52 protein-coding genes and 2 tRNA genes (2 of these 54 cut by a window edge) are annotated in these 57,671 nt (G+C 58.8%); 22 read left to right on the forward strand and 32 right to left on the reverse strand.

The features are described 5' to 3' along the window. Positions 1-1,234, reverse strand: the 5' portion of a protein-coding gene (locus AC53L6_RS02120; RefSeq protein ID WP_496906626.1) for a mechanosensitive ion channel family protein. 176 nt of this gene lie to the left of the window's left edge; 1,234 of the gene's 1,410 nt are visible here — the first part of the coding sequence; it begins with the start codon at positions 1,232-1,234; its stop codon lies beyond the left edge, outside the window. A gap of 71 nt (positions 1,235-1,305) precedes the next feature. Between AC53L6_RS02120 and AC53L6_RS02125 the strand changes: the two genes are divergently transcribed. The 9 genes from AC53L6_RS02125 (at position 1,306) to AC53L6_RS02165 (ending at position 8,442) form a co-directional block, all read left to right on the forward strand. Continuing rightward, positions 1,306-1,416 (forward strand): isopropylmalate isomerase, encoded by a 111-nt coding sequence (locus tag AC53L6_RS02125; protein WP_189370022.1) that lies wholly within the window; start codon positions 1,306-1,308, stop codon positions 1,414-1,416. Between the two features lie 56 nt (positions 1,417-1,472). Beyond that, a complete protein-coding gene (gene leuC / locus AC53L6_RS02130) occupies positions 1,473-2,879 on the forward strand; it encodes a 3-isopropylmalate dehydratase large subunit (protein ID WP_496906627.1) in 1,407 nt (468 codons plus the stop codon). Next, a complete protein-coding gene (gene leuD, locus AC53L6_RS02135) occupies positions 2,879-3,484 on the forward strand; it encodes a 3-isopropylmalate dehydratase small subunit (protein ID WP_496906628.1) in 606 nt (201 codons plus the stop codon). The genes leuC and leuD overlap by 1 nt, the downstream gene beginning before the upstream one ends. A 307-nt stretch (positions 3,485-3,791) precedes the next feature. Then, positions 3,792-4,628, forward strand: a complete 837-nt coding sequence (locus AC53L6_RS02140; protein ID WP_299207908.1) for a hypothetical protein — start codon at positions 3,792-3,794, stop codon at positions 4,626-4,628. A 32-nt stretch (positions 4,629-4,660) separates the two neighbouring features. Beyond that, positions 4,661-5,662: an endonuclease/exonuclease/phosphatase family protein gene (locus AC53L6_RS02145; protein WP_496906984.1), complete on the forward strand. Its 1,002-nt coding sequence runs from the start codon at positions 4,661-4,663 to the stop codon at positions 5,660-5,662. Positions 5,663-5,695: 33 nt separating this feature from the next. Next, the gene (gene leuB / locus AC53L6_RS02150; RefSeq protein ID WP_299600038.1) at positions 5,696-6,799 is read left to right on the forward strand and encodes a 3-isopropylmalate dehydrogenase; all 1,104 of its coding nucleotides are present in this window, start codon (positions 5,696-5,698) and stop codon (positions 6,797-6,799) included. Positions 6,800-6,920: 121 nt separating this feature from the next. Then, a complete protein-coding gene (locus AC53L6_RS02155) occupies positions 6,921-7,283 on the forward strand; it encodes a hypothetical protein (RefSeq protein WP_299207911.1) in 363 nt (120 codons plus the stop codon). An 83-nt stretch (positions 7,284-7,366) separates the two neighbouring features. Next, positions 7,367-8,350, forward strand: a complete 984-nt coding sequence (locus AC53L6_RS02160) for a DMT family transporter (RefSeq protein WP_496906629.1) — start codon at positions 7,367-7,369, stop codon at positions 8,348-8,350. A 15-nt stretch (positions 8,351-8,365) separates the two neighbouring features. Next, positions 8,366-8,442, forward strand: a tRNA-Pro gene (locus AC53L6_RS02165). A 246-nt stretch (positions 8,443-8,688) separates the two neighbouring features. Here AC53L6_RS02165 and AC53L6_RS02170 read toward each other — a convergent pair. The 7 genes from AC53L6_RS02170 to AC53L6_RS02200 form a co-directional block, all read right to left on the reverse strand. After that, positions 8,689-9,732, reverse strand: a complete 1,044-nt coding sequence (locus tag AC53L6_RS02170; RefSeq protein ID WP_496906630.1) for a tetratricopeptide repeat protein — start codon at positions 9,730-9,732, stop codon at positions 8,689-8,691. Positions 9,733-9,788: 56 nt separating this feature from the next. Then, positions 9,789-11,372, reverse strand: coding sequence for a calcium-binding protein (locus tag AC53L6_RS02175; RefSeq protein ID WP_496906631.1), 1,584 nt, complete (start codon positions 11,370-11,372; stop codon positions 9,789-9,791). A gap of 59 nt (positions 11,373-11,431) precedes the next feature. Further along, on the reverse strand, positions 11,432-13,267 hold the full coding sequence (locus AC53L6_RS02180) for a glycosyltransferase family 2 protein (protein WP_496906632.1): 1,836 nt from the start codon (positions 13,265-13,267) through the stop codon (positions 11,432-11,434). Then, positions 13,264-14,814, reverse strand: a complete 1,551-nt coding sequence (locus AC53L6_RS02185; protein ID WP_496906633.1) for a cellulose biosynthesis cyclic di-GMP-binding regulatory protein BcsB — start codon at positions 14,812-14,814, stop codon at positions 13,264-13,266. Before AC53L6_RS02185 ends, AC53L6_RS02180 begins: the two co-directional genes overlap by 4 nt. Positions 14,815-14,897: 83 nt before the next feature. Further along, a complete protein-coding gene (locus AC53L6_RS02190) occupies positions 14,898-16,118 on the reverse strand; it encodes an NAD-dependent epimerase/dehydratase family protein (protein WP_299744849.1) in 1,221 nt (406 codons plus the stop codon). A 151-nt stretch (positions 16,119-16,269) separates the two neighbouring features. Beyond that, positions 16,270-18,807 (reverse strand): hybrid sensor histidine kinase/response regulator, encoded by a 2,538-nt coding sequence (locus AC53L6_RS02195; protein WP_496906634.1) that lies wholly within the window; start codon positions 18,805-18,807, stop codon positions 16,270-16,272. 46 nt (positions 18,808-18,853) lie between these two features. Next, positions 18,854-19,348 carry a putative pterin-binding protein gene (locus AC53L6_RS02200; RefSeq protein ID WP_496906635.1) on the reverse strand — a complete coding sequence of 165 codons (495 nt, stop codon included), beginning with the start codon at positions 19,346-19,348 and terminating at the stop codon, positions 18,854-18,856. A gap of 155 nt (positions 19,349-19,503) precedes the next feature. Here AC53L6_RS02200 and AC53L6_RS02205 point away from each other — a divergent pair, with 155 nt between their 5' ends. Then, a complete protein-coding gene (locus AC53L6_RS02205) occupies positions 19,504-20,121 on the forward strand; it encodes a response regulator transcription factor (RefSeq protein ID WP_299207956.1) in 618 nt (205 codons plus the stop codon). Positions 20,122-20,621: 500 nt separating this feature from the next. On the opposite strand, the gene AC53L6_RS02210 is transcribed toward AC53L6_RS02205, so the two are convergent. The 4 genes from AC53L6_RS02210 to AC53L6_RS02225 all read right to left on the reverse strand — a co-directional run bounded on the left by AC53L6_RS02210 (position 20,622) and on the right by AC53L6_RS02225 (position 23,899). Next, positions 20,622-21,644 (reverse strand): adenylate/guanylate cyclase domain-containing protein, encoded by a 1,023-nt coding sequence (locus AC53L6_RS02210; protein ID WP_496906636.1) that lies wholly within the window; start codon positions 21,642-21,644, stop codon positions 20,622-20,624. 3 nt (positions 21,645-21,647) lie between these two features. After that, entirely contained in the window at positions 21,648-22,007 is a 360-nt protein-coding gene (locus tag AC53L6_RS02215; protein ID WP_496906637.1) for a group I truncated hemoglobin, read from the reverse strand. Between the two features lie 155 nt (positions 22,008-22,162). After that, on the reverse strand, positions 22,163-22,993 hold the full coding sequence (locus AC53L6_RS02220) for a class I SAM-dependent methyltransferase (RefSeq protein ID WP_496906638.1): 831 nt from the start codon (positions 22,991-22,993) through the stop codon (positions 22,163-22,165). Between the two features lie 66 nt (positions 22,994-23,059). Beyond that, positions 23,060-23,899: an alpha/beta fold hydrolase gene (locus tag AC53L6_RS02225; RefSeq protein WP_496906639.1), complete on the reverse strand. Its 840-nt coding sequence runs from the start codon at positions 23,897-23,899 to the stop codon at positions 23,060-23,062. A 247-nt stretch (positions 23,900-24,146) separates the two neighbouring features. On the opposite strand from AC53L6_RS02225, the gene AC53L6_RS02230 reads away from it, so the two are divergent. Next, entirely contained in the window at positions 24,147-26,390 is a 2,244-nt protein-coding gene (locus AC53L6_RS02230; protein WP_496906640.1) for an ATP-binding protein, read from the forward strand. After that, on the forward strand, positions 26,383-27,096 hold the full coding sequence (locus AC53L6_RS02235; RefSeq protein WP_496906641.1) for a response regulator: 714 nt from the start codon (positions 26,383-26,385) through the stop codon (positions 27,094-27,096). The genes AC53L6_RS02230 and AC53L6_RS02235 overlap by 8 nt, the downstream gene beginning before the upstream one ends. Positions 27,097-27,326: 230 nt before the next feature. Here the strand turns inward: AC53L6_RS02235 and AC53L6_RS02240 are convergent, their stop codons facing one another. Together AC53L6_RS02240 and AC53L6_RS02245 are read right to left on the reverse strand one after the other, a co-directional pair. Then, positions 27,327-27,809, reverse strand: coding sequence for a protein tyrosine phosphatase family protein (locus AC53L6_RS02240; RefSeq protein WP_299771006.1), 483 nt, complete (start codon positions 27,807-27,809; stop codon positions 27,327-27,329). Positions 27,810-27,824: 15 nt separating this feature from the next. Further along, entirely contained in the window at positions 27,825-28,079 is a 255-nt protein-coding gene (locus tag AC53L6_RS02245) for a DUF1272 domain-containing protein (RefSeq protein WP_299600052.1), read from the reverse strand. A 62-nt stretch (positions 28,080-28,141) separates the two neighbouring features. Between AC53L6_RS02245 and AC53L6_RS02250 the strand changes: the two genes are divergently transcribed. After that, positions 28,142-29,146 carry a GlxA family transcriptional regulator gene (locus AC53L6_RS02250; protein WP_496906642.1) on the forward strand — a complete coding sequence of 335 codons (1,005 nt, stop codon included), beginning with the start codon at positions 28,142-28,144 and terminating at the stop codon, positions 29,144-29,146. 438 nt (positions 29,147-29,584) lie between these two features. Here the strand turns inward: AC53L6_RS02250 and AC53L6_RS02255 are convergent. After that, positions 29,585-29,661, reverse strand: a tRNA-Arg gene (locus AC53L6_RS02255). A 126-nt stretch (positions 29,662-29,787) separates the two neighbouring features. On the opposite strand from AC53L6_RS02255, the gene AC53L6_RS02260 reads away from it, so the two are divergent. Genes AC53L6_RS02260 through AC53L6_RS02280 form a run of 5 tightly spaced genes read left to right on the forward strand, consistent with a single transcriptional unit; the run spans position 29,788 to position 34,608 of the window. Then, complete coding sequence (locus AC53L6_RS02260; RefSeq protein WP_299209563.1) at positions 29,788-30,822, forward strand: LacI family DNA-binding transcriptional regulator; 1,035 nt, start codon at positions 29,788-29,790, stop codon at positions 30,820-30,822. Continuing rightward, on the forward strand, positions 30,819-32,027 hold the full coding sequence (locus tag AC53L6_RS02265) for a winged helix-turn-helix domain-containing protein (protein WP_299744955.1): 1,209 nt from the start codon (positions 30,819-30,821) through the stop codon (positions 32,025-32,027). The genes AC53L6_RS02260 and AC53L6_RS02265 overlap by 4 nt, the downstream gene beginning before the upstream one ends. 37 nt (positions 32,028-32,064) lie before the next feature. Further along, complete coding sequence (locus AC53L6_RS02270; protein ID WP_496906643.1) at positions 32,065-32,814, forward strand: 5-oxoprolinase subunit B family protein; 750 nt, start codon at positions 32,065-32,067, stop codon at positions 32,812-32,814. Further along, positions 32,814-33,836, forward strand: coding sequence for a 5-oxoprolinase subunit C family protein (locus tag AC53L6_RS02275; protein ID WP_496906985.1), 1,023 nt, complete (start codon positions 32,814-32,816; stop codon positions 33,834-33,836). Before AC53L6_RS02270 ends, AC53L6_RS02275 begins: the two co-directional genes overlap by 1 nt. 4 nt (positions 33,837-33,840) lie before the next feature. After that, positions 33,841-34,608, forward strand: a complete 768-nt coding sequence (locus AC53L6_RS02280; RefSeq protein ID WP_496906644.1) for a LamB/YcsF family protein — start codon at positions 33,841-33,843, stop codon at positions 34,606-34,608. 240 nt (positions 34,609-34,848) lie between these two features. Here AC53L6_RS02280 and AC53L6_RS02285 read toward each other — a convergent pair whose 3' ends face one another. Both AC53L6_RS02285 and AC53L6_RS02290 read right to left on the reverse strand, forming a co-directional pair. Further along, positions 34,849-36,822, reverse strand: a complete 1,974-nt coding sequence (locus AC53L6_RS02285) for a thiamine pyrophosphate-dependent enzyme (RefSeq protein ID WP_496906645.1) — start codon at positions 36,820-36,822, stop codon at positions 34,849-34,851. A gap of 105 nt (positions 36,823-36,927) precedes the next feature. Further along, positions 36,928-37,488, reverse strand: coding sequence for a TetR/AcrR family transcriptional regulator (locus tag AC53L6_RS02290; protein WP_496906646.1), 561 nt, complete (start codon positions 37,486-37,488; stop codon positions 36,928-36,930). A gap of 128 nt (positions 37,489-37,616) precedes the next feature. Between AC53L6_RS02290 and AC53L6_RS02295 the strand changes: the two genes are divergently transcribed. Both AC53L6_RS02295 and AC53L6_RS02300 read left to right on the forward strand, forming a co-directional pair. Continuing rightward, positions 37,617-38,288, forward strand: coding sequence for a cupin domain-containing protein (locus AC53L6_RS02295; RefSeq protein WP_496906647.1), 672 nt, complete (start codon positions 37,617-37,619; stop codon positions 38,286-38,288). Further along, on the forward strand, positions 38,285-39,337 hold the full coding sequence (locus AC53L6_RS02300; RefSeq protein ID WP_496906648.1) for a flavin monoamine oxidase family protein: 1,053 nt from the start codon (positions 38,285-38,287) through the stop codon (positions 39,335-39,337). The genes AC53L6_RS02295 and AC53L6_RS02300 overlap by 4 nt, the downstream gene beginning before the upstream one ends. Here the strand turns inward: AC53L6_RS02300 and AC53L6_RS02305 are convergent. The 6 genes from AC53L6_RS02305 to AC53L6_RS02330 all read right to left on the reverse strand — a co-directional run bounded on the left by AC53L6_RS02305 (position 39,334) and on the right by AC53L6_RS02330 (position 46,027). Then, a complete protein-coding gene (locus tag AC53L6_RS02305; protein WP_496906649.1) occupies positions 39,334-40,623 on the reverse strand; it encodes a nucleotide sugar dehydrogenase in 1,290 nt (429 codons plus the stop codon). The genes AC53L6_RS02300 and AC53L6_RS02305 overlap by 4 nt on opposite strands. 128 nt (positions 40,624-40,751) lie before the next feature. Then, on the reverse strand, positions 40,752-41,756 hold the full coding sequence (locus tag AC53L6_RS02310; protein ID WP_496906650.1) for a Gfo/Idh/MocA family protein: 1,005 nt from the start codon (positions 41,754-41,756) through the stop codon (positions 40,752-40,754). Beyond that, positions 41,756-42,949 carry a mannonate dehydratase gene (gene uxuA, locus AC53L6_RS02315; RefSeq protein WP_496906651.1) on the reverse strand — a complete coding sequence of 398 codons (1,194 nt, stop codon included), beginning with the start codon at positions 42,947-42,949 and terminating at the stop codon, positions 41,756-41,758. The genes AC53L6_RS02310 and uxuA overlap by 1 nt, the downstream gene beginning before the upstream one ends. Then, complete coding sequence (locus tag AC53L6_RS02320; protein WP_496906652.1) at positions 42,946-43,989, reverse strand: Gfo/Idh/MocA family protein; 1,044 nt, start codon at positions 43,987-43,989, stop codon at positions 42,946-42,948. The genes uxuA and AC53L6_RS02320 overlap by 4 nt, the downstream gene beginning before the upstream one ends. Next, positions 43,986-44,993 (reverse strand): Gfo/Idh/MocA family protein, encoded by a 1,008-nt coding sequence (locus tag AC53L6_RS02325; protein ID WP_496906653.1) that lies wholly within the window; start codon positions 44,991-44,993, stop codon positions 43,986-43,988. The genes AC53L6_RS02320 and AC53L6_RS02325 overlap by 4 nt, the downstream gene beginning before the upstream one ends. Beyond that, complete coding sequence (locus tag AC53L6_RS02330) at positions 44,990-46,027, reverse strand: Gfo/Idh/MocA family protein (RefSeq protein ID WP_496906654.1); 1,038 nt, start codon at positions 46,025-46,027, stop codon at positions 44,990-44,992. The genes AC53L6_RS02325 and AC53L6_RS02330 overlap by 4 nt, the downstream gene beginning before the upstream one ends. A 90-nt stretch (positions 46,028-46,117) precedes the next feature. Here AC53L6_RS02330 and uxaC point away from each other — a divergent pair, with 90 nt between their 5' ends. Together uxaC and AC53L6_RS02340 are read left to right on the forward strand one after the other, a co-directional pair. After that, positions 46,118-47,473: a glucuronate isomerase gene (gene uxaC, locus AC53L6_RS02335; protein WP_496906655.1), complete on the forward strand. Its 1,356-nt coding sequence runs from the start codon at positions 46,118-46,120 to the stop codon at positions 47,471-47,473. 3 nt (positions 47,474-47,476) lie between these two features. Further along, complete coding sequence (locus AC53L6_RS02340; protein ID WP_496906656.1) at positions 47,477-48,664, forward strand: mannitol dehydrogenase family protein; 1,188 nt, start codon at positions 47,477-47,479, stop codon at positions 48,662-48,664. On the opposite strand, the gene AC53L6_RS02345 is transcribed toward AC53L6_RS02340, so the two are convergent. From AC53L6_RS02345 to AC53L6_RS02385, 9 genes are all read right to left on the reverse strand, one after another. Next, on the reverse strand, positions 48,661-49,539 hold the full coding sequence (locus tag AC53L6_RS02345; RefSeq protein ID WP_496906657.1) for a sugar kinase: 879 nt from the start codon (positions 49,537-49,539) through the stop codon (positions 48,661-48,663). The two genes, AC53L6_RS02340 and AC53L6_RS02345, sit on opposite strands and share 4 nt — an antisense overlap. Then, positions 49,536-50,429 (reverse strand): DMT family transporter, encoded by an 894-nt coding sequence (locus AC53L6_RS02350; protein WP_496906658.1) that lies wholly within the window; start codon positions 50,427-50,429, stop codon positions 49,536-49,538. The genes AC53L6_RS02345 and AC53L6_RS02350 overlap by 4 nt, the downstream gene beginning before the upstream one ends. 2 nt (positions 50,430-50,431) lie before the next feature. Continuing rightward, on the reverse strand, positions 50,432-51,319 hold the full coding sequence (locus tag AC53L6_RS02355) for an NAD(P)-dependent oxidoreductase (protein WP_496906659.1): 888 nt from the start codon (positions 51,317-51,319) through the stop codon (positions 50,432-50,434). A gap of 1 nt (position 51,320) precedes the next feature. After that, on the reverse strand, positions 51,321-52,217 hold the full coding sequence (locus AC53L6_RS02360; RefSeq protein ID WP_496906660.1) for a phytanoyl-CoA dioxygenase family protein: 897 nt from the start codon (positions 52,215-52,217) through the stop codon (positions 51,321-51,323). Next, positions 52,217-53,716, reverse strand: a complete 1,500-nt coding sequence (locus tag AC53L6_RS02365; protein ID WP_496906661.1) for a UxaA family hydrolase — start codon at positions 53,714-53,716, stop codon at positions 52,217-52,219. Before AC53L6_RS02365 ends, AC53L6_RS02360 begins: the two co-directional genes overlap by 1 nt. Positions 53,717-53,725: 9 nt before the next feature. Beyond that, a complete protein-coding gene (locus tag AC53L6_RS02370) occupies positions 53,726-54,670 on the reverse strand; it encodes a phytanoyl-CoA dioxygenase family protein (RefSeq protein ID WP_496906662.1) in 945 nt (314 codons plus the stop codon). Between the two features lie 9 nt (positions 54,671-54,679). Beyond that, complete coding sequence (locus tag AC53L6_RS02375) at positions 54,680-56,302, reverse strand: TRAP transporter large permease (RefSeq protein ID WP_299209619.1); 1,623 nt, start codon at positions 56,300-56,302, stop codon at positions 54,680-54,682. A gap of 4 nt (positions 56,303-56,306) precedes the next feature. After that, positions 56,307-57,197, reverse strand: coding sequence for a TRAP transporter small permease subunit (locus tag AC53L6_RS02380; protein WP_299600075.1), 891 nt, complete (start codon positions 57,195-57,197; stop codon positions 56,307-56,309). A gap of 99 nt (positions 57,198-57,296) precedes the next feature. Further along, on the reverse strand, positions 57,297-57,671 hold the final stretch of the coding sequence (locus tag AC53L6_RS02385) for a TRAP transporter substrate-binding protein (protein WP_299600077.1). 651 nt of this gene lie beyond the right edge of the window; only the last 375 of its 1,026 coding nucleotides appear in the window; the start codon falls outside the window, past its right edge — the gene reads right to left on this strand; the stop codon is at positions 57,297-57,299.

The raw sequence follows: 57,671 nt of genomic DNA on the forward strand, positions 1-57,671 counted from the left end.
CGGAACTGTCGCCAAATCCCACGATGTGGCACACGGGCGGACGCGAGGATAGAACGCGTTCCACACCCTTGGCCGCCTCAATCGCCAGCTTGCGGACCTGATGGGGGTCACAGCCATATGACGTGCCGAAATAGATATCGAGGCGCACAAACTCGTTCGAATGGGACCAGTTGACCACCTGTCCGGTGATCAGATCCTCGTTCGGGATCAGGTATTCACGGCCATCGCGGGTCACGACCGATGCGTACCGCGCCCCCAGGGTCTGTATCCATCCAAACGTATCGCCCAGGCTGATCACGTCGCCGGGCTTGATAGACTTGTCGAGCAGAATGATGACCCCGGACACAAGGTTCGACACCACCTTCTGCAGACCAAAGCCCAAGCCCACACCGATGGCACCCGACAGCACCGCAAGGCCCGTCAGGTCGATGCCCAGCGCCCGCACCCCCGCATAGAAGGCGATGGCATAGAATACGATCTGCACGACCTTGACGATCAGCACCCGCATCGAGGGCGAGATATCCTCGTTCGCCTGAACGCGGTTCGACGTTGTGACAGTGATGAACCGCGCCAATGCGAACAGACACCCGACAACCACAATGCCCTGCACCACCAGCAGGGCCGAGATGCGCATATCGCCAATTGAGAATGCGGCGGCGTCCAGTACCTCCGATGCCTCGTCCACGATGCCCAGCACGTAGAGGGTCACGTAAATCCACGCACCATAGCGCACCATGCGGCGCAGGAAAATCGAACGGATCAGGCGTGTCGCAAACACAACCAGCAGCCACGCCGTGGCAAGGGTCGCGATCAGGCCAAGGACATAGGATCGCGATGGCCACGTCACCTCGCGCATGATCCAGACCAGCATCCAGATAAGAAGGACGAAGAACATGGCACGCAAACGCTGGTGCACGACCACCAGCACACGCATGCGCCACTTGGGCCAGCCTTCGCGCGTACCCATCCAAGTGCGGATGGGTGGCCCCAGCCAGTGACGCAGCAAGTGGGCCAGCACAAAGACCGCCAGCGCCATCCCCAACTGATACGCCACCCAAGGGCGCAGCAACGACATGGCGAAACTCTCGGCATAGCTGAACATCGTCACCAGCAGTGACCATGCAATCTCGGTCAGGGTTTGCCCATCCGTGGACTGTCCGGCCACCGCAGCCTCGGCCGCGGAACTCAGCGCGTTGGCAATATCATTGCCGCTCCCGTCCGTGTGAGTGGTCATGCCCGCCCTCCGTTATCGGCAGCATGCAATGCCAGACGCACACGATCAATCGCGCCTCGCTTGATCGGCACATGGAATCCCGTTATCTGGCAAATATGACCCGCCTCTTTGACATGGATGACCGCGCACGTCTGCGCGAACGCTTTTTCGGGGCGACGCACACGGTGCTGGCGCGCCTATAAGGCTGCCCATCCCTCATCCATCTCGAATACAGCCAATCCAAGGGAGAGGACCAACCATGTCCCCCAAGACACTCTATGACAAAATATGGGATGCCCACGTCGCCCACGAGGCCGAGGACGGCACCTGCCTGCTCTATATCGACCGCCACCTCGTGCACGAAGTGACCAGCCCCCAAGCCTTTGAAGGGCTGCGCATGGCAAACCGCCCTGTCCGCGCCCCGGACAAGACCATTGCCGTGCCGGACCACAACGTGCCGACGACGCCCGGTCGCGAAGACCCCAAGAACATGACCGAAGACAGCGCCATTCAGGTTGCCGCCCTCGACAAGAATGCCAAGGACTTTGGCATTCACTACTACCCCGTATCGGACGTCCGTCAGGGTATCGTGCACATCGTGGGCCCTGAACAGGGCTGGACCCTGCCCGGCATGACCGTCGTTTGTGGTGACTCGCACACTGCAACGCATGGCGCATTTGGCGCACTGGCCCATGGCATCGGGACCAGCGAAGTGGAACACGTGCTGGCGACGCAAACGCTGATCCAGAAAAAGTCCAAGAACATGAAGGTCGAGATCACAGGCAAACTGCGCCCCGGTGTCACGGCCAAAGACATCACGCTGTCGGTCATCGGTGAAACCGGGACAGCCGGCGGCACCGGCTATGTCATCGAGTATTGCGGCGAAGCGATCCGTGACCTGTCGATGGAAGGGCGCATGACCGTTTGCAACATGGCGATTGAAGGCGGCGCGCGGGCTGGCCTGATCGCACCGGACGAAAAGACCTTTGAATACGTCAAGGGCCGTCCCCACGCCCCCAAAGGCGCGCAGTTCGAAGCGGCGATGGAGTGGTGGAAGACACTCTATTCCGATGACGACGCGCAGTGGGACAAGGTCATCACGATCAAAGGCGAAGACATTGCACCTGTCGTCACATGGGGCACCTCGCCCGAGGACGTACTGCCGATCACGGCCAATGTGCCATCGGCCGACGATTTCGAAGGCGGCAAGGTCGGCGCGGCCCAGCGCTCACTTGACTACATGGGCCTGACACCCGGCACGCCGCTGTCAGACATCGAGATCGACACCGTCTTTATCGGGTCCTGCACCAATGGCCGGATCGAAGACCTGCGCGCCGCAGCCGAGATTCTGAAAGGCAAGAAGATCAAGGACGGTCTGCGCGCCATGGTCGTACCAGGCTCGGGCCTTGTCCGTCTTCAGGCAGAAGAAGAAGGGCTGGCCGACATCTTCAAGGACGCCGGTTTCGAATGGCGGCTTGCGGGTTGCTCGATGTGTCTGGCAATGAACCCCGACCAGTTGGCCGAAGGCGAACGCTGCGTATCGACGTCGAACCGGAACTTTGAAGGGCGGCAGGGATACAAGGGGCGCACGCACCTTGTGTCACCTGGCATGGCGGCAGCGGCAGCCATCACTGGCAAACTCACCGACGTGCGGGAGATGATGTAATGGAAAAGTTCGAAACCCTGACAGGCATCGCGGCCCCCATGCCGCTGGTCAATATCGACACCGATATGATCATTCCCAAGCAGTTCCTCAAAACGATCAAGCGGTCCGGCCTTGGCGCGAACCTCTTTGACGAGATGCGTTTTGATCGGCAGGGCAACGAGATCGCTGATTTCGTGCTGAACCAGGACGCCTATCGCAGCGCCGAGATCCTCGTCGCAGGTGACAACTTCGGTTGCGGGTCTTCGCGCGAGCATGCCCCTTGGGCAATCAAGGATTTCGGCATCCGCTGCGTGATCTCCACTTCGTTTGCCGACATCTTCTACAACAACTGCTTCAAGAACGGCATTCTGCCCATCGCCCTGCCGCAGGAGGCCGTTGACGTGCTGATGAAGGACGCGGAAAAAGGGGCCAACGCCCGCATGACCGTTAATCTCGAAAATCAGACGGTGACCACATCAGATGGTGAAAGCTTCAGCTTCGAAGTGGACGCGTTCAAGAAGCACTGCCTGCTCGAAGGCCTGGACGATATCGGCCTGACAATGGAAAAGGTCAGCAGCATCGATACCTTCGAGGCGCAAGCCGCTCAGGCCCGTCCGTGGGTCTAAGCCTGCGTTAACCAAAAAGTGGCATAGCGGTTGCGCACCGCTATGCTACCCAAGCGCTCTGCACACAACATGTTGGGGTGCACGTATACCGTGCCAAAATCCCGCCTCAGAAATGATGCACAAAGGCACCACACCGTCCCTCAAAATGACCAAAGGTTTGCGTTTCATTAACCCTAAGGCTTGAGAGCCCGGGTCAATCAAGGCAAGAATGTGTCGAGAATGAGGCACCCGCCTGACCCGGTGGGATCAAGTTGGAACAAGTCGCGGCAACGTATCGGGACTGGCCAGTTTGAAGGGAAAAAGAGACGTGATCGCACGATTGTCAGGCGCCGCTGTGCGCGGTTTTTTGGTATCATTGATGATTGCCATACCAGCACTCGTTGTGCCCGGCGCATCCATGGATTCCTCGCAAGCCACTATCCTTATTGCACTTCTTGCCGCTTTCCTGACATTTGTCGAATACAACTCGACAAGCCCGAGTATCGTTGAGTTCCGTGACGCGGCGCCGTTTAACCGTCTGCGCTTTGCCGCGCTCATGGCAACCGTATTCCTGCTCAGCCTGATCTGCCGCGGCAAAACAGACCCCACCTTGCTGACCAACGCCCTCACATCCGTCGGCACAATCATCGGCAACAGCATCGACTTTCCCTACAGCCCAGTACGCCTTGTTGTACTGATGCTGCCACCGGACGCACATGACAGCGTCGTGCAATCGGTCCGCACAGCGGCCGGCCTTGCCTACCTCATTTCGCTGACCGCCATGGCCGTCTTTCTGTTTCTTGTGCGGGTCATGGGTTGGCCATCGCGCAACGGGTCATTCAATGTATGGGTCAACCTGCCCCTGTTCGATCCAACGGCTGGCGGCGATGTACTGTATCGCCTAAACCGCGACGCACGGATCAATATCGCGCTCGGATTTCTGCTGCCGTTCGTAATACCTGCTGTGGTCAAGATGGCTGCCGACCTGCTAAACCCGATCACGCTTGAGAACCCGCAAACCCTGATCTGGACGATGAGCGCATGGGCCTTCCTTCCTGCCAGCATGATCATGCGCGGCATCGCGATGCAGCGGATCGCCGAGATGATCCGCGACCAGCGCAAGCGAGCCTACGCCAACGCAGATACGGATTTGCTTCTGGCCTAATCATCGCATTCATCGCCCTGCTGTTCGGGGCGATGGCGCAGGCGGACACGCTTCGCATCGCGACTTACAACACTGAATTGCAACGGGACGGTCCGGGCCTTTTCCTGCGTGATCTTGCGCGTGGAGAGGACGACCAAATCGCTGCGGTACTGGCGGTCCTTGCCCATGCCGACGCAGATGTTCTGGCGCTTCAGGGGATCGACTATGACTTGACCGGTGAAGCGCTGAGCCGCTTGGCCAAGGTCGCGGGATACCCCCACCATTTCGCTTTGCGCCCGAATACAGGCATACCCACCGGGTTGGATATGGATGGCGATGGTCGGCTTGGCGGCCCGCGCGATGCGCAAGGCTACGGGCGGTTCTCGGGACAGGGTGGCATGGCAATCCTGTCGCGCTTTCCGATCAGGGCGAACGACGTGGAGGACCTGTCATCTCTCCTATGGGTGAACCTGCCCGATGCACTGCGTCCTGAAGTGAACGGCGCTGCATTTCCGTCAGAGCAGGCACTGGCTGCACAACGCCTGTCTACGACCGGCCACTGGATTGTCCCGATTGACGCGCCAGCCGGTACATTTCACTTGATGACCTTCCATGCCAGCCCGCCGGTTTTCGATGGTCCCGAAGATCGCAATGGGAAGCGCAACCATGATGAGATCAGGCTGTGGCAGCACGTATTGGATGGCCGGGTCAGCGCGGCCCCACCCGGCCCTTTCGTCGTTGCCGGTGATGCGAACCTGGATCCGGATGATGGCAGCGGGCTACACGATGCTATCCGGAACCTTCTTGCAGATCAGCGACTTATAAATCTGTCCCCGCGGGGACACGCTGGCACTGACACCGTGGATTGGGATGATCCGATACCGGGAGACCTGCGCGTCAGCTATGTGTTGCCCTCGACCCATTGGCGGGTTGTGGACAGCGGGGTGCTTTGGCCTGCCCCGGATGACGCGTTGGCCGACACCGTAGCGACAGCAAGTCGTCACAGGCTGGTTTGGACGGACCTGACCCTTGACCCCGCCGACGGTGGTGAGTAGGCGAAACCCCAAGCAATCAAAGGAGTTTCGTCCATGTCCAATCCGTCGATCTTGATCCTGCCCGGCGACGGCATCGGCCCCGAAGTCATGGACCAGGTGACACGTGTCATCGACTGGTACGGCGCGAAACGGGACCTCGCATTTGACGTCTCCACCGACCTTGTGGGCGGTGCAGCTTACGACGCACATGGCACACCCCTGCATGACGATACGATGGCACGCGCGCAAGAGGTTGACGCGGTTCTGCTGGGCGCCGTGGGTGGCCCGAAGTACGATGATCTGGACTTCTCGGTGAAGCCGGAACGCGGCCTGCTGCGCCTGCGCAAAGAGATGGACCTGTTCGCCAACCTGCGTCCTGCGCAGTGCTTTGACGCTTTGGCCGACTTCTCGTCCCTGAAAAAGGACATCGTGGCCGGTCTTGACATCATGATCGTGCGCGAGCTGACCTCGGGCGTTTACTTTGGCGAACCCCGCGGCATCTTCGAAGAAGGCAATGAACGTGTTGGCATCAACACGCAGCGCTATACCGAAAGCGAGATCGAACGCGCTGCCCGCTCGGCTTTTGAACTTGCCATGCGCCGGAACAAGAAGGTCTGCTCGATGGAGAAGGCCAACGTGATGGAAAGCGGCATCCTGTGGCGCGAGGTTGTGACCAAGGTCGGCGAGGAATACCCCGAGGTCGAGTTGAGCCACATGTATGCTGACAACGGCGCGATGCAGTTGGTGCGTGCGCCCAAACAGTTCGATGTGATCGTGACCGACAACCTGTTCGGCGACATCCTGTCCGACTGTGCCGCCATGCTGACAGGCTCACTGGGTATGCTGCCCTCCGCGTCGCTGGGCGCACCGATGGCCAATGGCCGCCCCAAGGCGATGTACGAACCCGTCCACGGATCGGCCCCTGACATCGCTGGCCAGGGCAAGGCGAACCCAATCGCCTGCATGCTCAGCTTTGCCATGGCGCTGCGCTATTCCTTTGACCAGGGCGACGAGGCTGCACGTCTGGAAGCCGCCATCGAGAAAGTGCTGGCGGACGGTGCCCGCACGGGCGACCTGATGGGACCGGAAGGCGGCACGCCGCTATCCACTGCCGAGATGGGCGACGCGATCCTCGCGGCCCTCGACGCCAGCCTCTAATCCCGCGCAGGCGCGCGAAGCACATTTCGCGCGCCGCGTCAGGGCAGGAATTCCTGACTTGGGACAACATGACGCGATCACCACCTCGTGATCCGTTGAGTAACGGACCAAAGGATTTTCCATGTTCCTGTTTTCCCTGCGTGCCGCATTGTGCGGTCTTGTACTTGGCGGCCTTGCCGCTTGCGACGTCGCATACCCGGTCACCGTGATTGGCGACAACGGCATGACCTTTCGCGGATCAGCCACCGATACGTTCCTTCATGGCGGCAGCTTTCAGGCCACCAATGGCAACGCAGTCTGCACCGGCACCTACGACAAATTTGCAGATATCAGCACAGTGAGCTTCCCTGTTGTGTGCAACAACGGGCTGCGCGGCGTGGGCACCGCGTATTTCCAGTCTCCGACCTCAGGGTCCGGTTTCGTCACAATGACCGATGGCAGCCAGTGGCAGTTCATCTTTGGCCGCGGCGCGCTGGCGCTTTAAGGCTCATGGCCCTGCGGGCCGGTGGACATCGCCCGGCCCGCGGCGTTAATGGGACAAAAGCATAGTTATCAAAAAAAAACGCCATGTCCTCGAACGCCAAGGGCGCATTGCTCGCCCTCATCGCCTTTGGAATATTTTCGACCCATGACGTCTTTATCAAGACGTTGGGGGCGACCTATTCCCCGATCCAGATCGTGTTCTTCAGCGTTCTGCTCAGCTTTCCACTGGCGACGATCATGCTGATGCGTGACGCCAAGCCTGGTACATTGGTGCCGGTGCATCCGTGGTGGATGGCCCTGCGCACCGCAGGGGCGGTCATCACCGGTGTGTCGGCATTTTATGCTTTTGCAAACCTGCCGCTGACGCAAACCTACGCCATCCTTTTTGCGACCCCGCTGCTTATCACGGTTCTGTCGATCCCCATCTTGGGCGAGAAAGTTCGTCTTCCCCGCTGGCTTGCCGTCATCGTGGGGCTGGCCGGTGTCATGGTGGTACTGCGTCCTGGCACGACCGACCTGACACTGGGCCACTCAGCCGCGATCATCGCCGCTTTTGCCGGTGCTTTTGCATCAATCGTCGTACGCAAGATTGGCGCCGAGGAGCGCACGGTTGTCTTGCTGTTGTATCCGATGGTCGGCAACTTTCTGGTGATGGGCGCGGCCCTTGCCTTCGTCTACGAACCGATGCCGATCGAGCATCTGGGCATGCTGGCCGTCATCTCGGTCATGGCCTGGATCGCCGGTCGCTTCATCATTGCCGCATACCAGACCGGAGAAGCCGCAATCGTGGCGCCCATGCAGTATTCACAAATCCTGTGGGCAACCGTTTATGGCCTCGTCTTTTTCAACGAGGTGCCAGACAGCTACACCGGGGTCGGTGCCGCGATCATCATCGCGTCGGGCCTGTTCATCGTGTTCCGCGAAAGCCGGTCCGGCAATTCGGAAAACAAGCCAGTTCTGCGCACCCGCAGCCGTATCGGTACACCGGGCGCATTTCGGGTGAGCAGCCTGATGACCAGCGGTCGCTTCCGCGACGAGCCTCTTGCCAAAACACCGGACGGGGAGTAATTCGCCCGGCACGGTCGGAGTGTAGCTCAGCCTGGTAGAGCACTGTCTTCGGGAGGCAGGGGCCGGAGGTTCGAATCCTCTCACTCCGACCAATTGAAAAACGTTGAGCGCTAGACAACGTAGACCTTCAAGTCACCAAGTATGCTACAGTTCCGGAATGCACGTGAGGAAAGTATCCTTAGCGAGGCGAGAACACCAATTCCAGACGGCGCGACCTGATACTCTCAAGGTACTCAAGAGACAGCGAGCGGACAGTGCATATCGAGTGTTTCTGTCGCAACCATTCTGAATGGAGTTTCAATCGATAGTCCCCATTCACAACAACCCTAGACCCGTGGCTAGCCGCGATCACGCGCCATGGCGATGGCATCTGCCACGGCTCGCACAGTTTGTCCGCGCAACGGGCCTGATGCGCAGAGTTCCCATATGCCTCTGTCTTTGCAGAATTGGTTCTGCGCTCTTATGGTCGGTGCGGTCATCTCTGCGGTGATACGACCCGAATAGTACCCAAGGCCGCGCAGCTCCTTCTGAAGTACACGAACCCAAGCGTTCTTGTTGATCCAAAACGCCGTACTTGCGACGCGCGCATAGTGTTCGGTTTCGGTGTCTTGCAGTACCTTTTCGGTCTCGATCCAGAACCGACCCGGGTTCAGGTCAGCAGCCAGCCGAACCCGTTCCATCAACAACGTGCGCCGCTGGATGCCGGGTACGCTTATCAAGGCTTCGCGTTGCCGGGTGATCTGGCTCCGTTTGTCTTGCGCGCGGGTCAAATAGACAAGTGCCGCTTCCGCAAACCGTGCATCCCCCTCAAGACCAATTTGCACGACGCGTTTTACAATGTGATCCGGGGCTTGTCCGCGGATGCGGTTCCAGTTGTATCTTAACAAGAGATCGCGGGCAGCGTTTGCATCACCATCACGCGCCAACACACGCAGCATATGCTGGCCCAACGCAGGATCTGATGCCGCACCAAATGCCCGATCGATATGCGCGGTACCCAGCAGTCGTGCTGTGCCCGGGTGCTGATCGCGCGCTGCCTGTTGCAACAGGTGCAATGCAGCGTCTGCATGACCCAGTGCCAATTCTACCCGCGCCAGCGACGCAAAAGCCCAACGGTGTCCGCTTGCAGTTGCGTGTTGATACCACTGCCGTGCGGCCGTCAGATCTTTGTGCGTCCCCAGGCCATGTCGATAGTAGTAGCCAACCCGATTGGCCGCCGGGATGTGTCCCGAGTGCGCCAACACCAACATTGCGTCAAAGGCGGCTTCCGGATCATGCGTCTCCTGCGACTGGATCGCGTCGAACTCCGAACGGCTGATGTCAGATTGGACAGCCGACGACAGCATCAGCACCAAAATAAGGGATCCAAGAACAGAGGGCATATGACATTCCTTTTCCGTGTGCGGCGGCGCACTGTTCGAACGCCGCCTGGAGTCGATCAAAAAATCAGCAGGTCAACCACGCCATCAACGAAGGCGTCTCCGATGTCAGCATGATCGCGGACCAGGATGCTTTGCGCACCCGTCAGAGAGATCAGCAGGTCTCCGTTTTCGTGCTGCTCGATATGCTCTGCGGCCCAAGTCTCGATGTCAGAAACAGCCATGCCAAAGCTGAAATCAGTCAGATCGATCACGTCCGCGTTGCCGCCATAGATGTTGACGTCGGTGATCTCGTCACGAAAAAAGCTGTTGGTAGCGTGGAACACAAAAACGTCGCTGCCTTGACCACCGGTGAGCATGTTGCGACCACTGCCTCCGAAAAGAACATCGTTTCCAGTGCCTCCATCCAGGGTGTCACCCCCCGTGCCACCGTCCAGCGTGTCATTGCCCCAGGACCCTGCCAAAATGTCCTGACCTGCGCCTCCAAACAAAAGATCGGTACCTGCCCCGCCGTTCAGAACGTCGCCGCCCGCGCCCCCGTCGAGGGTGTCTGCGCCGTTTCCGCCGCCAAGCGTGTCCATGCCAGCGCCACCGTTCAGAATGTCGTTGCCCTGCTGCCCCTGCAGCAGGTCGTTGCCAGCGCCGCCGGACAGTTCGTCCGAACCTGCGCCTCCGTGCAAGTCATCCGCGCCACCGTCGCCAAACAGGGTGTCTGCACCCTGACCACCACGCAAGGTGTCATTGCCTGCGCCACCCGACAAAAGGTCATCATCGGCGCGGCCGTACAGCGTGTCAGACCCATTTCCGCCAAAGAGCTGGTCGTTTCCAGATGCGCCGCCCAAGCGGTCATCACCGTCGCCCCCAATGACGGTGTCATCACCATCGCCGGCCCAGATTTGATCTGCTCCGTTGCCGCCATCAATATCGTCGCTGCCAGAGCCGCCAAAAAGCATGTCGTGACCGACACCACCCGAGAGGATATCGGAGCCCTCTGCCCCGTGCAGCCTGTCGTCACCCGCGCCGCCGTCCAAGGCATCGTCACCCGCGCCGCCATAAAGGCCGTCTGATCCAGTGCCCGACAAAAGTACGTCAGCCCCTGTTCCGCCATAGAGCCGGTCAAAGCCTTCTCCACCCTGCAATGTGTCATCGCCCTCGGCGCCGATCAGACGATCATTGGCATCGCCACCATGCATCAGGTCGTTTTCGGCGCCTCCATACAGTCGGTCGAGGCCGGCACCGCCCGTCATCGTGTCGGCACCCGCACCACCATAGAGCCGATCGTTACCCGACCCGCCGTCCATGTGGTCATTGCCCAAGCCACCCCAAAGGCGGTCGTCAATCCCACCGCCTGCACCGCCGCCTGTACCACTGGTTTCACCACCGATCAGAACGTCATGTCCCGGGCCACCGAACAACCGATCGCTGCCCGTGGAGCCGTTGACTGTGTCGTCACCCGCGCCGCCGCGTACCGTGTCGTTGCCAGCCCCGGCATCGACCACATCTTCGCCCGCTTGGGCATAGACCTGGTCGGCGCTGTTGCCTGATGTGATGATATCGTCAGCGGCTTTGCCATGGATCCGGTCCGGCCCTGCGCCGCCATTGATCATATCCGCCTCAGGTGTGCCGTAGATGTGTCGTGTCATAGTCTGTATTCCTCATTTCTGGGTTGGGCGTGCGCTTGCACGCGCCTTTGATGGGGCCGTCAGGCCACGCGAATGGGTTTGTCCGGTACGATGTCGAGACGGATGACACGTTCGAGGTCTTCGGCGCGGACATCGATCAGGATGCTGAGCATCGACTCGAGAGTGAAATAGGCGCGTAGAACGCGGAACATCAGGTACTCCGGCAAGGCGAAGATGCCCTTCGGAACGCCGTTCAACAGCGAGGCCACGACTGCCATGATCGCTGGGGCGCCCGTAGTAACGGCCACGATGGATTGCCAAACAATTGGGCTCATGGCGTTGAAGCCCAAGCCCCATTCGAGGCTGCCAAATATGATCAACGGCACCAGCATGGCCCGCCGGGCTGAATTGATCAGCATGTAAGGCAGTATGACCTTGCCGCGCAGTGTTTTGCCGCCGCCGTAGATCAGGTCCCGGCATCGCGATGAGATGTGGTAAATCGACCGAAACCACCGCATCCGTTGTTCACGCATGTGGCTGTAGGACGACGGGACCTCGGACACGTAGCGCAGTTTGGGGTCCACCACCGAGTGAAAGCCCAATTCGCCAATGCGCAGCGAGATATCGGTGTCTTCGCCGTTCATCCCTTCGACGAAACCACCGAGGTATCGGGGATGATGCGTGCGGTAGACCACGAACATTCCAGGGATGCCGACGACGCCGTTCACAGCACCCATTGCCACGGAATAGAAGCCATGTTTGACCAGCACTTCGAGCAAGCGGGCCCGATCAAAAAGGGCGCCCCCCGGGGGCACGGGTACACCCCCCACGACACCGACGCTTGGATCCGTGAAATACGGCATGGCCCGGGTGAAATTGTCTTCGCCCACCAGTGTGTCTGCATCGACGCGCACCAGAAACTCGGTTTCGCATGCATCAAGCCCTGCATTCAGCGCGTTGGACTTTCCGGGTTTGGGCACATTGATTACACGCCCCTTAGCGGCTTTGCAGGCAGCCAGCGTTTCACGAGCAATCTCTTCGGTGTCGTCGGTAGAGTTGTTGTTCATGATCAGGATGTGAACGTCACCACCGTAGTGGGTAGCCGCGCGGTCCATGGCGTTGATCGTGTCGCGGATGATGTAGCTTTCGTTGTGTGCAGGCACGATGACCGACACGGGCGGCTTGAACTCTGGCGTCTTGGCCGTCAGCACGTCGTAGATTGCCAGCAGATAAAGCTGCCCGAAGAGCACAGGCAGGAACAGGAAAACGCCCGGGCCGATCCCGCCCAACAGAGTCCAGTCGCGCATCAATTGCACAAGGTAAAGGTCCATCCCGCCCACCCAGATGGCGACGCCAGCCGCGATCACGATGGTCACGCCAAGGCGGACAAACGCCCTGAGCTGGCTGACGGGTATATGTTCGATCCGGATGCGGGCCGGCATGAAGCCGCGCTCCAGCAGCTTGAAGGAATAGACGGCAAAGCCGAACAAACCTGACGTGATCGCGCTGAAATGCAGCGACAAAGACGATCCGATCAGATGGTGCGCGGTCGCATTGGCCAAATCGAACACGGCACAACCAGCCAAAAAGGTCAGCACCATGTCCATCCCGAAAAGCAGACGGCCGCGTGCGTCGCCAGAACTGAAAGCGGCGAAGGCTACAAAGAACGAAATCAGGAAGATGCGGATCGCGATGGCATGGCGACCGGTATGCTGGGAAAAAACATAGTCATGGTTTGGAAAGATCTGGGCAACCGTGTCGGTGTTGATCAGCCAAAGCTGAACCGCAGCCAACACGGTGAAAACGGCCAACATGCGTGGCGCCTGCCACACGGAAACAGGGCCCGCGAACCGTTTCGGCGCACTGTCGACCGAGATGTAGTTGATCTGTTCGCGCTTGTCGTCGGCGGTGGTCATGACGCCACCCCGCCAATTTCGATGCCAGCCGGGGCGATCAGCAAAAAGGCGCGTGTTGCGGGCAAACCTTGGCCCGGTTGCAAAGGGCGCAGATCGACGGTGCCAGTGTCAGCGCCTTGGGTCAGAACCCATACTGATCCGCTCTCTGGCAAGGACGGACGCATGTCACCCGGGTTCACAATAACAATGTGCGCTGTCTGCAGCGCGGGTTTTAGCGTGGCGGATGGTGGCGCGATCTGCGCCAGCCAACCGGCAACTTGTTCTGCTTGCACAGCGGTCAGCGACGCCGTCAAAGAAACATGGATGGGATCCAGCGCTGCAAGCATTGTGCGCAGGTCATCAATGGGTCCTGCATAAACATCTTCGCCTGGCACCAATTGCGTTTCCGGCAACATCTCTGCCACCAACTCGGGACCTTGATCGCACACACCGTTCCGCTCGGCGTTAGTGGTGGCGACGATCTCAATCTGGTTGTGCGCAGCTTGCCAGTCCGCTGGCAGATCGATGCGGGCCTCGTATTCCCTTTGCTTTGACTTGAAGCTGTCCTGCAGAAGCAAGCGATTGTTCAGTGTCACCGTAAGTGACCACAGGTGATCGCCGAAAAGATCGCCAAGAGCCAGTCGTACGTCTAGGTAAGCCGGAATGCGCTGCTTGCCACCGTCTTCGAGCGAGTAGCGCGCGCGCCAAGCCGTGGCGTGATGAAACCTGCGCGCACCGGCATTCACACCGCTCTGCGCCAAGGCTTGGGGATCGTCCACGGTGGGTGCAGAAGCGCCGGAAACAGTCGCCAACACCTCGCGCAGGGCAACCGTAGTCAGTGCGTCCTCTTCGCCTGCCGCCAGAAAAAGGATGCGCAAACCATGCCGCTTTGCATCCACGCCCAGCAACAGACGGCGCAACTGTTCGTCCTGTTGCAGCCACACAGGCCACGACACCCGCACCACATCGCCCCACGCGTGGACGCGGTCTCGGGCACTGACAAGCGGTTCATTCAATGTGAGGTGAAGAGCGCTGGTCGTCTCGATCTCGACGATGGCGGCGATACCGTCTTCTGGTCCGCACTGCTGTTGGGTGTCAGTGCCTTGCAGTGAGAAAGAGACGACCAGCTGGTCACCCGCAAAATCCGACAGTGACAACGGAATTTGCAGGGACCGTCCCGCCTCGCCCGGACGCAGCAACAGTTCGCCCCGGCGGGTATTGTGGATCGAGATGCGCAGCACCCCTTCCACCCCGGCCAGAACCTGAGTTGTCGCATTGATTTGGAGGTATCCGGACGTCGGGCGTGCATCTTTGGGGAAGGTGAACGCGACGCTTTGATAGGCGGGAAAACCAGCCAGGATCACGGGGTGATCCGGGTTGGATCGAAGAATTTCAGCCGTGTCGTTGCCCGGGGCCGATGCCGCCAGGCGGTGTTCGAACACCAGCTGCGGTCCGGCTACGATCTGCCGGACCATGTGTTGACCTTGTTCCAGAATGTTCATGGTTGAAAGCAGGAGGGCAACGCCTGCCAACAAAAAACCCATAAGCCCAATGCCGATCATGCGCATGGCTGTCACCGTTTGGTTGAAATTGAGATATCTCTCTCACGCGGGGCCCACCTCCAAGCAGGCGCAGCGTGAGAGAGGGTTGATCAGGCCGCTTTGCGTGCTTTCGGAGGGACGACGCCCGGGCGCTGATTGTCGGTCCACGTCGACACACAGGGGATCATCCGGCGAATGCAGCGGTCGGCGTATTTGGCCGCGATCTGCTGCGTTTCGTCGATTAGGCCCTGTGCCAGCGTGACCGGTTGCAGACCCAGAGAGAGAAAGGTCTTGTTCGAGACGCGCAGGTCATTTTCGGCCGCCTCGTTGCGGGGATTGTCCACATAGGCAATGGATGCGCCTGATGCGTCTGCCACCAGTTTTGCCAGCGACCGCACTGTGTGGGTTTCGGTCATCTGGTTCAGGATTGCGACTTTGCCGTCCTTGGCGGGTGGATTGTTAACGGCCAAGGCAAGGCATTTCACCGTGTCCTGAATATGGATGAACGCGCGGGTTTGACCGCCGGTGCCATGCACCGTCAGGGGGTGACCAACCACCGCCTGCATCAGAAACCGGTTCAGGACGGTGCCATAGTCGCCGTCATAATCGAAACGGTTGATCAGACGTTCATCAAGGCGGGTCTCTTCCGTCTGGGTCCCCCAAACAATACCCTGATGCAGGTCCGTGATGCGCAGCCGGTCATTCTTGGCATAGAACTGGAACAGCAGCTGATCCATGGACTTGGTCATGTGGTAAACGCTGCCCGGATTTGTGGGGTACAGAATGTCCCGCTTCATGATCTGCTTGTCATCGCCGGGGACATAGACAGGCAGGTAGCCTTCGGGAATTTCCAACCCGTCATCGTCATAGCCGTAGACCCCCATGGTCCCCAGATGGACAAAGTGTGGGTCCAGGCCCAGCTCGACCGACGCGGCGAGCAGGTTGTGTGTGCCGGAGATGTTATTGTCGACCGTGTAACGCTTTTCGCTCGCGCCTTTCATCGAATAGGGGGCGGCGCGCTGTTCGCCGAAATGGATGATCGTGTCGGGCTTGCTGGCTGCCAACAACGCGGTCACTGCGTCAAAGTCGCGGGCCACATCGATGTTTTCAAAGCGGATGGTCCGACCGGTATGCTCTTTCCAGGCGGCAATGCGATCTTCCATGGATGCGATGGGGGTCAAGCTGTCCGCCCCCATCTGCGCGTCGATTTGACGGCGCGATAGGTTGTCGACGATGGTGATGTTGTGCCCCTGTGCCGACAGGTGCAGTGCCGTGGGCCAACCACAAAAACCGTCGCCACCAACCACAATAATGTCTTTTGAATATTCCATGTCTTTGTTCCCTCAGATGGGCCCCTCCAAGCGGCCCGTTGTAAGATGAACAAAGATTTACGCCCCTGACGCGCCATGCGCTGGGGTGAGGGGGTATAGGCCTCGGGGAATTGGAGCAGGACAACTATCCCAAAGAATAGTGCACCTGTGCTTATGGTGTCTGAGATGCGTGCTGCAACACCGCGTTCACCCGGGTTTGAGACGTTTCTTTTTCCGCCTCCAGGCGACACACCCAAGAATCGTAATCCTGCAAGGCTTCGGCACGCGCTTGAGTTTCCATGTCGAACAGGATCGCTTCTAGATCCGACTGGCCCAACAGCGACGCCGCGCCCTTTGCCCTGTGCACTGCCTCAGCCAGCGTGGCCTGATCCGGCATTGTGACTTGCGCGCGCAAGAGGTCGAACAAGTTCGTCATTTCACGGAAAAAGGCGTCTGCGGTGGATCGCACTTTGTCGGGGCCTAACAGGTCAATCATTTCCGTCAGCGCTTCGGGGTACTGCACACCGTCCAGTCTGGAGGTCGGGCCTGCCGACACTTCAGACAACACACTGTGAAGGGCGTCCAGCCGAATAGGTTTGGTATGGAACCGGTCCATGCCTGCATCAACGGCCTGCTCGCGGTACTCTTCGCGCCCGTGGGCCGTCAGGCCGACAATCAAAGTGTTTGCGTTCCTGCCACCGTCAGACCGCAAATGCCGGGTCGCTTCGATACCGTTCATGACAGGCATGCTGATATCCATAAAGATGATATCGAACGCGGTCGCGTTGGCGCGTTCGATCGCGTCAGCGCCGTTCACGGCCTCCTGCACGGAATGCCCCATCGAATGCAGCATGTCGCTTAGCACACTGCGATTGATCGAATTGTCTTCCACAATCAGAACCGAACAGACCTTGTGACTGGGCCGATCATCCTCGCCCGTCGCGGGTGCCTTCTCCGACACCGCTTCGCTGCGTTTCAAAGGCAGAGAAAGAACAAAGGTTGAGCCTTCGCCCGCGACACTCTTGACCGACACATCGCCCTCCATGGCGCGGGCAATGCGGCGTGAAATAGACAGGCCCAGACCATCACCGCGAGCCTGACGTCCCTCGGCAGCGGCATGAGCAAAGAAGTCCTCGAACACCTGTTCGTGTTGATCGGGCGCAATACCAATGCCTGTGTCGGTGACCGCAAAGCGTAGGGAAGACGTATCAGGCCCGTGGATTCCGGCGACGTCGACCGTGATGCCTCCCTGTTCCGTGAACTTGATCGCGTTGCCAATCAGATTGGTCAGGATTTGCCGGATGCGCCCTGCATCGGCATTGTACGGCCCACGCATCGCAGGCGCGATGTCGAGCATAATCGACAGCCCCTTTTCCCGCGCCAGTGGTTCGAACATGTCGATGACGCCCTGCATCAGAGCGGTAAGCCGGAATTCCTGCAGGTTCAGTTGCAGATTGCCCGTTTCAATCCTAGTGATGTCCAGCGCTTCATTGACATGCTCCAGCAGTACCTCGCTTGATGAGGTTGCGATGTTGGCATAGCGTGTTTGTTGATCGTTCAGAGCAGTTGTCTTCAGCAAGTCGAGCACGCCCAGAATACCGTTCAAGGGTGTGCGCATCTCGTGGCTCATTACTGTCAGGAACTGCGACTTCGCCTTGTCGGTGCGTTCGGCGCGATCCCGGGCATCAATCAGCTTTTGCTCGTTGATCTTTCGTTCGCTGATGTCGCGGATATAGGCGATGAACGTAACGTTATCTCCGTCCTGCGCGGTCGTGATGTTCAACTCGACGGGAAACTCCTCGCCCGACTTCCGCAAGGCGGCCAGTTCCACCCGCCCGGCATCGACGACCCGCGGCTGGCCGGTTTTCAGATACCGTCGCATGCCGTTATGATGCGCATCCCGCATACGGTGTGGAATGAAGGTGTCTTCCATGGTCAGGCCGATTATCTCGTCCCGCTGCCAGCCGAACACACGTTCGGCAGAGCGATTAAATCCGATGATCCGCCCCTCCACATCCGCAGTGACGATGGCATCAAGAGAGGCAGCGACCGTCGACGACAGTTGTTTTGAGGACGCTGAAAGCGCTGCATCGCGCCTGGCCGCACGCAGCAACAGCCTGTCCAATACGACCATCAGGCCGGCCATCAGGATGAGAAGCACAATGGCGACACCGCCAGTCCTGATCAGCTGGCTCGCAAACTGGGCGCGCCGTGCCTCGGACCGTTCCGCCCCCAACCGGATACCCAACAACGCGATATCCCGGACAGCGGGTCTCACATCCCGCACGTCACGTTGCAATTGGGCTACAGCCGCATCATCCAGTGCCCCCGTCGCATCCAGCACGGCAATCGCCTGTTCTGCAAAGGTATTGATCGGTGCGATCAACGCGCCGGCCTGCTGGCTTTCGCCAAAGATCTCGGCCGACCGGCCCGAGTTGATGATGTTCAGGCGGCTCAACGCAATGTCGATCCGCAATCGCACCTCATCCTCGGGATAGGTTCCTGCAACGACCTGATCCGTCAGCATAGCATCAAGGTTCGCAAACTCCGTGTCTATCTGCGAGATGCTCCACTGCGTGTTGTCCCCCGCGGCGCGGGACAGGGCCTGGACCTGTGACACCAGGCTTGTCACCATCACAGCCAACAAAAGAAAGAGCAGGCAAATGCCTGCTAGAACCGAAAGCCGGTAAAGGTTCAGCTTTTGCGTCATAAGTGGCCTCGTTTCAGTCGATCCCAGCCTATGCGCTTGGGTGCTGTCAATCCACGACCTTGAGACGGTTCAGTTGCCAGATACTGAGCGAATAGATCGTCTCGGTCTGGTACTTGGGGTCTTGGTCGTATGGAAACACGATCCAATAGGGCCCCTTATCCCGCACTGACATCACGTTGCCATCCATACGAGTGGCGATGATAGGTGCGGTTTCCTCAAGCTGGGCCAGCGGCATAGTTACCTTGTAGTCGTTCAGGGCAACCATCTCGACCGCAGTGCCTTGTGCGCCAACGGACTCCAGCACAGCAGCCAACGGCGCACCCGAAAAGGTGACCGCCCCATCGGTCCAGATCGTGGACGTCGTGAAAGACTGCTGTGGCAAGGCGTCAAGATCGGCAAGCTCGAGTGTGACCGGATCAGACTGCGTGGCATCCGCGGTGATCTGCAACCCGGTAACGGATTGCGCCATGGCCGACGTGTGCCACCCCAAAAGCAGTACGAAAAAAAAGGTGATGGCCCGTAAGTGGTGACGCTTAACCATTTTCATTCCTCGATGATCCAGTGCCCTACCCCTAAATACCCGGGACGATCAGGTCATCAGGGCATTGGCATAGGCACCTATACCAAAGTATAGTTTCGTCATGGTTTGGTCAGGATTTCGGGTGAAAAGTTGCAGGGAGTAAAAGAGTTGCAGAAATGCCCAACATTCTGATTGCTGACGATCACGACCTCGTACGCGACACCATCGCCGCGTATCTTGAAACCGTTGATGACTTTCACGTGCAAACGGCAGCCAGCCTGGATGATGCGCTGACCAAGATGCGCGGCTTGGATGCGGTTGATCTGCTCATACTAGATTACAACATGCCGGGCATGAATGGCCTTGCCGGTCTGGACAAGGCACGGGGACAATTCCCTGCAACCAAGGTCGCGTTGATGTCCGGGGTCGCCAATCGTGACGTGGCCAATAGCGCGATGGCAAACGGGGCACACGGGTTCATCCCGAAGTCGCTGACGGCTGTGTCCTTGGTCAATGCGATCAAGTTCATTCTGTCAGGTGAACGATACTTTCCGTTCGATTTCGGCACGGGTGATACGCGCGCAAAGCCATCAGGCGCCTTTGCCACACTGTCGGATCGCGAAATGGAGACACTGGAACAACTCTGCATTGGGCTGTCAAACAAAGAGATCGCACGCAATCTCGGCGTGCAGGAAGTTACGGTCAAACTGCACGTCAAGAACGTGCTCGCGAAACTCGGCGTGTCGAACCGAACGCAAGCTGCCCTGCTGGCAAAAGAGCATCAGCTGTTTTGAAACATCCCGCAGAGGATTAGAAAACCAAGCAAAAAGCGTGCTCGACAGCTTGGCGCACTCGCCCAGCAGGGATGCGCAACCGGATCAATCCGATGTTGGCGGGGCTGCACACGCAACGCTGTCGGACAGTATTTCATCTACTGCAGAGGCGGACTTGTTCAGTAAAACCGCAGACAATTCATCTACGGGCGTTACACGGTTCACATTGTAAGCCTCAAGCGTCGCAAAATCTGGGATGCTGTCCCAGTGAAGCGATAATCGGTGATCGTGTACGACATCAGGACAAGGGCGGTCTTGAGCATGGAAACATGCACGATCCACCATGCCCGGTTTGGCTGCGCACCAAAAATGCAAACATGACGCCCAGAACCCGGCCAAACCCAAGACATAGTATATTGTGGGTGCGCCAGTTCAGATTTCGCAAAGCAGGCAGGTCCACAGAATGTCGATGCATCGCCACCACGCTATGTGAAAACTCTAACTGCTGTCTCGCAAAGCTTTCAGTCGTTGTCGGAAAGCCGCCAGATATCTTGCTCTCCAAATCCACGGATGGATCTGGCGCCCACGTTCTCAATGTCGAACTGATCCTTGATCGTATGCGCCACTGCGTCTTGCACTGTAATCTGCATGGGCTCTGAAAACTCCTGCAGACGCGAGGCAAGGTTCACCGCAGGGCCAAAGATGTCATAGACGTACTTTTGAATGCCCACGACCGAGCCAACCACAGAACCCGTGGAAATGCCGATGCGGCACCGCCACTGGTGTGGATGGCTCAAGTTGCGCCGCATCAGGTACCGCACAAACCGGATGGCCGTGTTGGCAATTGCCTTTGAGTGATCGGGGGTAGGATCAGGCAAACCCGCGACAGTAATGTAGGCATCACCGATTGTCTTGATGCGCTCACAGCCGAACTGCTCACCAATGCGATCAAATGCACTGTAGATGTCGTTCAATTCCGTGACGGTCACACTCGGGTCTTGTGACGCGACCATGTCCGTAAACCCGACAAAGTCGAGCATCAGAACAGAAACGGGATCGTACATCTGAGGCGTCACGACGCCAAAGGTCTTGTATTCCTCGTAGACAGAGCGGGGCATGATGTTCAGCAATAGCTTTTCTACCTGCTCCTTCTCCCGTTTGATTTCTCGCGTATTGCGCTCAACCATCATCGAATAGGAATCAATCATCGATTCCAGTTCCTTGATGCGCGTGATGTTCTGGCACACGAGAACAAGCATATCGCCCTCGGCTACGGTAAAGTCCAAGGCGATGACCATTGTCCGGCGTTTTTTCTTGAACCGGATTTCCGATGTGTGGCGCCCGGTCCCAATCAGGTTTTCAGACATCGCTTGGACATCAAGCTCCGGGAAAAGCTGTTGTAGCTGCGTGGGTTGATTTTCGCCACCAAACCATTCGTCAAACGTATCGTTGCGGAATCCGAATTGGAGGGTTTTGCGATCCAAAAGTGCAACACCTACCCCAATTGCGCGAAGCAGTTGTTCGTTTATCGCTTCAATGGTCATGGATCACCTAACAATCAAAGGGCGGCGTTTGCCGAATTCCGCCACGACGGTTTCGACATCGTCACTTGCCATTCCGTGCCCGAGCAGTGTTTCACGCAGCAGCGTTTCAAGCTCGTCGAAATGGGCATCGGTGATGTCCAGATGCGCGTGTAATTGTTGCAGTTGTTTGTCTGTATAGGCCGCAGGGCCACCCAGCAGGGACGCGATAAACTTGGTCTGGTGATCCACGATCCGAGACATATCGACGTCGTCGAAAAACGGGCCAATTTCTTCGTTGTCCAGAAGGCTGTCATAGAAGGAAAGCACGATCTTACTGACCTGTGAAAACCCTCCGTACGACTCGTACAGCGTGCGTTCAGCCATCGAAAATCCTTTCGGGCAAAGAAATGTCGAAAATACTCATCCTCAAACAAAGATGACTAATTCTCGTTTGGCAAGTTAACCGAGGTCCAAGCCGATCCTGGGTGGAAGCCCCCCGACAGAACCACTCAGGGGGCTTTGGTTGCTTTATCAATGGCTTAATGACGTCCTAGAACCACCTCGGCATATTCTGAAGAGACGCACAGCGCGTCGCCGGTCGAGATGTCGAATTTGTCGATAAGTGCCACGATGTCCGCCCGTAGGGCTGTCTGGCCTTCTGAATCCAGCGCTTCAAACGCCTTTTGCATCGGGCCATAGAACATTCGAAAGTAGTCGATGAAATGCGCGGCAGAGCGGTAGCGGAACAAGAAGTTCTTGCACTGGAACGAAGATACCTCGCACGACTTGCCAAAGGTTTGGGCAAGCCAATCCCGACTGCCCCACAACGCGGGTGATTTGACGCCGGCAGGCGGCGGCACATGCTGTCCGATCGTCTTGAACAGCTGTCCGATGAAGCTGTTAGGCGTCCAGTTGGCCATCCCGATCTTTCCACCCATCTTGACCACCCGCTGAAGCTCCGCGGCGGATTGCTGTTGGTTTGGTGCGAACATCACCCCGAAGGTGGATGCGACTGCATCAAAGGACTGATCCTCGAACGGCAGATTCTCTGCATCGGCGACCTTGTAGTTGACAAACAGGCCCTCCGCTTTTGCACGCGCGCCGCTCGCATCCAGAAGCTCGGGCACGTAATCCGTCGACGTGACGTTGCAAAAGCGGCGTGCAAAGGCCAGCGTTGCGTTGCCATTGCCGGCAGCCACGTCCAGAACGGTCGCGTCCGCATCCATATCCATTGTTTCGGCAAGCTCCTCACCGGTGATTTGCAGGGTTACGCCAACCTTGCTGTAATCTCCCGATCCCCAAGCCACACTTTGCTTGGCCTTGATCGCGGTGTAGTCCGTTGCGGTATCGATCATCACTTGAGTGCCCATCGTTCGTCTCCTTTGGGTGTTGAGCTGGCCATCCACCAGCAGTTTCATTCGGTCGTTGGGTTTGCGTCATGCAGCCACTTGGCTTGGCCACCTGCACGGCGCAGCGGGCCGTTCAACGCTCGCGACATGTTCGAGAATTCTTGAATTGACCCATTCTGGCTGGAAGATGGGCGCCATGTGTCCAAGTTCCGGCAGCAGTGCGATACGCGCCTTCGGCAATGCCTTTGCGATGGCAACAGACACGTGCTGTGTGACGTCAGGCGAATCCAAACCTGTCATGACCAGGGCCGGTATCGACAGGTTGGACAAATCGGAAAGCGTCCAGGTTTCTGCGAACCCATGAGCAAAATCCGTCATGATCGAAGAGATCATTCCAGCGAACCGTTGCTGGGCAACATCGGGCAGACCCGCCCAGAAGCCATCGCCATTCCAGAAGTCCAGGAAGTGCTGCATCCCCGCTGGCACGTCGTCTTCCAACGCGGCGATATTCACCTGTGCTGAGATGCTCTGGATTTCTGCAAACAGGCGTTGCTCCACAACGTTGCCGCCTTTCAAAAAATGGAACGCCGCCGGTTCATAAAGCGTCAGGCTCTTCACGAGATCCGGGCGCATCAAGGCGACCTTGATTGCAATGCCGCCCCCATTTGAGTGGCCAACCAGGTGCACCGGCCCTCCGATTTCTTCGATGGCCGAGATGACTGGGGTGGCAGAAAATGCGCCGCCCTTCTGAGAGAAATCTCCGACCAAGGGCGCACGACCGTAACCGGGAAGATCAAACGCATGCACGTTGAACCGATCTTTCAGGTCATCTGCGAGCCGGCGCCATTGGCTGCTGCTTGAAGCTGAGGAATGCAAGGCGACCACGGCGGCATTGCCTTGATCAATTGGCTGATATGAAAATGTCATTGTTCTGATCCAAATGCGTTGTCGATGGACAGCATCTGGTGGTCGTATGTTTCAGTGCGATGTCTGAATAGGTGGTGCCGTGTTTCATTTGTTGCATATCGGAGTTTGCGCGCCAAACGGCTACCGGCCTATTAAACATGGGGTTTTCGGCGGGCGTCTGGCTTGGCGCAGCAGCTTGTGAAACAATTGAAACACAAGACGCGAAATCTGAAATGGCATTGAAACACTGCTGTCTTAGACAACAGGGATGACGACCGGAATGGCAAACGACCTGGATGATATCGAAAATGCGCAGCACCTTCTGCGCGACGCGGTCGACTCTCTCAAGGAAGGGTTTGCCCTATACGATGAAAACCGACGTCTCGTCATGTTCAATCAACGCTACGCTGAAATGAATAAGGCCGTCGCGCATCTTCTCAAACCCGGTCTGGACTGGGAAATTTTGATGCGCGAGACCGCGCGCCGCGGTATCTACGCCGATGCAGTGGGAAACGAACAGCAATGGCTGTCCGACAGGTTGGTCGGTGGCATCGAATTCATTCAGGACTTCGAACTCAGAGAAACGGATGGGCGGACCTATTTGGTGTCCGTTCATCCCACGCGTTCCGGCGGCTTTGTTGTCACCCGCGAAGATATCACTGCCAAAAAACAAGCCGAAGTCGAGCAGCGCGACGGAGACCTTTTGATCAGGAAGGTGCTGGATGCCAGTGCTGCTGTGGTGACCATGGCGCGCATTGGTGACGGGCAAATCCTCTATCGCAGCCCTGCTGCACTTCATCTTTTTGGCCCTAGTAAATCTGCGCGCGAACACTATGCCCGCCCCGAAGAACGCGCAGACTTTGTCACCGAGCTTTTGGCAGACGGGCGCGTGGATAATTTTAAACTGGATCTGCGGAATGCTGATGGACACATCTTTCCCGCGTCCATTTCTTCGCAACTGATAGATTTCAAGGGCGAGGAAGTCATTGTCACGAGCATTATTGATCTCACAGTCCAAAAAGAGGCTGACGCGCTGATCCGGCAGGTGATGGAGGCTTATCCTGCTGCCATCAACATGACGCATGCAGAAACGGGGGAGGTTTTGTTTTCGACGCCTGAGCTCAAAGCGCTGTTCGGGCCCGCCGACAACTCGCGATCCTACTACGCAGACCCGACCGAACGTGAACGCTACCTCAAGGACCTGCGACAGGCTGGCATGCTCAAGGACCGGCGCATGGAGTTTGTTGACGCGCATGGTCGTAAGTTTTGGGGTGCGGATTCCTCACGTCTCATTGAGTTCAACGGCGAAGAGGTCATTGTTTCGAATACACGCGATCTGACAGATGAGTTGGCGCTTTCAGAAGAGCTGTCGAGACAGCGGGAATTGCTCTTTCAGAATGAAAAGATGTCCGCGCTCGGCGAATTGCTTGCCGGTGTCGCACATGAGTTGAACAATCCCTTGTCCGTTGTTGTCGGCCATTCGCTGATGCTCAAAGAAGAGATCACGGACCCCGGCCTAGTGACGAGGATCGACAAGATCGGAACCGCCGCCGAGCGGTGCGCGAAGATCGTCAAGACATTCCTCGCGATGGCGCGCCAGCAGCCAAGCAAGATTGAATCGGTTGATGTTGCGAGCGTGATTGAAACCGCCGCGGATGTTGTCGGCTATGGCAGCGTGTCAGGTGGCATCCGCATTACACGCAACATCCCCGACGGTGTGCCTCCCATTGCCGCCGATGCTGATCAGATTACGCAGGTCATCATCAATCTGTTCATCAATGCTGAACAGGCATGGGCTTCCTCGGGAAGCGGCGACCACATTGACGTGTCGGCCTTGTTCAAGTCGGACACAGGTGTGGTCGAAGTGATCGTTCACGACAACGGCCCCGGCATTCCCGAGGCTATACGAGCGCGTATTTTCGAGCCGTTTTTCACAACCAAAGAGGTCGGCGAAGGAACAGGTATCGGTCTGGCGTTCTGTCATCGGATCATCCTGTCGCATGGCGGGCAGATCGAATTGGACCAGACGCGCACGTCCGGTACATGTTTTCGCATCATGCTCCCCGTAGCCAAAAGTGATGATGTGCAAACGGATGAACCCGCCAACCAGATCAGTGCGCCGGCGGACATGAGAGCCTTGATCGTGGATGATGAGGTTGAGGTTGGCGAGTTGAATGCTGAAATTCTGAGGAAAGAAGGCTTCGCCGTTGACTTTGTTTCGTCGGGCGAGGAAGCGCTCGAACGTCTCCGTGCAACTGAATATGATGTTTTCCTAAGCGACTTGAACATGCCCGGCGTCGATGGACGCCAGATATACGCGGCGTTGAAAGCGCATTTTCCCGAGATGTTGAGCCGGACCGCATACATCACTGGTGACACGATGGGACAAAGCTCGCTTGGTTTACTTCGAGACTCCGGTCTTCCGCACCTGGAAAAACCCGTGTCACCAGCAGAACTCAGAGAACTCGTTCACAGGCTGCTGACCGATCACAAAGGACCGACGGATGGATAGTCAGGGAGCGCATATCCTGGTGTGCGACGATGAGATCGACTTGCGGGAAATGCTCCAGGAATACCTAGGAAAACGTGGCTACAAGGTGTCTGGTGCCGCGGGCGGTGACGAATTGCGGGACGTTCTTTCCGTCAGTCCGGTGGATGTCATTATCATGGATATCAACATGCCCCGCGAAGATGGCCTTTCCATTCTAAGGTCTTTGCGACCGAACGACACGACACCCGTCATCATGCTCACAGCAGCTGGTGACGTCATTGATCGTATCATTGGCCTTGAGATGGGAGCGGATGATTACCTTGGCAAACCCGTGGATCTGCGCGAACTGGAGGCCCGGATCAAGGCGATCCTGCGCCGCGAAGCCATCAGTGGCGGTGCAGCAGCCACAAAAACCGACATCCACCGCGCAGTGTTCGGCGAATATGTCCTCGACAAGGACGCCGCCAAGCTGCTCGCACCAGACGGGACGGAAGTCCAGTTGACCGCGATGGAGTACAGCCTGCTCAAGGTTTTCGCTGAGAACAAAGGACGTGTTTTGAATCGGGATCAGCTCTTGGAGCAAGCGCATGATCGGTCCTGGGATCCCTTTGACCGCAGCATTGATATCCGTATCTCGCGGCTACGCCGAAAACTGGAAACCAATCCAGAAAAACCCAAGATCATCAGAACCGTGCGCGGCATTGGATACGTCTACGACCCTGATTGAGTTCCCGTATGCAACAATGGGTAACGCGAACCACAGCGTTCACCGATACTCAGTGGAACGAGGCGCCATCCGTCTACCGTTCGGGTTCTTGATAGATGCGGCATCTACCGTTTCTGGCCATCGCAACGGGAGCGCGGTCCTCGCCACAAACGCAGCATGTCTGGGTCGTGCCCAATGTCGCCTATGGGCCTCTCATTCAATGACATGCGTTGCGTTTGGCAATCACGGCCTCAATAGTCCTCACCGGCATAGCGATTGGGTTGACCAACGGCTTCCGTGCTTCTGATGAAGTCGGCCCAATCTGCTCCCGGCCGCCAGATGCTTTCCATGTTTTCCATCGCCTTGGGCACAGTTAACCCAAAGCCATCGATTGCATAGCGATAGAAAAATGCACTCACCCGCGCATTGTAGATGCAATGGACATGAATATTAGCGTTTGGATGAGCAGCGAGTGCCTCTTTGAAGGCCTGGTAATCCGCATCCGTTGGATTCTCGAAATCGACCGGGATGTATATGTATGCCATGCCCAGTTCCGCCACCGTGCCACGTTCATCGGTCAGCGCACCTTTGCCATTGTGATGAATGCCCAGGTTTACGATGTGGGTCACACCAAGGGATTTGAGGTCGACCATTTGCGCCTCATCAGGTTGGCCTGACGTCGTGATGCGCATATCGATGCGCCTCCAGTTTAGGATGTGTGTTAGGTCAGTCATTGTGGCCTCCTCCTGTCAGGCTTGCAGGTCTGCACAAACAGCGTGGGCTTTGGTGAAACGCTTTGTAGACGCAGGAAACCTTGCCAGTTTGTCGATAGGGCGCACCGGGCGTGGTACGAAGTTTCCGCCGCAGTTCGGGCAGAGGTTGGCAAATCTTTTCTCGGCGCACTCCGCACAAAACGTACATTCGAAAGAGCATATGCGTGCGTCCTTCGAATCCGCCGGTAGGTCCTTGTCGCAGCATTCGCAATTTGGTTTTAGGATCAACATATCAACGTCTCCAGATCGTGTGACCGTAGACTATCCGCTCTGTCTTTGGCAGAAATGCCAACATGACCGCAAAAACTGCCAAATTGAATTCACCAACGAACGACCCGAGGTTGGTCGTCTTTGTCGTGTACCCGGATGTCGTTCTGTTGGATCTGGTCGGCCCACTTCAAGTCTTCTCTCATGCCCCAGATTCTCTGACTCAACGCAATGGCTACGAGTGCGTGGTTGTATCTGTCGACGGCGGTCTCATCGAGACGAACACGGTTGTCTCCATTCCAAGCGAGCCCATCTCATGTCTCTTGAACCGCTCAGTACACACGCTGGTTGTCGTGGGTGGTGATGGAGCCATTCCCGGTATGCGCGATCCGAAACTGGTCGCAGCGATCAAGGCACTTGGCGAAAGAGCGCAGCGTGTCTGTTCCGTTTGTTCCGGCGCATTGGTCCTTGCGGCGACTGGGCTGCTGGACGGGCGGCGCGCCGTCACGCATTGGGACGACTGTAGGATGCTCGCAGACGAGTTCCCCAAAGTGCAGGTCGAGCTTGACCCTATCTTCGTCAAGGATGGTCGAGTTTGGACATCGGCCGGGATCACGGCAGGCATCGATATGGCGCTGGCGATCGTGTCCGAGGACTTGGGGCGCGATTCAGCTTTGAGCATGGCCCGCTCAATGGTGGCTCAAATGGTTCGTTCAGGTGGCCAATCGCAATATAGCCCAGCACTTGGCCGACAGGTCAGTGATGGCCTCGGACGTTTCGAGGCATTGCATGCGTGGATGTCGGAAAATCTAGGCGCGGAGTTGTCCGTTGACTCACTGGCATCAAAGGCTGGAATGAGCGCCCGTAACTTTGCTCGTGTTTATTCCAAAGTAATGGGTAAGACGCCAGCGAAGGCGGTTGAGGCGATGCGGATAGAAAGAGCGCAGGATTTGCTGGAGACATCCTCCAAGAGTTTGAAGCAGATCGCCACGCTGAGTGGGTTCAAGGAAGAAGACCGTATGCGATGTGCCTTCCTGCGAGTGTTGAGAGTAACACCGTCGGAATATCTCCAGAACTTCCGGTCTGCGTAGCCTTGGTACCAAGTTTGCTGATGGCTCTGGACATTGGGGTGATCGCTCTGGCGAAGCCGAGCCGCAGCGTCGAGAACTATGGCCGATGTTCTGATTGGCCCGAGACTTCGTTGCGCCAACCCCCCCCACGACCAAGACGGCGCTTGTGGCGCGAACTCCACCGCATTTGGCCAAGTGCAACAGGAACAAGACGGAGGTTAGCTCTTTAAGGTGGCTTCTGCCAGAAAGCTGGGAGCTTTTGCGCTAGATTTGGTCCTGGTTTGGGTTGCCGCGGAGCCGGATTTTTCTTTGCATCTCGTCGATAGCACCTCCCATATTGAGCCGCGAACTGTGCCGGATTTATACCATTGTTTTTCACGTGTTCCCGTACAGATGCTGCAAATTCCGGCATGAGATAAGGCGTTCTTCGACGCAACAATATCTGTTTATTGGTATTTTTGGCGACCCCGGCAGGATTCGAACCTGCAACCTGCCCCTTAGGAGGGGGCTGCTCTATCCAGTTGAGCCACGGGGCCTTGCGTGACTCAACTACTGTTTCGAACGCGCCTTGTCACCCGTTTCAATAGGCTCCGGGTTGTCCAAATGCTTGAATCTTGTTCAGTTTTAAAGGTAACTCAAGGGAAGCATAGAAAGGACCGTCCTTGACTGATCGCCCTGCCCGCCCGCTGACGCTGCGCGATGTATCCGCTGCGTCTGGCGTGTCCGAAATGACTGTCAGCCGTGTGTTGCGCAACAGGGGCGATGTGTCTGAAACGACACGGAAAAAAGTGCTCGCGGCGGCAAAGACACTTGGCTATGTCCCAAATCAGATCGCTGGATCGCTGGCCTCTCAACACGTCAACCTCGTAGCGGTCATTATCCCCTCGCTCAGCAACATGGTGTTCCCCGAAGTTTTGACCGGTATCAACCAGGTCCTGGAAGACACCCCGTTGCAGCCCGTATTCGGCGTCACCGACTACATGCGCGACAAGGAAGAGCGCGTGCTGTACGAGATGCTGTCCTGGCGTCCTTCGGGCGTGATCATTGCGGGATTGGAGCATTCGGATTCGGCGCAGGCTATGCTGCGCAACGCTGGTATCCCAGTGGTCGAGATCATGGATACCGATGGCAACCCAGTCGACAACATGGTCGGCATTTCGCACCGGCAGGCCGGGTTGGACATCGCCAAAGCCATCCTGAAACAGGGGTATTCGCGCATCGGTTTCATGGGTACGTCCATGCCGCGCGACCACCGTGCGCGCAAACGGTTCGAAGGACTCACGGAGGGCCTCGCCAAAGCTGGGATTGAGATTGAAGCACGCGATTTCTACGAAGGCGGGTCTGCGCTGGCTAAGGGGCGCGAGATGACCAAAGCCATGCTGGATGCGAACCCGGACCTCGATTTCCTGTACTACTCCAATGACATGATTGGGGCGGGCGGGCTGCTTTACCTGTTGGACGAAGGGATCGATGTGCCCGGACAGATTGGTCTGGCGGGCTTCAATGGCGTTGAGTTGTTGCAAGGGCTTCCACGCCAATTGGCAACCACGGACGCCTGCCGCCTTGAGATTGGGCGCGCTGCAGCCGAGATCATTCGTGATCGGAATGCCGAAGGGGCCGATCCGGCACCCAAGCACATCACGCTGACGCCAACCATCTCTTATGGCGATACATTGCGCCGCGCATTGCGGACGTGACGCCGTTCACGCTGACCAACACTCAGTCAAGGCGTGTCTTTCTGGATCGTCACGCCCTTTCTGACACGCCAGGCGGGCCGGCGCATGGGGATGCCCTGCTTGATCTGATCACGCGGCTTGGATTTGTTCAGCTCGACAGCATCAACACAGTTGCGCGTGCGCATGATCTGATCCTGTTCACTCGTAAGCCGAGATACCGGCCGAAGAACCTGAGAAATCTGTACGAACGCGACCGTAGCCTCTTCGAACACTGGACACACGATGCAGCGGTCATCCCCGCGTCGTTCTATCCTTACTGGCACCTGCGACGCGAACGGGACTCTGCCCGCCTGCGCGAACGGTGGAGCGAATGGCGGCGCGACGGGTTCGAGGCCAAATTTCAGCCTGTTCTGGACCAGATTCGAGAGCAGGGCCCTTGCTGCTCGGGCGATGTGGGAGAGGGCGAAAAACGTGGATCCGGTGGTTGGTGGGATTGGCATCCGTCCAAGACAGCCCTTGAATACCTCTGGCGCAGCGGGGCCTTGCAAGTCGTCAAGCGCGAAGGATTTCAGAAGTACTATGACCTGACTGAACGGGTGCTGGATACCCGCACCATCGGTAATGCCCCGGATACCGAAGAAACCGTCGACTGGTGTTGCCGCGAGGCGTTGGACCGGCTGGGTTTTGCTACGCATGGTGAGTTGGCCGCATTCTGGGATCACATCAGCCCGGCAGAGGCAAAGGACTGGTGCATATCGGCGCTTGCCTCGGGGCGGATCATAGAAGTGCATGTGACCGGCGTGGATGGGTCAACCCGTCCAGCATATGCGTGGCCCACACTGCCTGACGACCCATCCTTGGAACAGGTTCCCACATCGCGGCTGCGTGTCCTCAGCCCGTTTGATCCTGCCTTGCGCGACCGAAAACGGGCTGAGCGCCTGTTCGGTTTCGCTTACCGGATCGAGATCTTCGTGCCTGAGCCCAAGCGGACCTATGGCTATTACGTCTTTCCGCTGATGGAAGGTGATCGCATTGTGGGGCGGGTCGATATGAAGGCGCATCGTACCGACGATGTCCTGCGCGTGCGTGCGCTGTGGCCGGAACGCAAAGTGCGTTGGGGCAAGGGACGGCAAGCCGCGTTCGAGGCGGAGCTGGACCGCGTCATCAAGCTGGCGGGTGTCAGTCAGATTGCCTTTGACGACGGCTGGCTCCGCACGGCGCTTTAGCGTTGCGCCCAAGGATGAAGCCTCTACCTTGCACGCCATGACAACCCTGAGCGCATACAGCCCCAAAGTCCGTTCTGTCGGACTTGATGGAGTGCTTGTGACCTTCGGCGACACGGCCACGGACGAGGCAAACCGCGCCGCCATCGCCTTTCGCGGCGCAGTGGATGCACAGGGCTGGCCGGAGGTGTCCGAAAGCAGCAGCACACTGGTATCAGCCTTCTTTAGAATTGACCTCGCCGAACATCGGTTCCAAGCAATCTTGGATCGGCTACAGGGTATTCTAGCCACACGGGATTGGTTCGCAGCGGCGTTGCCTGAAGGGCGCGCCTTGTGGACCGTTCCGGCGGTGTTCGGCGGCGCGCGGGCGCCGCAATTTGACGAAGCAGCCGAAGCAGCCGGGCTGAGCGCGAAGGATGCACTGCGCGACCTGACCACGACCCGGCTGCGTGTCCTGACGCTCGGGTTTGCCCCGGGCCAGCCCTATCTCGGTACGCTGGACGACGCCTGGAACATTCCGCGGCAAAAGGAATTGACGTTGAATGTCCCTGCCGGGGCGCTGGTGGCGGCCGTCCGCCAGATATGCCTGTTTGCCAAGGACACACCAACAGGGTGGCGGCACGTTGGGCAGTCGGCCTTTGCCTGTTTCCGTCCCCGCGGGGACACGCCTTTTCCCCTGACACCGGGGGACGAAGTTCAGTTTACAGACATCTCAGCCACCGAGCTGTCCCGCATCGAAGACACCGTGACAGACGGGTCAGGCGGGGCGATCCGCACGGAGTTGGCGTGATGATTGCTCTGCATGTCCACCAAGTCGGTCCGGGTGTTGCGGTACAGGACCTTGGCCGCACTGGATTTCTGTCCAAGGGGCTGACACGCGGAGGTGCCACAGACAGGTTGGCCGTGCATGAGGGGGCCGCGCTGCTGCGTCAAAGCCCTGAACTTGCCGTTTTGGAAATGGTTGGGACCGGTGGCACATTCGAGGCGACCGAGGACATGCGCATTGCTCTGACCGGGGCAGAGATGACGGCACATGTTGACGGGGCTGCGGTTGCCTGGAACGCCAGCCATGCACTTGCGAAATCAAGCGTTCTGACCATCGGTCCGACACGCACGGGGACCTATGGATACCTGCATGTCGGCGGTGGTTTTAAAACTGAACAGATGCTTGGATCACGCGCGACGCACCAGTCGTGCGGCTTGGGCGAACTGGTCACCGCGGGTGATGTGTTGCCGATAGGGTTGGATCGCGGCGGAGACGTTGGCCTTACAATGCCCCGGGACACCCGTTTTGACGGCGGTGCGATACGTATCGTTCCCAGCATGCAAACGTCTGATTTTGCAAAAGAAACACGAGAGAAATTCGAAGCGACCACGTTTCGCCGTGACCCGCGCGCCAATCGCCAAGGTATTCGCATGGACAGTGACGGCAACGGGTTCGCCACACCCAAGGCACTGAGCATCGTGAGCGAGGTCATTGTGCCGGGTGACATCCAGATCACGGGTGACGGCACCCCGTTTGTCTTGATGGCGGAAAGTCAGACGACCGGGGGCTATCCGCGTATCGGGACGGTCATGCCTTGCGATCTGCCCCGGGTGGCGCAAGCCCCTGCGGGCGCTGCCTTGCAGTTCCAGTTTGTGAGCCTCGAAGATGGCGCTGCAATCGAGGCGCGCGCGCGCGCAACATGGGCTTCGTTGCCCAAGGCCGTGACACCCTTGGTGCGGGACCCGGCGACGTTACAAGACTTGTTGAGCTACCAGTTGATCGGCGGCGTCGTGTCCGCCACCGACGCCCCATTGGACAGAGGATAAGGATATGGAAGTCGACCTGAACGCTGATATGGGCGAAAGCTTTGGCCCCTGGAAAATGGGCGATGACGCGGCTCTTTTGAACACTGTCACATCGGCCAATATTGCCTGCGGGGCGCATGCGGGTGACCCGGATGTGATGGCGACGACCATGAGCATTGCGCTTGAACAGGGTGTCGGCATCGGGTCGCATCCCGGCTTTGCTGACATTCAGGGGTTCGGACGGCGACGCATTGATATGCCTCTGAAATCGCTTCAGAATTCCATCCGATGCCAAGTGGGCGCGACGCTGGGCATGGCCAACGCGCTGGGGGCGCAAGTGCGTCACATCAAGCTTCACGGTGCGTTGGGCAACATGACATCCGAGGACGAGGACATGGCCCGCGCCTGTTACGAGGCCGCGCTGTCCGCACATCCAGGCGCCATCATCATGGTGCTGGCCGCAACAGCCCAAGAGCGTGCGGCACGGTCAATCGGGGCGACATTCGCTTGCGAGATCTTTGCCGACCGCGCCTATAATGACGACGCTACGCTGGTAGACCGCCGCAAGCCTGGCGCCATCATCCATGATGCTGAAATCGCAGGCAAAAGGATGGTCGAGATGGTGAAGGCGCAGGCCATCATCACCGACAGCGGCAAGCGGATCGAGACGTCCATCGACACCATTTGCTGCCATGGGGACACACCCGAAGCGGTCGAAATCGCAGCGTCAGTCCGCCGGACGCTGGAGGCGGAAGGGATCACCGTGAAGGCCTTTGACGGGCGGACGGGGTAACGTACGCGCAACACCTATGCATCGGTATGCCGCCGCAACGCGGCAGGAACGCGTCAATGCCATGAAAACAAGGGGGATGGGTGATGCACCGGGTGTGCACCCCCTGTACACCCCCCGTACACCGCCGCAGCGCAGAAATAGCGAAACCGGGCTGGTTAACGCATCGAACGGTCCAATTCGGAAACAGATCATTAACGGCACTGCGCGCCCGTAAGGCGCACCGGTGGTGCGCCCCGCACGTCAAACCAGCTCGGAATCCGTCATAATCTCGACCAGGGCCGGGCCATCGACATCCAGCGCCTTTTGCAAGGCCGCTTCGATGGCATCAGACGACACGACCTTTTCCCCATGCGCCCCGCAGATCTTGGCGAAAGCCGCGAAAGACGGATTGTGCAGGGATGTTTCCCATACCGGCCATTCACCGGATTTCTGTTCCTTGGTGATCTTGCCCAGCTCGCCGTTGTGCAGCAGCACGTGGGTGATATCCATTCCGTATTTGACCGCTGTGGTCAGTTCCATTGCGTATTGGCCGAACCCACCGTCGCCCGAAATCGAGATGATCTTGCGGCCCTTGAGCCAGTCAAAGTCCTGCGTGGCCGCCCACGCGCCCATGGCTGCGGGAAAGCCGAAGCCGATGGAGCCAAGGTAGCCGGACATCAGCACGCGCTGCCCCTTGGTTTCGAAGTAGCGCCCAAAGGAGTAAGTGTTGTTGCCCACATCCACGGCGATGATCGCATCAGCTGGCGCCACGCGCGACAATGCGTCGAATATGGCGAAGGCATGGATGCCCTTGGCTGTTTCCTCCTCCATACGGTTACGTTTCTCCTTGCGCCAAATATCCCAGCGTTCAGCGAGTTCAGTCACCTGATCAGCCGCGTCAGCAGGACGTACCAGATGCGGAGCAACGGCCGCACAGAATTCACCAATCTCGGACCAGATGGGCAGATCGACCGGGTGGAACTTACCAAGCTGCATGCGTTCGAAATCAACCTGGATGATGGGTTTCGACGGCTCAATCCCCGTGTGGTTCGAGAAGGAGGTTCCGAGGGTCAGGATCAGGTCCGCTTCGTTCATGAACCACGACGCAATTGGCGTGCCGGATCGGCCCAGAACACCCGCAGCATTGGGGTGACTGTCCGGCAGCAGTCCTTTGCCCTTAAACGTCGTCAGCACCGGGGCGCCAAGGGTTTCGGCCAGCTTGGTGATCGCCTCCATATGATCCCACGCACCGTGACCGATCACAAAGATCGGGCGCTTGGCCGCGTTCAGCAGGTTCAGCGCATCGGCGACATCTGCATCCGATGGCTTGACGACGGCGCGACCCATGCGCCCGTCGGGCTTGGATGCGGGCGCGTCGGATGGGTTGGTCTGCATGTCATCGGGGAAGATCAGGTGGGCCACGTCGCGTTCGACCAGCGCATTCTTCATCGCCAGCGACACCAGTTCGGCGTGTTTTGAGGTGCTCAGCACTGTCTGGCTGAACCTGCTAACCGCGTCAAAGGCCGAGGACAGGTCGATATCCTGAAACGCACCGGGGCCAAAGACCTGCGTTTGCACCTGACCTGTCAGTGCGAGCACGGGCGCGCGGTCGACCTTGGCGTCCCACAGACCTGTCAGCAAGTTCGTGGCGCCGGGCCCAGCGATGGTCAGGCACCCCGCCGGATGACCCGTCAGCTTGCCATAGGCGGATGCGGCGAACGCGGCGGACCCTTCGTGGCGGATGCCCACATATTTCATCTCACCCGCTTCGACCCGCATTCGGATCGCATCCGCCAGCCCAAGGTTTGAATGACCCACCATGCCAAAGACGTGTTTCAGGCCCCAGTTGACCATGCTTTCGGCCATCTGATCGCTGACCGTGCGTACATGCGGCGGTTCTGGTTCGAGACCCACAAATATCTCATCCCCCTCGATCTTGAGCGGGTACAGTTTCTGGCCCGTATCCTCGTGTCCGCCAGGAGGGGCACCGGTAAGCGGATCAAAGTCCCAACCGTGCCATGGGCAACGGATCCAGCATTTACCGCCCTCTCCGCGCTCAATCGATCCTTCGCCCAGCGGTCCGCGCTGATGCGGACAGTGATTGTCCATCGCTGCCCACTGCCCATCGAAATGGGAAAGGCAAATAGAGACTGTGCGTGCGGTGACCGTCTTCACCCGCCCTTCGGGCAAGTCGGTTGTCTGCCCAACCCGGATCCAATCAAGCGTTTCAGTCATGCTATCCCTCCAACCGGCGCGATCAGGTCGATCCATTGCCGTATGCTTGGTCAGGCTGACACAGAAACGTTTTGGGATCACATCACATTTTTTCCCGCATCGTCGTCAAAGGCTGCGGGCGACCAATGTGCCAATGGTCGCTTCGAACCGGCTGGCGTCCTGTGCGGCCCGCGCAACGATCTGCGCCCCTTCCACCTGCGCCATGGCAGCGTGAGCTTCGGCGCGCGGGTCAGACACATGTCGTAGGGTGCCATCGGCCTGCCCAAGGCGGAAAACCGTCTCTAGCCATGCTATGACATCGCCGTGGAACGCGGCAAGTTCGGCGAGGCTTGCCTTTGGAAGGGCCGTTTGTGTCACGGATAGCGCAACGCACAAGCACAGGCTGCGCCCGCCATCTGATGCCTGCCGATACAGATTCAGGAACTGCAACAGGCGTGCGCTGGCCATGGGTTCTGCTGCCGAGATGGCGTGGAGCTTGTCCATGAACACGGCCCGGTAACGTTCCATTAGTGCGAAGGACAGATCGGCTTTGGCCGGGAAGTGGTAGTGCACTGATGCCTTTCGGATTCCCGCGCTGTTGGCGAGGTCTGCGAAGCTGAATCCGTCAAACCCGCGCCGCCGCGCAAACTCTTCCGCTTGGTCCAATAACGCGTTGCGTGTATCCATTTGCCTACCTTTTGGTCAGCACGGTTATTAATATATTTCTTTGATCCAAGAAAGCAATGAGGCTATCAACCTTGCAGAACTGAAATGTTTGCCTACCTAATGGAAGGTAACCGCAATGGAGACCGAGTATGGAACTGAATGCTGACTTCACGCAGCCCGTGCGCGTCCTGGACGCAGACAATCCTTGGCGAGCTTCACCTTCAGCGGGGGTCGAGCGGAAAATGCTGGATCGCATTGGGGATGAGGTGGCGCGTGCAACAACCATTGTGCGCTTTGCCCCCGGCAGCGCCTTTGCCCCGCATACCCATGACGGAGGCGAGGAATACATCGTGCTTGAAGGTGTGTTTCAGGACGAAGCAGGCGATTTTCCGGTCGGGACCTATGTGCGTAACCCGCCGACATCGCGCCATACCCCCAGTTCAGCACCCGGCGCCACCATCTTTGTCAAGCTGTGGCAGTTCGATCCCGAGGACCGGCACCATGTCAGTATTGACATGAACACAGCGGATACCATGGAGGATCCAGCGCGGGATGGCGTATCCACGGCGACCTTGTTCGAAGATACCAATGAGCTTGTGGCCTTCGAGGTTTGGGCACCGGGTGCATCTCATGCGTTAGATGCCAAGGACGGGGCCGAGGTATTGGTTCTGGACGGAAGCTTGAGTGACGGTGACGCCACCATGGGCGCGCGTGACTGGCTGCGCTTCCCACCCGGCAGCAAGGCCACGTTGAAGGCTGGACCGGAAGGCGCGCAGCTTTGGGTCAAGACGGGCCATCTGCGCCAGATGGTTGACGGGTGACGAGCGCCCTGATCATTGGCGCGGGGCTGGCCGGTTTGACGGCCGCGCTGCGGCTGCGTCAGGCGGGGCATGACGTGACCGTTCTGGAGGCGCGAGACCGCGTTGGCGGGCGGGCCTTGAGCCTTCCAGTTGCGGACGGTGGCATTGATCTTGGCCCGGCTTGGATATGGCCCGCCTATCAGCCACGGATCGTGGCTCTGCTGAAGGAATTAGGCTTATCGACGCTGGCCCAATTCGAAGATGGCGATTTCATCTATGAAACAGCGGCGCAAACGCAGCGCGGGGCGTTTCCCCGGCGCTACAGCGATGCTGCGCGCATTCGTGGTGGAGTGCAACGGCTTGCCGAAAAGCTAGCGGCTGCGCTGCCTGACGGGACCATACGCTTCGGGCAGGTCGTGCGCGCCATTGACCTGACGCATCGCCCGCAGGTCGAGACGGAGAGCGCGACATGGGCCGCCGATATGGTGATCTGTGCAGTGCCCGGACCCATCGTCGCCTCGTGGGACGTGACCCCGGCGTGGGCTCCGGATGTTTCACAGGCGCTAACCCAATGGCCCACATGGATGGCGGCACATGCCAAGCTGGTTGCCCTTTACGACAAACCGTTCTGGCGCGAGGCCGGATTGTCCGGGGGTGCTGTCAGCCATGTAGGCCCGTTGTTCGAAATCGCAGATCAGTCTGATCCCGAGGGCAACGTTTTTGGTCTCTTCGGGTTCGTGGGCGTGGCATTTGATGCGCGGCAAGATCACGAAATCCTGGTGCAGCAATCGCTGGCCCAGCTGTCCCGGCTTTTTGGACCGCAGGCCGCTCGGCCGAGCACGGTCGAGCTTATGGATTGGGCGGCAGAGCCTTTCACCGCGACGCCATTTGACCAAACGCCACCACATGGCCATCCGCCATATGGAGCGCCTGCCTTGTCGCGCCCGGTCTCTGGTCGTCTGATCTTTGCCGGGGCGGAGGTGTCGCAACAGAACGGCGGATTGATCGAAGGCGCGATTGAAACGGGGGAACGGGCGGCTGCGATGGTCAGCAGCGCGTTGGTGAACTAAAGGCGCAGGTCACTGTCCACTATGTCGAATGCGGCCTTCATATCAAACAAAACACCGTTGTCCGTCAAAAGCGCGCGCAAGGGTGCGGGTCCCTGCCCGACCAGATCATCATGCGGCACTGCGAGGATCACCGCGTCGTAATCCGCCTGTCCCGGCAGCTGTGCCAACAGGCCAAGACCGTGTTCCTGCCTCACCTCGTCTGGATCAGCCCAGGGGTCGTAAATATCGGCTTCAAGCCCATAGCTTGTCAGTTCGCCCAGCATATCAACGACCTTGGTGTTGCGGATGTCTGCACAGTTTTGCTTGAACGTGATCCCAAGGATCAGCACCCGTCCCCCATGAACGCGCGCTTCGCGCTTGATCATTGCCTTGACCAAGAGGGAAACCGCATGTTGCGCCATGCCATCGTTGATCTCGCGCGCCATGCGGATGATGTCGGGGATGTGGCCAGCCGAAATCGATTTGTCGATCAGGTAATAGGGATCAACACCGATACAGTGCCCCCCAACCAGCCCGGGCGTGTAGCGGTTGAAGTTCCACTTGGTGGCAGCAGCATCCAGCACGGCGGATGTGTCGATGCCAAGGTGGGAAAAGATGATCGAAAGCTCGTTGATCAGGGCGATGTTTACATCACGCTGGGTGTTTTCGATGACCTTGGCCGCTTCGGCCACGCGGATGGACGGGGCAAGGTGGGTACCTGCCGTGATGATGGAGCCATAGAGCGCGTCAATCGCCTGCCCGGCTTCGGGGGTTGAGCCGGAGGTAACTTTGGTGATCTTGGGCAGCGGGCGATCCTTGTCGCCCGGGTTGATCCGCTCGGGACTGTAGCCCGCGTAGAAGTCGGTGTTGAGGCGCAGGCCAGACACTTCTTCGACCAGCGGCAGGCAGTCTTCCTCGGTCGCGCCGGGATAGACCGTACTCTCGAAAATGACGATGTCGCCACGTTTGATTACCTGCCCAACCGTGCGGGAGGCCGCGAGCAGCGGGGCAAGGTTGGGTTGGCGGTGGCTGTCGATTGGGGTCGGGACGGCAACGATATAGACGTTGCACTCCGCGATGTCGGACAGTGTGGTCGTGTAGGTCAGGTGGGTTGCCTCATGCAGGTCATCCACTTCACCAGTGCTGTCCGTGCCTGCCTGCAATCCCGCGACACGCTCGGCGTTCAGATCGAACCCGATGGTGGGGCGTTGTTTGCCCAGTTCCACGGCGAGCGGCAGGCCGACATAGCCCAGTCCAATTACAGCCACGCGCATCTGGTCGAGGGTTGGCAGGGGAGCTTGGGTCATGGTCTGCGCCTTTGTCTTGCGATCCCCTGCCTAGCGGGCCGGGCGGTACTGCGCAATATAGGCGCGCCGAATGCGGCCAAAGCGCCAGGTCGTGCACAATGCGGTGAGTGGAGCGGCTTGGGGATGTCTTAACCGACAGCGACCAGTTGCCCGGATCCGGCGGCTGATTTGATCGCTTCGATCACCTGAACAGCGCGCAGGCCATCGGCCCCGCTGACAAGTGGCGGGGCATTGCCTTCGATTACTTGCGCAAAATGCTCAATCTGATCCTTCAGCGGGTCTGACAGGGGCAGTGGCACCCGCGTCTGATCAATGGGCGCCCACCAGTCCGGGCCGTCCTTTTGCGTCCACAGGCTGAGATTGGGCAAGGACAGCGCACCCTTCGTTCCCCCAATGAGATAACTGGACTGATCCGTTTTGGGATAGGCTGGGTTTTCACCTGCCGTTAGCTCCCAGCTCCATGGCCCAAGGGCAACGTCGGACAGGTTGACGGTGCCCAGCGCGCCGCTGGCAAAGCGCAGGGTGGCGACGGTCACTTCCTCCGCTTTTGCCCCGCGCACCGCGTTGCTTTCCATCGCCTGCACATGGGTGATTGGGCCACAGAGATACATCAACAGGTCAATGTCGTGGATCAGGTTGATGAACAGCGGCCCTGCCCCCGCCCCCTGCCGCCATGACTGGGCGTAGTAGCTGTCGGGTTTGGGCAGCCAGCAGGTGCCCTGTACCGTCGTCACTGTGCCCAGCGTTCCATCGGCGATGAGCTGGTGCGCTTTGGCGACCAGCGGATTGTGCCGTCTGTGATGGCCAACGAGGATAGGTACTTCGGCGTCTTTGGCCGCTCGAACAACCTGTGCGCCTTCGGCAGCTGTGCCGGTCAAGGGTTTTTCGATCAGTATGGGACAGTTCGCTTCTATCAGCTCCAGAGCCATCGAGGCGTGCAGGTGATTAGGAACTGCCAGAATGACCCCATCAGATTGCGCGGCCAGATCCGAAAGACTGTCGGTGCGCGCCCACGGCACGTGTTCTTTCAACGCCGGATCGAAGACGGCAGAGACCGTGACACCTTGTGCACGTTCGACTGCGTCCAAATGCTGACGCCCGATCAGACCGACACCTGCAACACCAATGCGCATCACGCCTGCCCTGCCGCGACAGTGGCCATGATCCCCCGCAACTCTGCAAGCCCACGCATACGTCCAATCAAGGGGTAGCCCGGCAGGCTGTCACGCTTCCGGTCCATCAGCAATTCCTGACCGTGGTCCGGGCGCATGGGGATGGCATGGTCGCTGCGCCCTTCGGAGCGGCGGCGCGCTTCTTCCTCCATCAGCGCGGCAACGGTTCCAACCATGTCGGTGTCCCCCTCAAGATGTGCCGCTTCGAAGAAACCGGGGCGGTCCGGGTCTGGGGATGGCAGGCGCTTGGTATTGCGCAGATGTGCGAAGTGGATGCGCGGGCCGAGGCGGCGCACGAAGTCAAGCGCGTCGAAGGCTTCGGCGACGCCCAGTGACCCGGTGCACAGCGTCACGCCGTTTGCCTCAAAATTCACTGCATTCAACACGGTCTCATAGTCATCGGTCGAAGACATGACCCGAGGCAGGCCTAGAAGTGAAAAGGGCGGGTCGTCCGGGTGACAGCACAGACGTAGGCCAAGGTGATCCGCCAGCGGGGCAACCTCGGACAGAAAGTCGATCAGGTGGCCGCGCATTTTCTCCGCGTCTATGGCGTCATATGTCGAAAGCCGTTGCTGTACGTCATCCAGAGTCCAACCGTCATTCGCACCGGGTAGCCCGGCAATCACTGTACGGCTGAGCCGCGCCTTGTCTGCGTCATCCATTCGGGCAAAGGCTTCGGTCGCGCTGGCCCGAACAACATCCGAATAGTCATCCAAAGCACCCGGGCGCTTGAGAATGAAGAGGTCAAAGGCTGCGAAATCTGCCAGATCGAACAGCATGGCCGTGCCGCCATGAGGTTGCGCGGCGTGGGTTTGAGTACGTGTCCAATCGAGGATTGGCATGAAGTTGTAGCAGATGGTGCGGATCCCTGCTTGCGCTAGAGCGGTCATGCTGGCCTTGTACGCGTCCAGATGCGCAGCGATGTCGGCGCTTCGTGTCTTGATCGCTTCGGACACCGGCAGGCTTTCCACCACTTCCCATGTGAGGCCAGCAGCCTCGATCATCGCTTTGCGGTCTTGGATCGCTTGCGCGGGCCATTCCTGACCGGGTGCGAACTGGTGCAGCGCGGTGACCACGCCGGTGGCCCCGACCTGCGGAAGGTCGGACAATTGCGTGGGATCATCGGGCCCAAACCAACGCCAGCATTCGATCATGGCTGCCACCCCGCGTGTAGGGTGTGATCCGACTCAAGCGGCAAGGCGGCCCGCGTTCCGTCGCGGTGTGCGGCATAGATCGCGGTGACCAGCTCAATCGAGGCCGTTCCTTCGGCCAGAGTGACCGCCGTGTTTGGAGTGCCGTTCAAAGCCTTGCCCACCTCGGTCAAGAACCCGGCAAAACCGGGCAAGTTACGCGATGCTGTTTCGCATATTGCGTCCACGTCGCTTTGCCGTTCAGGATCTCGCGCCGTAAATTGCCATATGCCCTCTGCGGGTGCGTACGGGTTCGTATGTGACGTTGCAGTCAGGTGCTCATAGACCAGCCGCAACCGGGTTTCATCGGATGCGGCACCAAGGGTGATGCTGCTGGTCGCCAAAGCACCCCCTTCAAGCTCAAAGATCAGGGCGGCAGTATCCTCAGTCTCGATCGGATTGACGAGGGTGCCAAGACGAGCCGCTACCCCAATGATGGGCGCCATGAACGTGCCCAGCAGATCGTGGACGTGGATCGCGTGACCCAGCACCGCGCCGCCCTGCTCACCAGCCCAGGTGCCGCGCCATTGGATCGCGTAGTACTCAGCGTCGCGGTTCCAATGTGTTTCCAGCGAAGCTGCGCGTGGGGCGCCCACGAGACCCGCCACTTGCAGGGCGCGCAGTTGGTCGAACGCGGGACCAAAACGGTACTGAAACACAGGAAACACCGACTTACCCGATGCGGTCGCCGCAGATGAAATGGCGTTGACCTGCTCTAACGACGTTGCCAGTGGCTTTTCGCAGATGACGTGCTTGCCCGCCTCAAGAGCGCCAATCGCAACAGGGGCGTGCAGGTGTGGTGGCAGACAGATGTCGATGACATCGACATCCGCAAACAGCGCATCTTCGATAGAAGAGAGAGGGGTGATCCGATCGCCGCAGAGGGCCGCACTGCGTTCGGCATCCTGATCAACCAGATGCGTCACGACGAACTCTTCAAGCTGATCATAGGCCTCAAGATGCTGCGCGCCGATCCCACCGCCCAGAATTGCCACGCGGATCATGTGACCGACACTTCCGCTATCACCTGCGCCTGCAGTGCAAGTTCCATCACCCTAAAGCAGTGCGCCTGTGTCATCGCGGTTTCGGTCCGGTGTGCGATGTCATGCGCAAGGCGTTCGAAGTACGGCAATCCCGCGTCACGCGCATCCATGGCCTCACATCGGTCACCATTGACCAGAACAAGGTGATCCGTGCCTTCGCGCCCGTTTACATCGACGTATTTGCGCAACTCGATGTATCCGTCGGTGCCAAGCAGGGTCAGGCGCCCATCGCCCCAGGTGGGCAGCGCATCCGGCGTGTACCAATCGACGCGGATATAGCCTGATGCGTGATCCGACCGCAGCGCGACCTCTCCAAAATCCTGCAAACCGGGATCATCCGGATTGGCGTGATTGGCCACATGCGCCATGGTCACCTGCGCCTGATCCGAGCCTGTGAAATGCAGGAACTGGTCAATCTGGTGCGAGGCGATGTCTGACAGTACGCCGCCGTATCTTTCGCGCTGAAAGAACCAGTCAGGGCGTGTGGGGCGGTTCAAGCGATGTGGCCCAAGACCAGTTGTATGGACCACGCGCCCGATCGCCCCGTCTTGCACCAATTGATCGGCCAGGGTGACGCAAGGCACTTCGAACCGCTCCGAGAAGTTGATGGACCAGATGCGCCCGGTTTCAGCCACGCAGGCTTTGATTGCGTTGAGTTGTTCCAGGGATGTGCAGCCGGGTTTGTCCGACATCACATCGTGACCAGTGCGCATCGCATGAATGGCGACGTCGGCACGGTCACCAGGGATATTCGACACCAGCGCAAGGTCAGCCCCAGCCACCAGTGCCGCCTCCAACGTGTCGAACCGATGCAAATCAGGGAACCGCTTTGCATACCCGGCCAACGGTTGTGGATTCCCTTCGGTCCAAAAGCCAAGGCATCGGGCGCCGACGGCCTGCATGTTTTCCGTCATGCCGTAGATATGGCGGTGGTCCAGCCCGAGGGCGACAAAGGTGAGTGTCATTGTGTCACTTCAATCATGGTGGATGTGCGAGCCGCGCGTTCCATCGCGTCGATCACAGCGTGGACATGCAGGGCTTCGGCGGGTGGTACAAGGGGTGCGCGTTTCTCTGCAACAGAGGCGACGAAATCCTCAAGCAATGCCTGATGCCATGCGTGGGTAAAGGCCATCGGATCAGCGCCCCCTCCGGTATCAGCGTCACCGTCGGGGGCAATCGTTTCCGTCTGACCTGAAAGCCAATCGATGCGCAGGCTGTCACCTTCCAGATGCGCGTGTGCCTTCGTGGTGGTGAGTGTGATGCTTTCCGCGCCACCGGGATAAGCGGTTGTGGTGGCATTCAGGACACCAGACGCACCCGAACGGAATGTAAGCAAAGCGGCTGCGATATCCTCGGCCTCCATCCTGTGCAGGGGGCTGGTGCGCATCATGGCCTGCAGTTTTGCGACGGGCCCAGCCAACCACAGTGCCAGATCAAGTGTGTGTATCGCCTGATTGATCATTACACCGCCGCCATCCCGCGCGTAGGTGCCGCGCCCGGGTGCATCATAATACGATTGGTCGCGCCACCACGGGACTCGCATATCCACGTGAACGATATCGCCTAGTTCGCCCGCCTCAATGCGCTGTTTGAGCGTTTGTGCTGCTGCCCGTGTGCGGTGCTGAAAGCAAATGCCCAAGGGCACGTCAGCTTGCGCATACAGGCCGATCACTTCGCACGCGGCGGCCAGCGTACGCTCAACGGGTTTTTCCATAAGCGTTGGGACACGTGACTGCACCAACGCTCGGGCACACTCCATCCGGACACCGGGTGGCGTGATCACGATGGCCATGTCAGGTTTTACGGCCAAGGCAGCTTGCACATCGGTGTATGGCGCCACCCCGTATCCCAGAAGCTGTGACGCCCCGGTGCAGAATGCGGTGGTGCGCGCCTCATCCCGCCCCAGAACGCCTGTCAATCGCGCGCCTGCGTGGTTGTCGCGCAGGGCCAGAAGGTGGGTCTGGGCGACCATCCCGGCGCCAATCATCAAGACGTTCATTTCTGTCCTCCCGATCTGCAGAGTGGCGGCATTTTGGACATGCGCCAAGGGGCATTCGTGCTAGTCTGCGGAAAAAGGAAAGGGGCAGGTATGGCGCTCGAACTGACAGGCAAGGCGGCGGGGATTTATGACGGAATTCGGCAGGCCCCAATCGTGTCGCCACATGGTCATTGTGACCCAGCTTGGTTTGCCAAAAACCAGCCTTTTACCGATCCGGCAGAGCTGCTGGTCATTCCGGATCACTATGTATTTCGGATGCTCTATTCGCAGGGCGTTCCGCTTGAAAAGCTTGGGGTTGGTGTGCCAGCCGAGAAACGCGATCCGCGAGAGGTATTTCGGCTTTTTGCAAAGCACTGGCACTTGTTTCTAGGCACGCCCAGCCAGCTCTGGATTGAATATGTGCTGCGTGAAACGCTGGGCTGTGACCTGTCGTTGAATGCTGACGCGTCGGATACGGTCTATGACCACATTGATGCATGGTTGGCCGACCCAGCCAATCGCCCGCGCGCTCTGTTCGACCGCTTCGGAATCGAGGTTCTGGCAACCACGGACGCAGCGCTTGACCCGCTGACGCATCATCAGACCATCAAAGACAGCGATTGGGGCGGACGGGTGGTGCCGACATTCCGGCCAGATGCGCTGCTGAACCCGAGGGCGCCGGGCTGGGCTTCGGACCTGACGTCACTGGGTGCGATGACCAAGCAGGATACCTCGTCTTACCACGGCTTCCTCGCGGCACTGCGCGAACGGCGCGCCGCGTTCAAAGCGCGAGGCGCAACGGTCACCGATCACGCCATTGAGGTGCCGCAGACCATCTGGCTGGATAACCCCGCTGACACCTACGCTGCACTGGTGTCCGGGGACATGTCACAGGCTGATGCATTTCATGGGCATATGCTGATTGAGATGGCGCAGATGTCGCTGGATGACGGGCTGGTCATGCAGCTGCATGCTGGCAGTCGGCGCAACACCAACCACGCGCTGTTTGAACAGTTCGGACCGGACAAGGGCGCGGACATCCCCATTGCCGTAGATTGGGTGCGTGGCCTTGAACCCCTGTTGAACCGTGTCGGCAATGATCCGAGGCTGACCCTGATCCTGTTCACATTGGATGAAACCACCTATGCTCGCGAACTGGCACCGATGGCTGGGCATTGGCCGTGCCTGCGCATTGGCCCGCCGTGGTGGTTCCATGACAGCGCTGCTGGCATCGCGCGCTACCTTGATCAGGTGGTCGAGACGGCTGGTTACTACAACCTTGCCGGTTTCAATGATGATACCCGAGCTTTCCTCTCCATTCCTGCACGGCATGATCTTTGGCGACGGGCCATTTCGCTGCATTTGGCGGCGCAGATCGAGCGAGGGTATTTCGACGCCAATACCGCCGCAGATCTGGCGCGCCTCCTCGCCACCGATCTGGCCCGCAGCACGTATAGGCTGGACTGACCGATGCCGCATATTCTTCACCTTGGTGTCGGTAATTTCTTTCGCGCACACGCCGCGGCGTACACACAAGACACGCTGGGTTGGCAGATCACAGGAGTCAGCTTTCGCTCACCCGCCATCCGCGATGGATTGGCGGCCCAGAATTACGACTACAGCCTCGTCGTAAAGGATGCAGGTGGTACGTTCATCAAGCCGATCACATGCATGTCTGATATGCTGGTCGCGTCAGAAGGTCCGGTTTCCGTGATCGACGCAGTCGCCTCTGACCAGTTTTCGGTCATCACACTGACAGTAACGGAAAAAGCGTATCATCTGGGTCAGGACGAGCAGCTTGATATGGCTTCAGCCGACATTCAGGCCGATCTGCTATACACGGGCACAACCGTGATCGGTACGCTGACCCGTGGCTTGGCACGGCGCAAGTCGCCCGTCACCGTTCTGTGTTGTGACAACCTGCCTGACAACGGATCGAAGGTGGAGCGCGCTGTTCGGGATTTCGCCGCTGCGGCCAAGCTGAATTTGCCCGACACGATCACATTCCCATCCAGCATGGTTGATCGTATCACCCCGGCCACGACGGACTCCGTCCGGGCCGAGGCGGGCGACAAGATGGCTGTCCCGACTGAAAGCTTTACCGAGTGGGTCATCGAAGATCGCTTTGCCGCCGCGAAACCGGACTGGCCGGGCGTACAATGGGTCGACGACGTTGCCCCGCACGAAATGCGCAAGCTACGTATGCTGAACGGGGCGCATTCATTCCTTGCCTATGCCGGTGCGCTGCGGGGTTACACCTATGTGCACGAGGCCATTGCAGACCCCGAGCTGCGCCACACAACACAAGCCCTAATGCGCGAAGCGGCGGAGACGCTGCCGGACAGTGTTCAAGCACAAGCCGAAGCGTATGCAGACGCCTTGATCAAACGGTTCGAGAACCCCAACCTGCATCATCGGCTACGGCAGATCGCAATGGACGGGAGCCAGAAACTGCCCATCCGCATTCTGGCAACTTTGGAAGACCGGGGCAAATCGCCCAGCCCATCGCTGAAAGCGGCGCTAGACGCCTGGATCGCTTTTGTTCAAGCCGAGGTGGCGGCCGATAGCGCGCTGGACGATCCGAAAGCGGAGGAGCTTGTTACCGCTTGCAAATCTCCAGAACCCGATGCCGCGCTACGCGCCGTGATTGGTGCCTAGCGGGGCAGGATGGCGCCACGATGCGCAATGACGCGTGATGCCAGATCATGACCCGCACGCAGGGCGGCATCTTGAGGCTCCCCAGTCAGCGCCGCCGCCAAATAAGCACCATTGAAGCTGTCGCCTGCCGCTGTTGTATCCACAACCTTGGACGCTGCGGGATAGGTGCCGGAGGTGCCGGTCTCAAGGCAAAGCGGGCCAATTTCTCCGCGCTTCAAAGCACCTGAGCGGCCCAGCGCAAGAAATCGTGCCGTGACCGCATCAGCGGTTTCGCCGGTCAGCTCCATCTCATCATCAATGGAAGGCAGGGCGATGTCGCAAAGCGCCCACATCGCCGCGATCACTTCGCGGGCCGTGTCCTGATCCTCCCAAAGACGCGGTCGGTAGTTGCTGTCAAAAACCAGGCGTCCGCCCCGCTGCCGAAAGCCTTGCAGCCAATCGATCAGGGCGACCCGCGTGGTTGCTGGCATGATCGCTAGCGTAATTGCTGACGTGTAGATCACGTCATAGGGTTCGAGGGCGGAAAAATCCGGGCCCTCAGAAGTTAGAAACACCGAACGTGCTGCGGAGGTATCGCGCCAATAGGTAAAGCTGCGTTCGCCGCTGTCATCGGTCGTGATGGCATAAAGGCCCGGTGTCCCTTCGGGATCACGCTCAACCGCATGGATACCGATATCTTCCGCCTCCATCGCTTCGACGATCCGGTCCGAAAAGGCGTCTGTGCCAAGGCGGGTCACATAGTCGACCTGCAGTTCCGGTGCGTTGCGTTTGAGGTAGATGGCCGTGTTCAACGTGTCGCCGGCCACGCGCACTGCGGCCTCTGCATCATCCATCGACAGCTCAATCATCGCCTCGCCTATGGCCGCAATCTTCATGCCTTGTCCTTTCGTGCCGTGCGCTGCCAGATGATCAAGCCGGAGACAACAATGATCGCTGCGCCAACCAGCGTCCAACCGTCCGGCACATCGCCGAAGACAAGGTAACTTGCAAGCGCCAGATACAGCAGGAAGCTGTAGGTGTAGGGCATCAGTGTATTCGCCGGGGCGTATGCGTGTGCGCGCGAGAAAATCTCGTGCCCCGCCCATCCCCAGATGCCAAGCCCGATCATAAGTGCCCATTGCAGCCACGTGTCAGGCGCGGTCCACACCATCCATGCCAAGGGGGCCAGTGCCACGGCGCCAAAAGCTCCCATCCAGAACTGCATCGTTTCCGCCGCCACTACACCAGAAATCTTGCGCGTGATGATTGAATACAGCGCCAGTGAAAACGCGTTGTAAACGTTGAGGAATGCAATCGCGTGAAAACTCGCGTCAAAGGGCCGGATCACCACCAGCACGCCCGTGAACCCAAGGATGATTGCAAACCACCGCCAAGGGCCTACCCGTTCACCCAGCAAGGGCCAACTGAGGAAACACACGATGATCGGGGCAGAAAACATGATCGACCCGACCACCGTCAGCGGCAGGTAGTTCAGGGTGATGAAGTTAAACAACGTGGCCGACGCCAACAGGAACCCCCGCAGCAGTACCAGCCCCATGTGCGCGGACTGAAAATTCGACCACCGCATGCCCTTGCGCAACAAAAGCGCGGTCGAGATCAGAAAATGCGGAAAATACCGCATGAAAGCGAGTTGGAACGCGGGTAGCCCCGCCAGCAACAGCCACTTCACCGACGTGTCGATGAGCGTAAAGAACGCGTAAGCCCCCAGCGTCATTGCGATGCCGAGGGCGGCGCGATCCTCCGTCGGATGGGCGGCGATCGCCACTCTTAGCCTTTGAACCGATCTGCGAAAAAGTCGACCTGCAAAGGCACCATGTCTTCCCCACGCCCCGCCGCGATGGACCCGCGCAGGCTTTCCAACGTGCTGCCCGACATCATGGACTGCACGCCCGCATCGTCGCACATCTGCGCGTAATAGCCGACGTCCTTGGCCGCGTTCTTGATGGAGAAGGCCAACTTCTGATCATCGCCTTCGAGTGCGTAAGCGGTGACGAAATCCATCATCCCGGACTTGAGCGGCCCTGCCGACATCACGTCATACAGCCCCTGCCGGTCCACACCCATCACATCTGCAATGGCATAGCTTTCAGCCATCGCGTTGGCGCAGGCCTGCGCGTAGAAATTATTGATCAGCTTGATGGTGTGCCCAGTGCCCAAGGCCCCGAGGTGAAAGACATTCTCGCCCAAATCATCCAGTACCGGCTTGACCTTATCGAACGCCGCCTTGTTTCCTGACCCCATAAGGTTCAACAAGCCGTCCTTGGCGTGCATCGGCGTACGTCCGATGGGGCAGTCCAGCATCGTGCCGCCAACGGCTGCAACCTCCGCTCCCAATGCCTTGGTCGACGCAGGCAGTGACGTGCCGAAATCAATGATCACCGCGCCCGGTTTCAGCCCGGCAATCACGCCGTCATCCCCACGCATCCGCGCTTCGACATTGTCTGAAGTGTCCATGCATAGCATCACGATGTCCGACCCCTCGGCCACAGCCTTGGCAGTTGTCACCTCGACCGCCCCTCGCTCAACTGCGCGATCAACATACGTTCGGGTACGGTTTGCAATCACCACCAGATCATAGCCTTGGTCCTGCAACCGTCCCACCATGGCGCCGCCCATCAGGCCGAGGCCGATAAATCCAATCGTTGGCTTGCTCATATCAACTCTCCTTCGCGGGAATGGTATCGAAGGCGCGCGTCTTCAGCCCCTTCTGAATTTCATAGATGGAAATCGGCACATCGGGCTGTGGCTGCGGGATGCGGATCGGGATGTCTTTCAGCCGCGGGGTCAGCGTTGGCTCACCACACAGCATCCGAGTGTTGTAGTCTTCGATCCCGTCCCACTTGGTCATGCTGCCCATGATCGGAAAGGCATCCGCAGCCATCATCTCGTAGAACAAGATGCGCCGCGCCCGGTCCGAGGTGTTCAGGGCAGAGCCATGCACGATCCGCCCGTGATGAATGCTGATTGACCCCGCCGGGCCGGTCAGCGGCACCGCGTCCGCCATATTCAACCCGTTTTGCTCTGGCAGCATCGCACCGGCAAAGACCCCATCCACGTGATGATCGTAGACCGGCCCCTTATGCGAGCCCGGGAATACCATCAGCGGGCCATTTTCCTCGGCCATATCGTCAATACAGATGCCAATGGCGAGAATGTCGTCATTAGTATGCGGATAGAACGCATAGTCCTGATGCCATTCGACCGCCGCCCCATAACCGGCCGATTTCATGTTCAATTTAGTGGTGTGCAGCCGCAGGTTCGGCCCAATCAGATCGCGGGCCGGGGCCAGCACATGGTCGGAATACATCAACTCCCGCACCACGTCCGAAATCGTATGCGGCAGCTTGATCCGCCGCAGACGCGGATCATCGGCAGAGTGACTGTCCTCCAGATCAAGCCGGTCATTGCTCTCGGTCATGGTTGCGGCCTCAACCTCGAACCGCGCAATCTCGTCTCGGATCTTGGTCAGCCAGTCGTCGGGGATCTGGTTTGCAACCAGCAGATAGCCCTGCTCATCATACTGTGCTTTCTGATCTGCGGTCAGACACTCCATCACATCACAGCCCCGATCTGCCACGGCACGAATTCGTAGTCACCAAGGCCCTGTGCTTCAGATTTCGACATCTCTCCGCTGGCGACCCTCAGGAACAGCTCGTAAATCTCGCGGCCCTTCTCTTCGAGGCTCACACCCTCCGAAAGCATCGCACCGGCGTTCACATCCATATCCTCGATCATGCGGCCATACATTTCCGTATTGGTCGCCACTTTGATCGTCGGTGCGGGCTTCGAGCCAAAGGCCGACCCCCGCCCGGTGGTAAAGCACACAAGGTTGCAGCCCCCGGCGATCTGCCCCGTCACACTCGCCGGGTCATAGCCAGGCGAATCCATGAAGGTGAAGCCACGCGCCCGCACGCTATCGGCGTATTTGTAGACACCCGTCAGCGGCGTGGTCCCGCCCTTGGCAGCAGCGCCCAACGACTTCTCCAAGATCGTGGTCAGGCCACCGGCCTTGTTGCCGGGACTTGGGTTGTTGTCCATCGATCCCTTGTTACGGGCGGTATAATCCTCCCACCAGCGGATCAGATCGATCAGACGCTCACCCGTCGCCTGATCGATGGCGCGGGCGGTCAGCAGATGCTCTGCGCCGTAGATCTCCGGCGTCTCGGCCAGCACACCCGTCCCACCCTGTGCCACCAGCAGATCGGTGGCATATCCAAGTGCAGGGTTCGCGGTAATCCCCGACCACGCATCCGACCCGCCGCATTGCAAGGCCACTTTCAACTCGGATGCCGGACACGGTTCCCGCACTGCCTGATTTGCCAGTGGCAACATGGCCGCCACCTTCTCGATCCCTTTGTCGACCGTCTTTCTAAGTCCGGCGACAGATTGGATATTCATCGCTTGGAACAACGGCCCCTGTTTTAAGCCATAGGCGTCGAGCAGCCAGTCAATCTGGTTCATCTCGCAGCCCAAGCCAACCATCAGCACCCCTGCATGGTTCGGGTGACGGGCATAGCCCCACATGACGCGCTGCAGCGCCTCGAACCCGTCGCCATTGTCGGCCATGCCACAACCCGTCCCGTGCACAAAGGCGACCACTCCATCCACGTTCGGATAGTCCGCCAGCAGCTCAGGCGTGAAATGAGCTGCGATCATCCGTGCGGCCGTGGCAGAACAGTTCACGGATGTGACGATCGCAATGTAGTTCCGCGTACCAACCTGCCCGTTCTCCCGACGATACCCCATGAATGTATCGCCAGAGGCTGGGGCCGCAGGGCGCAGGTTTGAAGCAAAATCATAGGCCACATCCGTGCCCCGAAACTCGACATTGTGGGTGTGCACGTGGTCCCCAGCGGCAATGTCCACGGCGGCGTAGCCGATCACCTGTGCGTATTTACGGATAACGTCGCCCTTGGACATGGCCCGGACCGCGATCTTGTGGCCCGACGGAATCAATGCCCGGGTTGGCACGCCTCCTACGTCGACACCGATCTCCAACGTGCGCGTGGCGGTAACGACCGTGTCGCTTATATCTAGACGAACAAAATCCATGGGCCTCTCTCAGGCACAGAATGGGGCGTCGGACGCCCAACGGTGGATCGGAATGTGAGGCTGATGGGCAAGCCTGCTGCGGGTATTAAACCACATATCACGCCAGCCGCGCCAATCCCGCAATGCTGTTTCGGGCGCCATGCGACTGCGGGCAACAAAGCTTGGAAAGTGATCGCGCCCGGTGGGCTGCCCCGTCACGTTGTAACGCAGATCAAAGGACCAGCGAAATCCCTGAGACCGGTTTGGCAGTGATGCATGAGGCACCAAAGGATGAAACAAGACGGCACCACCAGATTTGACTGGTAGCGGCACAGCATCCGAGGTGTCGAGATGTTTGGGCGCAATTGCAGTTTGAACCTGTGGGCAATGTGGCAGAAGACCGTCATCAATACCGGGCAGCACCTGCAGACACCCATTTTCGACGGTCGCATCCGTAATCGCCACCCAGGCCGTGACCATATCGGTCGCATCAGCCTCTTCGTGACCGACGCCACGATCCTGATGCCAGTCAGTGCTAGTGATATGCGCGCGCGCCTCGCCCTCTGCCAATTGCGGGCTCGGCGGTTTGATCCGCACATGCTGGATTGGATTCGAGGTGATCTCGGGCCCGATCAAATGCTCAATCACGTCCAACAGCCGATCCTCGACAACAAGATCAAAGATTGCCGGGCCGAAATGCATGGGGCAATCGGCCTCGATTTCTCCGCCCGGCAGGCTGATATCCATTGGCTGAAACCAATCGCACCCGACGGCATAGGACGCGCTTAGTTTCTCCCAGAAGCTCAAACCCTCGCCGCCGGGCACATGCCCCTCCCCTTCCCACCGGGCATAAAGCTGATCCATCAGCGTCGCGTATTCCACCCGCACTGCCGAGATCAGCGGCGCAGGGATGACATCCTCTACCACAAGGTAACCTTGGGTCTGGAACTGCGCGACTTGGCTCGCGGTCAGCATGGTGCCCTCCTAAAGTAGGATCGAGATGATGGGCGGCCAGATCAACAGCACCGACAGGGCAATCAACTGGATACCGATAAAGGGCAGGAAGCCTTTGAAGATATCGGTCAGTTTGATGTGCGGTGGCGCCACAGATTTCAGGTAGAAAGCCGCCGGACCAAAGGGTGGTGACAGGAACGACACCTGCATGTTCATACAGAATACCACACCAAACCAGATCGCCACATGGCGCGGGTTCAGTTCACCGAACAGGCCAATCTCATCAATCGGCAGCTTCAGCACGATCGGCAGGAACACCGGGATGATCAGCAGCACGATCCCCACCCAGTCCATGAACGCACCCATAAACAGCAAGATCACCATCATCATCAGGATGACCAACATGGTGGGCAGTTCGGACCCGACGATGAAGTCGGCCACGTAAGTCGGACCACCAGCAATGGTGTAGGCTCCGGCCAAGGCCGTAGCACCAATCGTCACCCAGATGATCGTGCCGGTCGATTTGAGGGTCCGCATCAGGGACTCCCACACCAGGTCAAACGATGCTTCTCCGCGCAGCAGGGCGATCACGAACACGGCCATGGCACCCATGCCTGCAGCCTCGGTGATGCCTGTGATACCGCCATAGATCGACCCCATGACAACCCCGATCACAACGATGGGCGGGACAAGACCCTTGCCCATCGACCAGCCCAGCGCGGTGCGGGTCCGGCCAAATACGAACATGGCCAAAACCACGCTCGCCGCCAGCATGCTGCCAAAGATACCGATGTATTCTGCCGTGCCCCAGAACGCTGCTGCGCCCGTATTGGCCGCATTCGAGCCCGAGAATTCGAAGAAGCTGGCGCGCAGGAACAGGGCTGCCGAAAACCCGCCGACAACTACGTTCAGGAAGGCGAGGAACAGCGCCGTCTTCTCGCGCCCCTGCGGCTCACCTTCGACTGGGTCGGGCAGTGGTGCATCCTGGGGCCGTAGTTGCGTGCGGATGATGATGTAGATGATGATGAACGACGCCAGCATAAACCCGGGGATGAAGGACGCTGTGAACAGCGCCTTGATCGAGGTTTCGGTAATTAGGCCGTAGATGATCAGCACGATCGATGGCGGGATCATGGTGCCAAGCGAGCCGGAGGCGCAGATCACGCCGATTGCCAGATTCTGGTTGTAGCCAAGCCGCAGCATCTGCGGCAACGCGATCAGACCCAGAAGGACCACCTCACCCCCGATGATACCGGACATAGCGGCCATGATCACAGCCATGATGGATGTCACGATGGCAATGCCGCCCCGGGTCCGGTTCAGCCAGATGTTTAGGGACGAATACATCTCTTTCGCGATGCCGGAGCGTTCCAGCAATGCCGCCATAAAGATGAAGAGCGGAATGGATATGAGAACGTAATCCGTTAAGAGCCCGTATATTCGCTGGGCCAGGATATTGAGTGGCCCTGCCCCCGGTCGCCCGGTCAGAATGCCATCACCAAAGGTCCATGGGGCCAGCAGCAACTCCGGCTCGAATTTCATGACCAGCACAGCAACCGCGAGGATGGCAGAGGCCAGACCAAGGGGCATCCCGATAGCAAGGAGAAGGATCAGCCCCAGCATCAGGACAAGCGAAATAGTACCGATATCCATGGGCTTAGTCCTTTGTCGACACGTGTTGGCCGGTCACGTCGAGGTCGCCGACCCCTTCGTTTGCCACTTGCGCCTTGATGCGCTCAATCTCTTCTTCATCGAGGTCTTCGCCCCCGTAATGCACTTCCTCGGCATTCCAATCAGAGATCAGGTTGATGACGGCCTGAATGGCCACCATGCCGACGACAAACAGCACCATGGGCTTCATCGTGGCAGGAATGGGTGGATCAAATGCCGTGCCGAAAGTCTCCCAACGGTAGAACTTGTCGAATGCCTCGCCATAGCCGCCGTAGATCAGGAAGAAGGCGAAGACGACGATGAGTACGGTCGAGATGGTGTCGAATATCCGCTGCACCGAACGCGGAACCGCGTCGTACAAAAGAACAATGCGGATGTGGCTGCGCTGTTGCATGGCATAGAGCCCGGCGCACAGGAACACAAAGCCCGCAAGCCACAGGCTGAGTTCATTCGCCCAAAGCGTTGGCGCCTCAAACACATAGCGGAGGATCACCTCGTACAGCATCACGCTGGTCAGAAGCACGATCAACATCATGGTGACACGCCCGATGAAGACGGCCAAACGGTCCGCAGCACGCCAACTTTCAAATTCCATGCCTGCACGCTGCACAGTTCGGATACCGAGATACCCGAAGGCAACAACACCTATGGCAGCAAGCCAGTCCACGATGTCAGCAAAGCCGCCGAACAGCCCGCCCATATTGGGGGTGACATCATTGCGTTTGAACAGAGCCGATAACTTGTCGAACTGGGATTCGTCGGTTGGGGGATAGAAGTCGAGCGTGAAGGCTGGCATGTGCCAGACCACCCAGCCCGCGCAAAAGATGAATGCCAATGGCACAAGCCACTCTATCGGAGTGCCGGAGCGCACCTGCATCGCAAAGTCCCCCTATGGTATGAAAAAACCCGCGCGCATCTTGCCTTGATTTGCGGCGGGTGACTTGGGGCCCCGCTTAGCGGGACCCCAAAGGATCGCTTACTCGGAGACGAGGCCCAATTGACCGAGATAGGTCAGGTGTGCGTCGACCAGCGCCTTGGCTTCAGGCGTGTCTGCGAACTCAGGCCATGTGGCCTGTGCTGCGGCACGGAACTTGGCCAACTCTTCGGGCGCCCACTGGCTCAGCGTCACGCCTTGCTCCCGCAGCTGGGCTGCAGCTTCGGCGTTCTTCTTCTCGAAGGTCAGTGCGGTGCGCAGAGCGAGGGCTTCCATGGCCACCTTCATGATGCGCTGATGCGATTCAGGCATCGCGTCAAAAACCGCCTTGTTGCACGCAAGGTGGTCGGACGGCATTGAGTGGAAGCCGGGGAAGTTGGCATATTTAACGATGTCATACAGACCCAAGCCCACGTT

This window comes from Tateyamaria sp. LSS28, assembly GCF_059611725.1.

What these genes read in the sequence shown, in the direction of transcription:
- AC53L6_RS02240 (WP_299771006.1), bottom strand. Translation starts at nt 27,809, where the DNA reads ATGACTGACCTAACACACATCCTAAACTGGAGGCGCATCGATATGCGC.
- AC53L6_RS02185 (WP_496906633.1), bottom strand. Translation starts at nt 14,814, where the DNA reads ATGCGCATGATCGGCATTGGGCTTATGGGTTTTTTGTTGGCAGGCGTT.
- AC53L6_RS02235 (WP_496906641.1), top strand. Translation starts at nt 26,383, where the DNA reads ATGGATAGTCAGGGAGCGCATATCCTGGTGTGCGACGATGAGATCGAC.
- AC53L6_RS02170 (WP_496906630.1), bottom strand. Translation starts at nt 9,732, where the DNA reads ATGCCCTCTGTTCTTGGATCCCTTATTTTGGTGCTGATGCTGTCGTCG.
- AC53L6_RS02295 (WP_496906647.1), top strand. Translation starts at nt 37,617, where the DNA reads ATGGAACTGAATGCTGACTTCACGCAGCCCGTGCGCGTCCTGGACGCA.
- AC53L6_RS02245 (WP_299600052.1), bottom strand. Translation starts at nt 28,079, where the DNA reads ATGTTGATCCTAAAACCAAATTGCGAATGCTGCGACAAGGACCTACCG.
- AC53L6_RS02330 (WP_496906654.1), bottom strand. Translation starts at nt 46,027, where the DNA reads ATGAACGTCTTGATGATTGGCGCCGGGATGGTCGCCCAGACCCACCTT.
- AC53L6_RS02195 (WP_496906634.1), bottom strand. Translation starts at nt 18,807, where the DNA reads ATGACGCAAAAGCTGAACCTTTACCGGCTTTCGGTTCTAGCAGGCATT.
- AC53L6_RS02205 (WP_299207956.1), top strand. Translation starts at nt 19,504, where the DNA reads ATGCCCAACATTCTGATTGCTGACGATCACGACCTCGTACGCGACACC.
- uxaC (WP_496906655.1), top strand. Translation starts at nt 46,118, where the DNA reads ATGGCGCTCGAACTGACAGGCAAGGCGGCGGGGATTTATGACGGAATT.
- AC53L6_RS02160 (WP_496906629.1), top strand. Translation starts at nt 7,367, where the DNA reads ATGTCCTCGAACGCCAAGGGCGCATTGCTCGCCCTCATCGCCTTTGGA.
- AC53L6_RS02155 (WP_299207911.1), top strand. Translation starts at nt 6,921, where the DNA reads ATGTTCCTGTTTTCCCTGCGTGCCGCATTGTGCGGTCTTGTACTTGGC.
- AC53L6_RS02125 (WP_189370022.1), top strand. Translation starts at nt 1,306, where the DNA reads ATGGAATCCCGTTATCTGGCAAATATGACCCGCCTCTTTGACATGGAT.
- leuD (WP_496906628.1), top strand. Translation starts at nt 2,879, where the DNA reads ATGGAAAAGTTCGAAACCCTGACAGGCATCGCGGCCCCCATGCCGCTG.
- AC53L6_RS02375 (WP_299209619.1), bottom strand. Translation starts at nt 56,302, where the DNA reads ATGGATATCGGTACTATTTCGCTTGTCCTGATGCTGGGGCTGATCCTT.
- AC53L6_RS02305 (WP_496906649.1), bottom strand. Translation starts at nt 40,623, where the DNA reads ATGACCCAAGCTCCCCTGCCAACCCTCGACCAGATGCGCGTGGCTGTA.
- AC53L6_RS02285 (WP_496906645.1), bottom strand. Translation starts at nt 36,822, where the DNA reads ATGACTGAAACGCTTGATTGGATCCGGGTTGGGCAGACAACCGACTTG.
- AC53L6_RS02180 (WP_496906632.1), bottom strand. Translation starts at nt 13,267, where the DNA reads ATGACCACCGCCGACGACAAGCGCGAACAGATCAACTACATCTCGGTC.
- AC53L6_RS02145 (WP_496906984.1), top strand. Translation starts at nt 4,661, where the DNA reads ATGGCGCAGGCGGACACGCTTCGCATCGCGACTTACAACACTGAATTG.
- AC53L6_RS02310 (WP_496906650.1), bottom strand. Translation starts at nt 41,756, where the DNA reads ATGCGCATTGGTGTTGCAGGTGTCGGTCTGATCGGGCGTCAGCATTTG.
- AC53L6_RS02340 (WP_496906656.1), top strand. Translation starts at nt 47,477, where the DNA reads ATGCCGCATATTCTTCACCTTGGTGTCGGTAATTTCTTTCGCGCACAC.
- AC53L6_RS02325 (WP_496906653.1), bottom strand. Translation starts at nt 44,993, where the DNA reads ATGACACTCACCTTTGTCGCCCTCGGGCTGGACCACCGCCATATCTAC.
- AC53L6_RS02355 (WP_496906659.1), bottom strand. Translation starts at nt 51,319, where the DNA reads ATGAGCAAGCCAACGATTGGATTTATCGGCCTCGGCCTGATGGGCGGC.
- leuC (WP_496906627.1), top strand. Translation starts at nt 1,473, where the DNA reads ATGTCCCCCAAGACACTCTATGACAAAATATGGGATGCCCACGTCGCC.
- AC53L6_RS02225 (WP_496906639.1), bottom strand. Translation starts at nt 23,899, where the DNA reads ATGACATTTTCATATCAGCCAATTGATCAAGGCAATGCCGCCGTGGTC.
- AC53L6_RS02200 (WP_496906635.1), bottom strand. Translation starts at nt 19,348, where the DNA reads ATGGTTAAGCGTCACCACTTACGGGCCATCACCTTTTTTTTCGTACTG.
- AC53L6_RS02175 (WP_496906631.1), bottom strand. Translation starts at nt 11,372, where the DNA reads ATGACACGACACATCTACGGCACACCTGAGGCGGATATGATCAATGGC.
- AC53L6_RS02190 (WP_299744849.1), bottom strand. Translation starts at nt 16,118, where the DNA reads ATGGAATATTCAAAAGACATTATTGTGGTTGGTGGCGACGGTTTTTGT.
- uxuA (WP_496906651.1), bottom strand. Translation starts at nt 42,949, where the DNA reads ATGATCGAATGCTGGCGTTGGTTTGGGCCCGATGATCCCACGCAATTG.
- AC53L6_RS02380 (WP_299600075.1), bottom strand. Translation starts at nt 57,197, where the DNA reads ATGCAGGTGCGCTCCGGCACTCCGATAGAGTGGCTTGTGCCATTGGCA.
- AC53L6_RS02250 (WP_496906642.1), top strand. Translation starts at nt 28,142, where the DNA reads ATGACCGCAAAAACTGCCAAATTGAATTCACCAACGAACGACCCGAGG.
- AC53L6_RS02370 (WP_496906662.1), bottom strand. Translation starts at nt 54,670, where the DNA reads ATGCTGACCGCGAGCCAAGTCGCGCAGTTCCAGACCCAAGGTTACCTT.
- AC53L6_RS02270 (WP_496906643.1), top strand. Translation starts at nt 32,065, where the DNA reads ATGACAACCCTGAGCGCATACAGCCCCAAAGTCCGTTCTGTCGGACTT.
- AC53L6_RS02215 (WP_496906637.1), bottom strand. Translation starts at nt 22,007, where the DNA reads ATGGCTGAACGCACGCTGTACGAGTCGTACGGAGGGTTTTCACAGGTC.
- AC53L6_RS02280 (WP_496906644.1), top strand. Translation starts at nt 33,841, where the DNA reads ATGGAAGTCGACCTGAACGCTGATATGGGCGAAAGCTTTGGCCCCTGG.
- AC53L6_RS02275 (WP_496906985.1), top strand. Translation starts at nt 32,814, where the DNA reads ATGATTGCTCTGCATGTCCACCAAGTCGGTCCGGGTGTTGCGGTACAG.
- AC53L6_RS02230 (WP_496906640.1), top strand. Translation starts at nt 24,147, where the DNA reads ATGACGACCGGAATGGCAAACGACCTGGATGATATCGAAAATGCGCAG.
- AC53L6_RS02360 (WP_496906660.1), bottom strand. Translation starts at nt 52,217, where the DNA reads ATGGAGTGTCTGACCGCAGATCAGAAAGCACAGTATGATGAGCAGGGC.
- AC53L6_RS02320 (WP_496906652.1), bottom strand. Translation starts at nt 43,989, where the DNA reads ATGATCCGCGTGGCAATTCTGGGCGGTGGGATCGGCGCGCAGCATCTT.
- leuB (WP_299600038.1), top strand. Translation starts at nt 5,696, where the DNA reads ATGTCCAATCCGTCGATCTTGATCCTGCCCGGCGACGGCATCGGCCCC.
- AC53L6_RS02210 (WP_496906636.1), bottom strand. Translation starts at nt 21,644, where the DNA reads ATGACCATTGAAGCGATAAACGAACAACTGCTTCGCGCAATTGGGGTA.
- AC53L6_RS02220 (WP_496906638.1), bottom strand. Translation starts at nt 22,993, where the DNA reads ATGGGCACTCAAGTGATGATCGATACCGCAACGGACTACACCGCGATC.
- AC53L6_RS02345 (WP_496906657.1), bottom strand. Translation starts at nt 49,539, where the DNA reads ATGAAGATTGCGGCCATAGGCGAGGCGATGATTGAGCTGTCGATGGAT.
- AC53L6_RS02290 (WP_496906646.1), bottom strand. Translation starts at nt 37,488, where the DNA reads ATGGATACACGCAACGCGTTATTGGACCAAGCGGAAGAGTTTGCGCGG.
- AC53L6_RS02365 (WP_496906661.1), bottom strand. Translation starts at nt 53,716, where the DNA reads ATGGATTTTGTTCGTCTAGATATAAGCGACACGGTCGTTACCGCCACG.